Origin of the sequence: Mycolicibacterium holsaticum DSM 44478 = JCM 12374, assembly GCF_019645835.1 — a bacterium.
GTDB classification, from domain to species: Bacteria; Actinomycetota; Actinomycetes; order Mycobacteriales; family Mycobacteriaceae; genus Mycobacterium; species Mycobacterium holsaticum.
In genome coordinates this window covers 1,077,244-1,134,914 of sequence record NZ_CP080998.1, presented here as the reverse complement: position 1 = coordinate 1,134,914, position 57,671 = coordinate 1,077,244, and the positions used below count along the sequence as shown (strand labels likewise).

51 protein-coding genes and 1 tRNA gene (2 of these 52 only partly in view) are annotated in these 57,671 nt (G+C 67.3%); 22 read left to right on the top strand and 30 right to left on the bottom strand.

Annotated features, from left to right (window positions below; all coding sequences use genetic code 11):
* The 3 genes in view from K3U96_RS05540 to K3U96_RS05530 are tightly spaced (each overlapping or abutting the next) and all read left to right on the top strand, a layout consistent with a single transcriptional unit that may run on beyond the window.
* Positions 1–957: the final stretch of a hydantoinase/oxoprolinase family protein gene (locus K3U96_RS05540; RefSeq protein WP_220692330.1), read on the top strand. Its footprint begins 1,086 nt before the window's first position; only the last 957 of its 2,043 coding nucleotides appear in the window; the start codon falls outside the window, past its left edge; the stop codon is at positions 955–957.
* Positions 954–2,705 carry a hydantoinase B/oxoprolinase family protein gene (locus tag K3U96_RS05535; protein ID WP_220692329.1) on the top strand — a complete coding sequence of 584 codons (1,752 nt, stop codon included), beginning with the start codon at positions 954–956 and terminating at the stop codon, positions 2,703–2,705. Before K3U96_RS05540 ends, K3U96_RS05535 begins: the two co-directional genes overlap by 4 nt.
* Positions 2,698–3,633 carry an alpha/beta fold hydrolase gene (locus K3U96_RS05530; protein ID WP_220692328.1) on the top strand — a complete coding sequence of 312 codons (936 nt, stop codon included), beginning with the start codon at positions 2,698–2,700 and terminating at the stop codon, positions 3,631–3,633. Before K3U96_RS05535 ends, K3U96_RS05530 begins: the two co-directional genes overlap by 8 nt.
* Here K3U96_RS05530 and K3U96_RS05525 read toward each other — a convergent pair.
* From K3U96_RS05525 to gnd, 12 genes are all read right to left on the bottom strand, one after another.
* Positions 3,630–4,253 (bottom strand): TetR/AcrR family transcriptional regulator, encoded by a 624-nt coding sequence (locus K3U96_RS05525; RefSeq protein ID WP_069404395.1) that lies wholly within the window; start codon positions 4,251–4,253, stop codon positions 3,630–3,632. The two genes, K3U96_RS05530 and K3U96_RS05525, sit on opposite strands and share 4 nt — an antisense overlap.
* An 88-nt stretch (positions 4,254–4,341) precedes the next feature.
* Positions 4,342–4,923, bottom strand: coding sequence for a peroxiredoxin-like family protein (locus tag K3U96_RS05520; protein ID WP_372514881.1), 582 nt, complete (start codon positions 4,921–4,923; stop codon positions 4,342–4,344).
* Between the two features lie 67 nt (positions 4,924–4,990).
* Positions 4,991–6,427, bottom strand: coding sequence for an MCE family protein (locus K3U96_RS05515; protein ID WP_220692327.1), 1,437 nt, complete (start codon positions 6,425–6,427; stop codon positions 4,991–4,993).
* A gap of 1 nt (position 6,428) precedes the next feature.
* Positions 6,429–7,559, bottom strand: a complete 1,131-nt coding sequence (locus tag K3U96_RS05510) for an MCE family protein (RefSeq protein ID WP_220692326.1) — start codon at positions 7,557–7,559, stop codon at positions 6,429–6,431.
* Between the two features lie 5 nt (positions 7,560–7,564).
* Positions 7,565–8,809, bottom strand: a complete 1,245-nt coding sequence (locus K3U96_RS05505; RefSeq protein ID WP_220692325.1) for an MCE family protein — start codon at positions 8,807–8,809, stop codon at positions 7,565–7,567.
* On the bottom strand, positions 8,806–10,044 hold the full coding sequence (locus tag K3U96_RS05500) for an MCE family protein (RefSeq protein ID WP_220692324.1): 1,239 nt from the start codon (positions 10,042–10,044) through the stop codon (positions 8,806–8,808). Before K3U96_RS05500 ends, K3U96_RS05505 begins: the two co-directional genes overlap by 4 nt.
* A complete protein-coding gene (locus K3U96_RS05495; protein WP_220692323.1) occupies positions 10,041–11,069 on the bottom strand; it encodes an MCE family protein in 1,029 nt (342 codons plus the stop codon). The genes K3U96_RS05500 and K3U96_RS05495 overlap by 4 nt, the downstream gene beginning before the upstream one ends.
* Positions 11,066–12,352, bottom strand: coding sequence for an MCE family protein (locus K3U96_RS05490; RefSeq protein WP_220692322.1), 1,287 nt, complete (start codon positions 12,350–12,352; stop codon positions 11,066–11,068). Before K3U96_RS05490 ends, K3U96_RS05495 begins: the two co-directional genes overlap by 4 nt.
* Positions 12,353–12,356: 4 nt before the next feature.
* Entirely contained in the window at positions 12,357–13,211 is an 855-nt protein-coding gene (locus K3U96_RS05485) for an ABC transporter permease (protein WP_220692321.1), read from the bottom strand.
* On the bottom strand, positions 13,208–13,918 hold the full coding sequence (locus K3U96_RS05480) for an MlaE family ABC transporter permease (protein ID WP_220693403.1): 711 nt from the start codon (positions 13,916–13,918) through the stop codon (positions 13,208–13,210). The genes K3U96_RS05485 and K3U96_RS05480 overlap by 4 nt, the downstream gene beginning before the upstream one ends.
* Before the next feature lie 335 nt (positions 13,919–14,253).
* Positions 14,254–15,627, bottom strand: a complete 1,374-nt coding sequence (zwf, locus tag K3U96_RS05475; RefSeq protein ID WP_268875930.1) for a glucose-6-phosphate dehydrogenase — start codon at positions 15,625–15,627, stop codon at positions 14,254–14,256.
* Positions 15,628–15,632: 5 nt separating this feature from the next.
* The gene (gnd, locus tag K3U96_RS05470; protein WP_220693402.1) at positions 15,633–16,655 is read right to left on the bottom strand and encodes a phosphogluconate dehydrogenase (NAD(+)-dependent, decarboxylating); all 1,023 of its coding nucleotides are present in this window, start codon (positions 16,653–16,655) and stop codon (positions 15,633–15,635) included.
* 823 nt (positions 16,656–17,478) lie between these two features.
* Here gnd and K3U96_RS05465 point away from each other — a divergent pair.
* Positions 17,479–17,901: a DUF4383 domain-containing protein gene (locus K3U96_RS05465; RefSeq protein ID WP_220692320.1), complete on the top strand. Its 423-nt coding sequence runs from the start codon at positions 17,479–17,481 to the stop codon at positions 17,899–17,901.
* 10 nt (positions 17,902–17,911) lie between these two features.
* Here the strand turns inward: K3U96_RS05465 and K3U96_RS05460 are convergent, their stop codons facing one another.
* From K3U96_RS05460 to K3U96_RS05420, 9 genes are all read right to left on the bottom strand, one after another.
* Positions 17,912–18,862 (bottom strand): Ppx/GppA phosphatase family protein, encoded by a 951-nt coding sequence (locus K3U96_RS05460; RefSeq protein ID WP_271035561.1) that lies wholly within the window; start codon positions 18,860–18,862, stop codon positions 17,912–17,914.
* Entirely contained in the window at positions 18,859–19,350 is a 492-nt protein-coding gene (locus K3U96_RS05455) for a DUF501 domain-containing protein (protein WP_069408039.1), read from the bottom strand. The genes K3U96_RS05460 and K3U96_RS05455 overlap by 4 nt, the downstream gene beginning before the upstream one ends.
* Positions 19,343–20,035 carry an FtsB family cell division protein gene (locus K3U96_RS05450; protein WP_220692318.1) on the bottom strand — a complete coding sequence of 231 codons (693 nt, stop codon included), beginning with the start codon at positions 20,033–20,035 and terminating at the stop codon, positions 19,343–19,345. Before K3U96_RS05450 ends, K3U96_RS05455 begins: the two co-directional genes overlap by 8 nt.
* 3 nt (positions 20,036–20,038) lie before the next feature.
* On the bottom strand, positions 20,039–21,328 hold the full coding sequence (gene eno, locus K3U96_RS05445) for a phosphopyruvate hydratase (RefSeq protein WP_220692317.1): 1,290 nt from the start codon (positions 21,326–21,328) through the stop codon (positions 20,039–20,041).
* 75 nt (positions 21,329–21,403) lie between these two features.
* Positions 21,404–22,135, bottom strand: a complete 732-nt coding sequence (locus K3U96_RS05440) for a lytic transglycosylase domain-containing protein (protein WP_069408042.1) — start codon at positions 22,133–22,135, stop codon at positions 21,404–21,406.
* Positions 22,136–22,263: 128 nt separating this feature from the next.
* Complete coding sequence (locus tag K3U96_RS05435; RefSeq protein ID WP_220692316.1) at positions 22,264–23,352, bottom strand: nucleoside triphosphate pyrophosphohydrolase; 1,089 nt, start codon at positions 23,350–23,352, stop codon at positions 22,264–22,266.
* Between the two features lie 166 nt (positions 23,353–23,518).
* A complete protein-coding gene (locus tag K3U96_RS05430) occupies positions 23,519–24,007 on the bottom strand; it encodes a hypothetical protein (RefSeq protein ID WP_220692315.1) in 489 nt (162 codons plus the stop codon).
* Positions 24,008–24,224: 217 nt separating this feature from the next.
* The gene (gene mfd, locus K3U96_RS05425) at positions 24,225–27,908 is read right to left on the bottom strand and encodes a transcription-repair coupling factor (RefSeq protein ID WP_220692314.1); all 3,684 of its coding nucleotides are present in this window, start codon (positions 27,906–27,908) and stop codon (positions 24,225–24,227) included.
* A 113-nt stretch (positions 27,909–28,021) separates the two neighbouring features.
* A complete protein-coding gene (locus K3U96_RS05420) occupies positions 28,022–28,627 on the bottom strand; it encodes a TetR/AcrR family transcriptional regulator (protein WP_069408237.1) in 606 nt (201 codons plus the stop codon).
* Between the two features lie 86 nt (positions 28,628–28,713).
* Between K3U96_RS05420 and K3U96_RS05415 the strand changes: the two genes are divergently transcribed.
* From K3U96_RS05415 to pth, 8 genes are all read left to right on the top strand, one after another.
* Positions 28,714–28,785: transfer RNA gene (locus K3U96_RS05415), tRNA-Gln, on the top strand.
* An 85-nt stretch (positions 28,786–28,870) separates the two neighbouring features.
* Positions 28,871–30,325 carry a bifunctional UDP-N-acetylglucosamine diphosphorylase/glucosamine-1-phosphate N-acetyltransferase GlmU gene (gene glmU, locus K3U96_RS05410; protein ID WP_220692313.1) on the top strand — a complete coding sequence of 485 codons (1,455 nt, stop codon included), beginning with the start codon at positions 28,871–28,873 and terminating at the stop codon, positions 30,323–30,325.
* A gap of 87 nt (positions 30,326–30,412) precedes the next feature.
* Positions 30,413–31,393, top strand: coding sequence for a ribose-phosphate diphosphokinase (locus tag K3U96_RS05405; RefSeq protein ID WP_069406262.1), 981 nt, complete (start codon positions 30,413–30,415; stop codon positions 31,391–31,393).
* The gene (arsC, locus tag K3U96_RS05400; protein WP_069406261.1) at positions 31,394–31,738 is read left to right on the top strand and encodes an arsenate reductase (glutaredoxin); all 345 of its coding nucleotides are present in this window, start codon (positions 31,394–31,396) and stop codon (positions 31,736–31,738) included.
* Positions 31,735–32,388, top strand: a complete 654-nt coding sequence (locus K3U96_RS05395) for an LpqN/LpqT family lipoprotein (protein ID WP_069406260.1) — start codon at positions 31,735–31,737, stop codon at positions 32,386–32,388. The genes arsC and K3U96_RS05395 overlap by 4 nt, the downstream gene beginning before the upstream one ends.
* 39 nt (positions 32,389–32,427) lie before the next feature.
* Entirely contained in the window at positions 32,428–33,321 is an 894-nt protein-coding gene (locus tag K3U96_RS05390) for an oxidoreductase (protein WP_069406259.1), read from the top strand.
* A 136-nt stretch (positions 33,322–33,457) separates the two neighbouring features.
* Complete coding sequence (locus K3U96_RS05385; RefSeq protein ID WP_220692312.1) at positions 33,458–34,123, top strand: 50S ribosomal protein L25/general stress protein Ctc; 666 nt, start codon at positions 33,458–33,460, stop codon at positions 34,121–34,123.
* Positions 34,124–34,128: 5 nt separating this feature from the next.
* A complete protein-coding gene (gene pth / locus K3U96_RS05380) occupies positions 34,129–34,728 on the top strand; it encodes an aminoacyl-tRNA hydrolase (protein ID WP_069406257.1) in 600 nt (199 codons plus the stop codon).
* Between the two features lie 3 nt (positions 34,729–34,731).
* Here the strand turns inward: pth and K3U96_RS05375 are convergent, their stop codons facing one another.
* Together K3U96_RS05375 and K3U96_RS05370 are read right to left on the bottom strand one after the other, a co-directional pair.
* Positions 34,732–35,895: an Rv3169 family protein gene (locus K3U96_RS05375; protein ID WP_220692311.1), complete on the bottom strand. Its 1,164-nt coding sequence runs from the start codon at positions 35,893–35,895 to the stop codon at positions 34,732–34,734.
* 19 nt (positions 35,896–35,914) lie between these two features.
* Positions 35,915–36,835 carry a metal-dependent hydrolase gene (locus K3U96_RS05370; RefSeq protein WP_220692310.1) on the bottom strand — a complete coding sequence of 307 codons (921 nt, stop codon included), beginning with the start codon at positions 36,833–36,835 and terminating at the stop codon, positions 35,915–35,917.
* A gap of 119 nt (positions 36,836–36,954) precedes the next feature.
* Here K3U96_RS05370 and K3U96_RS05365 point away from each other — a divergent pair, with 119 nt between their 5' ends.
* Positions 36,955–37,524, top strand: coding sequence for a TetR/AcrR family transcriptional regulator (locus K3U96_RS05365; RefSeq protein ID WP_069406254.1), 570 nt, complete (start codon positions 36,955–36,957; stop codon positions 37,522–37,524).
* A gap of 51 nt (positions 37,525–37,575) precedes the next feature.
* Positions 37,576–38,625: a phosphotransferase family protein gene (locus tag K3U96_RS05360; RefSeq protein WP_220692309.1), complete on the top strand. Its 1,050-nt coding sequence runs from the start codon at positions 37,576–37,578 to the stop codon at positions 38,623–38,625.
* Here K3U96_RS05360 and K3U96_RS05355 read toward each other — a convergent pair.
* Both K3U96_RS05355 and K3U96_RS05350 read right to left on the bottom strand, forming a co-directional pair.
* The gene (locus K3U96_RS05355) at positions 38,622–39,449 is read right to left on the bottom strand and encodes an ABC transporter permease (RefSeq protein ID WP_220692308.1); all 828 of its coding nucleotides are present in this window, start codon (positions 39,447–39,449) and stop codon (positions 38,622–38,624) included. The genes K3U96_RS05360 and K3U96_RS05355 overlap by 4 nt on opposite strands.
* Positions 39,446–40,402, bottom strand: coding sequence for an efflux ABC transporter ATPase subunit, DrrA-related (locus K3U96_RS05350; protein WP_069406251.1), 957 nt, complete (start codon positions 40,400–40,402; stop codon positions 39,446–39,448). Before K3U96_RS05350 ends, K3U96_RS05355 begins: the two co-directional genes overlap by 4 nt.
* A gap of 288 nt (positions 40,403–40,690) precedes the next feature.
* On the opposite strand from K3U96_RS05350, the gene K3U96_RS27025 reads away from it, so the two are divergent.
* Together K3U96_RS27025 and K3U96_RS05340 are read left to right on the top strand one after the other, a co-directional pair.
* A complete protein-coding gene (locus tag K3U96_RS27025) occupies positions 40,691–44,203 on the top strand; it encodes a hypothetical protein (RefSeq protein WP_220692307.1) in 3,513 nt (1,170 codons plus the stop codon).
* A gap of 121 nt (positions 44,204–44,324) precedes the next feature.
* Entirely contained in the window at positions 44,325–45,485 is a 1,161-nt protein-coding gene (locus K3U96_RS05340) for an alpha/beta hydrolase family protein (RefSeq protein ID WP_230982469.1), read from the top strand.
* A gap of 27 nt (positions 45,486–45,512) precedes the next feature.
* Here K3U96_RS05340 and K3U96_RS05335 read toward each other — a convergent pair whose 3' ends face one another.
* Positions 45,513–47,147, bottom strand: a complete 1,635-nt coding sequence (locus tag K3U96_RS05335; protein ID WP_069407953.1) for a fatty acyl-AMP ligase — start codon at positions 47,145–47,147, stop codon at positions 45,513–45,515.
* 305 nt (positions 47,148–47,452) lie between these two features.
* On the bottom strand, positions 47,453–48,424 hold the full coding sequence (locus K3U96_RS05330; protein WP_069407952.1) for a 4-(cytidine 5'-diphospho)-2-C-methyl-D-erythritol kinase: 972 nt from the start codon (positions 48,422–48,424) through the stop codon (positions 47,453–47,455).
* Positions 48,425–48,496: 72 nt separating this feature from the next.
* On the opposite strand from K3U96_RS05330, the gene K3U96_RS05325 reads away from it, so the two are divergent.
* Positions 48,497–49,291, top strand: coding sequence for a serine/threonine-protein kinase (locus K3U96_RS05325; protein WP_220692306.1), 795 nt, complete (start codon positions 48,497–48,499; stop codon positions 49,289–49,291).
* Here K3U96_RS05325 and rsmA read toward each other — a convergent pair.
* From rsmA to K3U96_RS05310, 3 genes are all read right to left on the bottom strand, one after another.
* A complete protein-coding gene (gene rsmA / locus K3U96_RS05320; protein WP_230982468.1) occupies positions 49,288–50,223 on the bottom strand; it encodes a 16S rRNA (adenine(1518)-N(6)/adenine(1519)-N(6))-dimethyltransferase RsmA in 936 nt (311 codons plus the stop codon). The two genes, K3U96_RS05325 and rsmA, sit on opposite strands and share 4 nt — an antisense overlap.
* Positions 50,220–51,347 carry a resuscitation-promoting factor gene (locus tag K3U96_RS05315; protein WP_220692305.1) on the bottom strand — a complete coding sequence of 376 codons (1,128 nt, stop codon included), beginning with the start codon at positions 51,345–51,347 and terminating at the stop codon, positions 50,220–50,222. Before K3U96_RS05315 ends, rsmA begins: the two co-directional genes overlap by 4 nt.
* Before the next feature lie 72 nt (positions 51,348–51,419).
* On the bottom strand, positions 51,420–52,274 hold the full coding sequence (locus K3U96_RS05310; RefSeq protein ID WP_220692304.1) for a TatD family hydrolase: 855 nt from the start codon (positions 52,272–52,274) through the stop codon (positions 51,420–51,422).
* A 25-nt stretch (positions 52,275–52,299) separates the two neighbouring features.
* On the opposite strand from K3U96_RS05310, the gene metG reads away from it, so the two are divergent.
* From metG to K3U96_RS05285, 5 genes are all read left to right on the top strand, one after another.
* Positions 52,300–53,847: a methionine--tRNA ligase gene (metG, locus tag K3U96_RS05305; RefSeq protein WP_220692303.1), complete on the top strand. Its 1,548-nt coding sequence runs from the start codon at positions 52,300–52,302 to the stop codon at positions 53,845–53,847.
* A 2-nt stretch (positions 53,848–53,849) separates the two neighbouring features.
* Positions 53,850–55,199 (top strand): NADP-specific glutamate dehydrogenase, encoded by a 1,350-nt coding sequence (gene gdhA, locus K3U96_RS05300; RefSeq protein ID WP_069405489.1) that lies wholly within the window; start codon positions 53,850–53,852, stop codon positions 55,197–55,199.
* 91 nt (positions 55,200–55,290) lie between these two features.
* Entirely contained in the window at positions 55,291–56,475 is a 1,185-nt protein-coding gene (locus K3U96_RS05295; RefSeq protein ID WP_069405488.1) for an NAD(P)/FAD-dependent oxidoreductase, read from the top strand.
* Positions 56,472–57,380: an RNA polymerase sigma factor SigJ gene (sigJ, locus tag K3U96_RS05290; protein ID WP_220692302.1), complete on the top strand. Its 909-nt coding sequence runs from the start codon at positions 56,472–56,474 to the stop codon at positions 57,378–57,380. The genes K3U96_RS05295 and sigJ overlap by 4 nt, the downstream gene beginning before the upstream one ends.
* 162 nt (positions 57,381–57,542) lie before the next feature.
* Positions 57,543–57,671: the 5' portion of an NAD(P)/FAD-dependent oxidoreductase gene (locus K3U96_RS05285; protein WP_220692301.1), read on the top strand. The gene runs 1,050 nt beyond the window's last position; only the first 129 of its 1,179 coding nucleotides appear in the window; the start codon lies at positions 57,543–57,545; its stop codon lies beyond the right edge, outside the window.

Sequence of the window (57,671 nt, the reverse complement as noted above, 5' to 3'; positions counted from 1 at the left end):
ACCGATGCGGCCGTCGTGCTCGGGCATCTCTCGCCGGACGGGAACCTCGCCGGCGGCTTGCACCTCGACGGCGATGCCGCCCGACGAGCCATGCAGGACCTGGCCGCCGAACTCGATATGGATGCGGTGCGGACCGCCGCGGGAGTCATCGCCATCGGCGCTGCGGCGATGGCGAACTCGGTGCGGGCGGTGACGACCGAACGGGGTCTGGACCCACGCGATTTTGCGCTCGTCGCATATGGCGGCAACGGCCCGCTTCACGTTTCGCTGGTGGCTCGCGAGCTTTCGATAGGTCGTGTCGTCATTCCTCCCGTGCCTGCGGTGTTCTCCGCTCTCGGGATGCTGATGGCCGACGCGCGCCGCGATGTGGTGCAGACCGGCGTCCAGACACTGGAGCCCGGGATGGCCGAACACCTCGACGCCATGTGTAGCGAACTGGAAACCACATGCGAGCGCGAACTGCTGATGAACGACGTCGGGTTCACCGATGTGGAGTTCGTCCGTGCCGCCGACATGCGCTATGTCGGTCAGGAGCACACGGTGACTGTGACCTTGCCGGCCTTCGATGCCGGAGCGGCAAGCGTCGCGCAGCTCAAAAAGGATTTCGACACCGTGCACCAACAGCGATACAGCCACAGCGCTCCCGACGAGCCGGCGCAGATCGTCAGCCTGCGGGTGTCGGCGATCGGGCGGCTGACGAAACCCGACCTGGCCAAGATCGCCGAAGGCAGCGACGCACCGCCACCAGAGGCCGGTACGGGCCACCGTGAGGTGATCTTCGATCCGGTCGACGGCGCGGTGTCGACCCGGGTCTACACCCGCGCGAAGTTGTTGGCCGGGAACCGGATCGAGGGCCCGGCAGTCATCGAAGAACCGACGACCACGACCCTGCTGAGACCCGGAGACACGCTGGAGGTCGACGGTTTCGGAAACCTTCTCATCGAGATCGGAGGATGACGGTGACAGGCATCGACCCGATAACCGCCGAGATACTTCATTCGGCGTTCGTCTCGATCACCGACGAGATGAAGACGAACCTCATGCGGACCGCCTACAACCTCATCATCTACGAGGCACAGGACTTCACCGTCGGACTGTTTGACCCCAACGGGGACACCATCTCGGTTGGGCTCGGACTGCCGATGTTCGTGGGCGGACTGTCCGATGCGATCAAGGCGAAGCTCGACTTCTACGGCAGCGACGGAATCAAGCCGGGCGACATCCTTCTCACCAACGACGCCTACATCATGGGTAGCCACCTCAACCACATGATCTTCACGCTGCCGATCTTCCATGAGGGCCAGCTGGTTGCCTTTGCGTCGTCGATGGCGCACTGGATCGACGTCGGCGGTGTACTCGGGGGCACCACGACGGACATCTACTCCGAGGGCCTCCAGGTCCCCATCGTCAAGATCTACAAGGAAGGCGTCCAAGATGACGAGCTGACGCGCCTGATCGCCACCAACGTGAGGTTCGAGAACCTGGCGATGGGTGACTTCCGTGCCCAGATCGCCGCGATCCGCACCGGGGAAGCCCGGATGAAGCGGCTATTCGAGCGATACGGAACCGCGGTCGTGAACGCCAGCATCGAAGACCTCTACCGACGCAGTGAAGAGCTTGCGCGCCAAGCTGTTGCGCAGATACCCGACGGTGAATACCACGGGCAGGCTTATATGGATGACGACGGTGTGGGGCTGGGAACCCGAATACCCGTGCGCGTACGGGTGGTCATCGACGATGATCGGATGACGGTGGATCTCAGCGAGATGAGCCCCCAGGTGGCTGGATACTTCAACTCCGGCGCGACGGCCGGTCGCTCGGCGGCCCAGGTCGCCTTCAAATGCCTCACCTCGCCGACCACGTACCCCATCAACGCGGGATCAATACGTCCGCTGCAAGTCCAGCTACCAGAAGGGACGGTGGTGAGCGCGACGAAACCGGCGGCCATGCGTCTGTGGATGACCTACCCGATGACCGTCGTCGACTCGATCTTCCGGGCACTGGCCGACGTCGTACCGGGGGCCGCGATCGCCGGCCATCATGCCGATCTCGGGATGACGCACACCTACGGTGTCGACGAAACGACCGGCCGGTTCTTTCAGTTCTACGGCGGACCGCAGGGCGGCGGCTGGGGCGCCACATCGACCGCGGACGGCCAGAACGCCACCATGTGCATCAACGACGGCGACACGCACAACAGCCCGATCGAGGTCGTCGAAGCCAAGTACCCGATGGTGACGATCACGGAGTACGCGCTGCGCGAGGACTCCGGGGGTCCCGGCAGATACCGCGGCGGCCTCGGCACCCGGCTCATGGTGCGAATGCACACCCGAGCCCGGATGGACACCTGGATCGAGCGAACGGCCTGCGCCCCTTGGGGGCTGGCCGGCGGACATGATGCGGCAGCCAACCAGATCCGCATCGAACGTGCGGACGGCGAGCAGGTGCATTTCCCGAGCGGCAAAGTCGCGGCGGTCGACCTCGCCGACGGTGACAGCCATATCGTCGAGCTCGGGGGCGGCGGCGGGTTCGGCGATCCACTGCAGCGCCCGGCCGAGCAGGTGCTGACCGACGTCACCGCCGGCTATGTCTCTGTGGCGGCCGCCCGGGACGTCTACGGTGTCGCGGTCGACACCACCGAGCACGGTCGGTTTGTTCTCGACGCGGCGGGAACCGACCGGCTCCGCGGGGCCGCACATGGCTGACACGGACTGGTCATTCGACGGGTTGTGGCCGTACCCGCCCCGATGGTTTGACACCCCGGAGGGGCGAGTGCATTACATCGACGAGGGCCCGCGCGATGGGCGGCCGGTGTTGCTGGTCCATGGGAACCCGACGTGGGGGTTTCTTTACCGCAACTTCGTCGGGCCGTTGGTGAGACACGGCTATCGCGTGATAGTTCCAGACTTCCTCGGCTTCGGCCGGTCCGACAAGCCTGCCGAGGCTGCGCGTTACGGGATCGCCGACCATACGCGTCGGCTCGATTCCCTTCTGGCGTCACTGGATCTGCATGAGGTGACGGTGGTTCCGCAGGACTGGGGTGGGCTGGCGCTGGTATGGGCCGCCGACCATCCCGACCGGGTCGCGGGTCTGTTCATCCTGAACACCAGCGCCCACAGGCTGCGAGGGCCGTGGCGCTTCCCCCTTCCGCTGAAGTTGTTCCGCGCTCCGATCGTCGGGGAACTCATGGTCAAGGGCCTCAACCTTTTCCACCGCGCCTTTCTGTTTCGGGTCGGCGTCGTACACCGTGACCGGCTGACCCCGGAGATCAAACGTGCCTACCTTGCCCCGCATCCGAGCTGGTCAAGCCGGACCGGTGTGCTCGCCTTTCCCCGCCAGATCCCCGCTCACCCAGATGAACCGCTGTCGGTGTACCTCGGCGGTGTCGAACAGCGGCTGACCGAACACTTCCGTAACCGCCCGGTCAAGATCGTCTGGGCCATGAACGACGTCGCGTTCAGCCCCGACATGCTGGACGATCTGTGGGCCCCGATGTTTCCGCACGCCACAATCGTGCGGCTAGATGATGCGGGACATTATCTGCAGGAAGATGCGCACGAACGAATCGTTCCCGAACTCCTCGAGTTTCTCCAGGACATGGGTGGACGCGGTATCGCGCACGAAGCGAACTAGTCCTCGATCGTCGCTTCGAGCCCGTTCAGAACGATCGCAAGCCCCCAGCGAAACTCCTCGTCGGATACCGCGTTTCGGGCGTACGGTGCGTTCTCGGCCAGCAGTGGATACTCGCGTTCGTGGCGTTCCGCCTCGATCGGCTGCCCGGCCAACGGCAGCACACCGAAATGCTCGCTTTGCACCACACCGATCACGTAGCTCGTCAGCAGCCTGAACGCGAGAAATCGGTGTTTCCCGTCGAACCCTGCCTTGGCGAGGGCGCTCATCAACTGCTCCGACCACGGCATCGCGCTCTCCGCCGTGAATCGATGAGTAAGCAGCAGCGGTACGACTGCCGGGTGATCGGCAACGGCATCCCGAAGGCGTTGCAGCAGCGTCTCCACGCGCTTGGTCCACGACGACCGGGCGGGTAAGTCAGTTGATATCGAGGCGAACACGAGGTCGACGACATAGCCTTCCAGTTGCTCGCGGTCGGCGAAGTAGCGGTATAGCGACATCGTCCCCACGCCGAGTTCGGCGGCGACGGCGCGGATCGACAGCGCGGCAAGCCCTCCGCGATCGATCACCGCGAGTGCCGCCGTGGCGATCTCTTCGGACGTCAGCGACTTCGGCCGAGGCATAGCAATGACCGTACACCATACGCGTACGATTCGCCGGTGTGGTCACCACGCGCCGGATGCCTGACTCCGCACCATGTTTCGCTGCTCCTCAGGGCATCTCTGCATTTCGCCGCTGGTATTGAAGTGCGAGGTCGACGACTTCGTCGACCGACCATTGGTCGTCGACGTGATCGCCGTACTTGCACGCCACGATGCGGCCGTCGGGCGCGATCAGAAAGTCGGCGGGCAGGCCGTATCGGCCCCCTTCGGGGTTGGCGGCAGGCGGCCGGGCGGTCCGGGTGAGAATGCCTGTCACGCTGTGCGCAACGGCCCGCGCTATGGGCCACCAGGCCCGCGGGTTCAGCACCGCGCGCCGCCCCTGCTCCACACCGAACTCTCGATAGAAACGCTTCTTCGGATCGGCGACGACGGCAAACGGAAGCACGTCAACATGCGGCAGGAGGTCTTCTGCCGTTGAGTGGAAAAACACCACCTCGCGAACTCCCGACGCCTCGATCTCTGCGTGCCGGTTCGCCACGGAGCGTAGGTGCAGATTGCAGACGGGACACCCGGCAAACCGCCGGAATTGCATATGTGTCAACAGCTTCGCGTCGGGCACCGCCACTTGTTCTCCCGTGACAGTGGCTATTTCACGGACGTTCACGGTCGCGCCGGCATTCAGTCGGTTCACAATTCACCATCCTTACGAGGACATCGTATGCCTACAGGTTTTCATTTCACGGTCGGATATCTGGGGGTCAACTCGGCGGCACGATCATCGACTGCCACGTTCGCTCGCCCCCGTTTCGAGCCAGATCGCGTTGGGTGTAGACCCGCCCGTCCGGGCCGAGGTAGGTACCGGTAGCGGCGTCGTATTCGGCGACCGCGATCGGTGCGTCAGGGCCGGGCGGCCGTGCGGTCGGCGCGGGCGCCTGTGGGGCCTCCTGGCCGGACAGGGTCGCGTTGGGGTCACCCTTCCAGTTGAAGCCGTCGTTGAGTGGCACGTACTGCTCGTCGCTTTCGCACAACCTCACCGTCGGTGCGCGTTTGCCCGGCACGCTTTGGCAGGGGAAGTTGCGCGCGCCCCGCACATTGAACGGGGAGTCCTGCGGCACTCGGCAATACAGATCGCCCGCAGGCCGGTCGGGGTAATCCTCGAAACTCGGTGGCCGCTGCTGCTGGGCGGGCAGGTAACCCGTGGTGCACGGCGGAGGCAGGTTGATGTTCAAATTGAAATCCAAGAAGCTGCCCTTGTAGTCCTGCTTGGTGTTCACGCCGCTGACAATCGTGGCCTGCAATGCGGCGGTCGACTGCGGCATCAGCACCAACAACTGCTCGATCGCAGCTTGATACGTGATGGCGACCTGATCGATGGCGACGAGATTGGCCAGCACGATCGGCAGCGTGGGCTGCAACCGCTCGACGAGCTCCTCGACCTCTCCGATGGCGAGACCACCTCGTTCGAGGAGGCCGGCGACCGGGGCATCCTGGGACCGCAGTTCGTCGGTGACGACCCTCAAATGAGATGCCCAGGACGATATTTCGTATGCGGTGTCGGCCTGCGCCGCCAGTGCCGGCGACGCCTCGTCGACAAGCTGCGTGATCGCGTCCAGATGCGCGTGGGCATCGATGGCCAACTGCGTGGACCCCTTTACGATCCGAGCGATCTCTGGTCCGAGTCCACCGACCGCGGTGTAGCTCTCGTCGACGACCGTCTTGAGGTCAGCGCGTGGAATGGCCTGTAGACCATGGTTGGTCGCGTCGAGCAGCGCGTTGACGTCCGGCGGTACCGCTGCACGGCTCAGCGGTATGACGTCGCCGTTCTCGAGTGGCCGCGACGTCGCGTTGCGCGGCGACAACGCTACGTACTGCTCCCCGGCGGCGCTGTGGCTGCGGACTTCAGCGTCGAGGTCCGACGGGATGGGAATATCCGATCGCAGTGACAACACCGCCACAACGCCGGTATCGGTGAGGCGTACATCCGCAACCCGCCCGACCTCCGTACCCCGGTAGGTGACGTTGCCGGTCTTGTACAGCCCGGCAGCCGCAGGCAACTCGACGGTGACCGTGTACTGGCCCAAGCCGAACCAGCGTGCGGGCAACCGAATGTAGCCGAATACCATGATGGCCCCGGCGACGGTGGCCACCACCCCGAAAATAATGAGCTGGAACAGGATCCGCCGGCCTATCCGCATCTCACTGGCCCTGGTCCCAGTGATACGGAGCCACCAGCGGATTGCCGCCGGTGTACGGGCTCGGCAGCTGACCGATTGTGCGACCCCATTGAATCTCGAGTTCGGTCAGGTCACCCTCCCATCTGGTGCCGGTGAAAAACGAGGAATCGATGCGGCTGAGGGTCAGGTCGACGACGAGGGTTGAATTCGCGTAGTCGCCCCGGATCCAGTTGGGGATATTCTCCTTCGGCCACGGAAACGTTGTCAGCAGGCTGAGTGACCGGGTCAGTGCCGGCCCCGCGTCCCCGAGTGCCGCAAGCGCGGGTGCGATGTCCTCGAACTCGTGCAGCATCGCCTCCTTGGTTTGGTCGACGGCATCAGCGGCCAGCGCGCTGAACTCACCGAACCGGTCGAGGGCATCGGCAAGGCTGCGGCGCTCGTCTCGGAGCACGGCGAGCGCGTCGGGAATCGTGCGGAGCGCGCGCTCCATCACGATTCGCTGCCCAGCGAACTGGCCGGTGAGCCGATTCAGGCTTTCTGTGGCGGCCAGAATGTCGTCCTTCTGGCCGTCGAGTCGGCCGATGAACCGATCGAGTTGTTCGAGCAGGCTGCGCAGATCCATGTCCCGGCCGCGGAAGGCGGTGCTGAAAGCCTCTGTGATGTCCTGGATTTGACCGATTCCGCCACCGTTGAGCAGCAGCGAGATCGCCGCGAGGGTCTGCTCGGTCGTCGGATAGGCCGTTGCGTTCGGCAGCGGGATCAGCGCCCCGTCGCGCAGTTTGCCCTCGGGCGCCACCCCGGTGGGCGCGGCCAGTTCGATGTGCATTGTTCCCAGCAGGCTGGTCTGCCCCACCGTCGCGGTGGCGTTGGCGGGCAGTTCGACGTCGCTGTCGATGGTCATCGTGACCAGTGCATGCCAATCCTGGATTTCGATCTTCGTCACGTTGCCGACCGTGACGTCGCCGACACGGACCCTGGAGTTCTGTTGGATGTTCACCACATCGGGCAGTTCGGCCCTGACCACGTATGAATCACTGCCGCCGCCCGCGGTTCCCGGCATGGGCAGCGAGTTCAGCCCACGCCAGTCGCATCCGCACAGCGAGGCAAGGCTGGTCAGGACGGCGAGTGCGAATAGGCTGCGCCGCAGAGGCATCCGGGTCACCCCCGTTCCCCATACGCGGCCATCATTCCTGGCAGGCCCGCGGCTGGTTCGGTCGCAACGGCCCCGGGCGCGTGGTCGGGCCGCATCCAGTCTTCGCTGTAGGTGACCTCGTTCGGACGGGCTTGCGCATTGACGAACGGGTTGACCCCGACCGGCGGAAAGTTGTACTGCCGGTTCTTAATGATCGGCGCCAGGTACTGCACGCAGAGTTTGGCCGACTGCTCACTGCCCAGGCGCGAGGCCGCCTGAATCGCACCGCACAGGAACGTGATCGGGTCGGCGAAGTTGTTCACGGCCATCGCCCCGGTGAACGATGCGTGCGCGGGCTCAAAGGTGTTGGCGAAGTTCTGCACCGCGTTGGGTGCCACGTGCAGCAGTTGCTTGACTTCGTCGATGCGCTCGACGATGGCCGACGATACCGATGCCAGCTTGTCCGAGGTGGTGCCCAGCGCGTCGCGGTTGTCGGCGACGAACCTCTCGACGCCGGCGACGGCGGCGTCGAGGTCGGCTACGGTGCGTCCGACCTCATGTGGGTCGTTGGCCAGCAGCGCGGTGACCGCGGCCAGATTCCGGTTCAGCTGTGCGGTGAGGTCTGCGCTCGAACTCAGCGCCGTGACGAACGTGGACAGGTTTCGCACGGTGGAGTAGAGGTCTGCGCTGTGATCTCCCAACGTCGACAAAGCCCGGGACAACGCGAGCACGGCGTTGCGAATGTTCGCGCCTTCGCCCCGCAGGTTGTCGGCCGCGGTGTTGATGAATGCCCCGAATGTGCTGACCCCGCCTTCTTGTCTGGGCTGCAGGGTCGCGGTGAGCTTCTCCAGTTGCTGCCGAAGGTCGTCCCATTCCACCGGGACCAGTGTCCGGTTCTGGGGGATCACGGCACCGTCGGCCATCACGGCTCCGTGGGTGTAGGCCGGTGTCAGCTGGATCGCCCGCGATGTGACCAACGACGGCGACACGATCACGGCCTGCGCGTCGGCTGGCACCTTGTACTTGTCGTCGACCCAGAAGGTGATCTTGGCGCGTAGCGGTTGCGGCTCGATCTTGGCGATCCCGCCGACCGGCACGCCGAGGATGCGCACCTCATCCCCGGTGAAGATGCCATTGCTGTTGTCGAAGTAGGCCACGATGTGGGTCCGACCTCGCTCCCCGTCCGCCCCGGTGACCGCCACGGTGGCCGCGCACAGTAAGAGGACGAGCACGGCGGCGACGGCGGTTCTGGCGCCACGTAATTCGGTCATGAAGTCCCCTGCTCGGGAGGCGGGGCGGCGGGCGGGCCCGGGGGCGGACCGCCTGGCGGCGGTACCGGCAGCGGCTCTCGGTACGGATAGCGCGCATCGCCGGGTACGCCGGTGATGGCGTCCGGCAGGGTGGTTCTGGGTGCCCCGCCCTGTCCGGTGCGCGGGTAGGGCATGGGTAGCGCCGGGGTGGCCCGCTGACCGATCTGCGGGTCGGTGCGCTCGGAGGGCAACAGCACCGCGGGGTCCAGCCCGAGGTCGGAGAATGCCGCATCGATGAACGGCTGCAGAAACTGGCCCGGCAACAGATTGGCGATGTAGGACTTGAAGAAGGGCCCGGACGACAGCGATTCGCCCAGCGACATGACGTAGTCGTTGAGCAATTCGATGGACTTCTGTACCCGCTCCTTGCGGTGGTCGACGATCGTCAGCACCGCGTTGAGCTTGTCGAGCATGGGGCGCATCTGGGTTTGGTTTTCGGCGACGAATCCTGACAGCTCCCGTGCCAGCGCCGAGATGTTGCCGGCGATGTGGTTCAGATCGTCACTCTGGGTCCGCAATTCGGAAAGCAGCGCGTTGGTGCTGGTGATCAGGCCGACCACCTGATCGGTGTGGTGGGCCAGTACCGTGGTTACGTTGTTGGCGTTGGTGAGCAGGGTGCGTAACTGGGCGTCGCGTTCGTTGAGGGTCTTCGAATACCTCGTGACACCGGCCACCGCTGCCCTGAGGTCTGCCGGTGTGTCCGAGAAGGTTTCGGCCAATGTGGCCAGCGAGTCCGACAACTGGTCGGTGTCCAGCCCGCCGATCGTCGCGGCCAGATCACCGAGCGCATCGGGCAGTTGATATGCGGGGGTGGTCCGATCCAGCGGTATCGTCTGCTCGAGTTGGCCATCGCCGCGGGGCATCACTTCGAGGACCTTCACCCCCAGCAGGCTCTTGGTCTTGATCGCCGCCTCGGTGCGGTCGCCGAGGCGGACCTCGTCGCTGAGCTCGAACGTGATCAGCACCCGCGCATTGTCGAGTTCGACGCCGGTCACCTTGCCGACCGTGTAGCCCGACACGTGCACGTCGGCGCCGGTCCGAAGACCGCTCGTGTCGGCGAAGTAGGCCGAATACTGCTTGGCCTGACGAAAGGGTAGGACCTCGTCATAGTTCAGGGCGCCGAACACGACGCCGGCCGTCACCGCGACGCCGATGCCGCCGATGAGCGTGAGGTTGCGTTCGGTGAACGATCTCATTTCGCCGCGCACCGCCCGGTGCTCTGTCCGGCGAGCTTGATGTACACCGGTTGGCCGCCTTTGCCGTTCATCTTCAGTACCGCATCGCATAGGTAGAAGCTGAAGAAGTCTCCGTAGATACCTTGTCGCGCAAGGGCCTGATAGGCATCGGGAAGCGTATTGAGCAGGTTGTCGAGGTACTCGTGGTCCGCCATGACGATGCCCGCGGTGCGGTCGGCTTGGCGCACCGTGCTTGCCACGGACGCGCGGGCCCGGGCAAGCAGATCGGCCACGGTGGCAGCGGCCTCGTTGGTGTGCGCGACCGCGTTGGTGATGCCTGCCTTTTGCCCCGCGAGGGTCTTTACCACCTGCGCCACCGAGTCGATGGCCGTGCCGAGCTGGCCGGATTCGGCGCTTACCGTGCCCATCACCGTGTTGAGGTTGTCGATAAAGTCGCCGATGAGCTCGTCGCGATCGGCCAGCGTGTGGCTCAGCGCTGATGTCTGCGCCAGCAGTGAGCCGACGGTGGCTCCTTCGCCCTGAAACGCTCTGATCATTTGGCCTGCCAGCGCGTTGACCTGTTCAGGATCAAGCGCCCGAAACAGTGGCCGGAACCCGCCGATGAGCGCGTCCAGGTCCAGCGCCGGGCGGGTGTGGTCGACCGCAATGACCTGCCCGGGCTCCAGCCGCGGCGCGTGTCCGGTTCCCTGCTCGAGTGCCAGGTATCGGTCCCCGAGCACGTTGTCGTAGCGGATTGCCGCCCGGGTGTTTCGGGTCAGCTCCATCGATTGGATGACCGTGAAACTCACATCGAGGACGGCGTTGGGCATGATCGCGATGTCGTCGACCTTGCCCACTTCGACGCCCGCGACCCGGACGAAGTCGCCACGCTCGAGGCCGCTGACGTTGGTGAACTCCGCACGGTAGGAGCTTTCGTCACCGAACCGCAGCTCGGCGAACACGACCAGCAGGCCGGACAGGCCAACAATGCACACCGCTGTGAAGATCGACAGGCGCCAAACTGCGCTCCGCAGATTGCTTTTCACGGCTCACTCCTGCCCAGGGTCCCCGGCGGCGGTGCGGGGTTCGGAACGGGACCGATCGCAGGCGGCCCCAGCCCGTGAAAGCTGGGAGACTCCGGGACGGCGCGGGTGGCCGGCAGGTAGTTGACCCACCAGGGGTGGCCGATGCCCGGGTTGGGCCGAATATCCAGCCCCGTTCCCCACCCGGTGTTCGTCACCAACTGCCGCACGGGAAAATTTTTCGACGCATCCGGCAACGACCCGCATCCTGGTTTGCCGCCGGGTCCGCCTTTGGCGGCCACGAGGGGAAGATTGTCTGGATACCGGTACGGGTCGTCACCCAGCAGGATGGCGCTGTCCAGAATGGAAGTCCGGCCGTTTCCGCCGATCCGCTCGTATCCTCCGTTGTCGAGGAACCATTTCGAGCCCAGCAGTAGACAGGCGTACACGGGGTCGTACTTCCGCAGCAGGGTGGTGGTCGGCTCGAGACCGTTGACCGCCTGCACGAGGTTTCCTTGGTTGGGTCCGAGCAGACCGGTGCCGGCACGGGCCAGACCGATCGTGTTGAGCAGCAACGCATCCAGGTCGTCGGCATGGTTTGTGACGGTGACACTGGTGGTGCTCGCCGCATCGAGTACCGCTGCGAGGTCTTGCGCCGCATCGCTGTAGGCATCGGCGAATCCCGTGGTGGCGCGCCAGTTCTTGTGAAGTGTGTCCATCCGCGGATTCAGCGACTGCAGCACCTGATTCGCATCGGATGTCGCTTGACCGATGCGTTCACCCTGTCCGCGTACCCCGTCGGCGATCGCCGTCAGCGTCGCGTTCATCTTGGCCGGGTCGATCTGTTGCAGCAGATCCACCAGGTTCTGGAAGACGGTGTTCACCTCGGTGCTCACATTGCGTGAGCGCACGACGTCCCCAGCCGAGATATGCTTTCTGCTGGGGTGCTCCGGATAAACCAGATCCACATACTTGGCGCCGAACAGCGTGGTCGCGCGGATCTGCGCCTCCACATTCGCCGGGATGTAGTCGACCTGCTCTGGATAGATGTCGAGTCCCAGCCGTACCGGGTGCCTGCCGCCGGTCACGGTGGCGACCCGCCCGACCTGAACGCCGCGGAGTTTGACCTTGGCCCCGGATTCGAGCACCAGCCCCGATCGGTCTGAGGTCAGCGTCACCGGGATGAACGAACGAAAGGTCCCTGCGAACAACGCCGAGCAGACGAACACCAGCGCGGCGATGGCGACGATGAGGATCAGGGTCCACCAGCCCGGGCGGATCCGGTTCAGCGCAACGCCGGCTTTCATCGGACTATCCCGAGAAGTTGAAGTTGCCGGACTGGCCGTAGATGGCCAGCGAAACGAAGACGGTGAGGAAAACCGCGCTGATCAACGAAGTCCGGACGGCACGCCCTACCGCCTCGCCCACGCCGGCGGGCCCGCCCGCGGCGGCGAAACCGTAGTAGGTGTGCACCAGCATGATGATCACCGACATCGAGACCGCCTGAAAAAAGGACCAGATGAGATCGGTCGGGTTCAAGAAGGTGTTGAAGTAGTGGTCGTAGACACCGGTGGATTGCCCGTACACGGCGGTCGTGCCGAAGCGTGCGGACAGAAACGACATCAGCACCGCCACGCAGTACAGGGGGATGACGACGATCACCCCGGCGACAACCCTGGTCGAGGCGAGGTAGGCGATCGAACGGATCCCCATGACTTCGAGCGCGTCGATTTCCTCGTTGATACGCATCGCGCCGAGTTGCGCTGTCGCGCCCGCACCGATGGTGGCCGCCAGCCCGATGCCCGCGGTCAACGGCGCGATCAACCGGACGTTGAAGTACGCCGACGCGAAACCGGTCAGCGCCTCCACCCCGACGTCGGCGAACTGGTTATAGCCCTGCACCGCAATCAGCGCCCCCGTGGACAAGGTCAGGAAGCCCACGATCACGATCGTTCCACCGATGATGGCCAACGCCCCTGTGCCCAGGCTCATCTGAGCTATCTGGCGCATCATCTCCGTCTTGTGCTTGACCACGGCGTCACCGACGGAAAGCAGCGTCTGGCTGTAGAACTGGGCTTGGCTTCCGACTCGATTCCAGGCGTCGACCCACGCGTGCGATCGGTTGCGGAGTCGCGAGGATGGCCTGCCGGTCGCGCTCGAGGTCATAGTGTGGCCTCGGCGCCGACGGCGGTCGCGATGATGTTGATCACGAACAGCGCCAGGAACGAATACACCACCGTTTCGTTGACCGCCTCGCCGACGCCGGCCGGCCCGCCCCCGACGGAAATGCCCTTGTAGCAGGCGATGAGGCCGGCCGCCAGCCCGAACAGCGCCGCCTTGATCAGGCAGACGAGCACATCGTCGACATCGGTGAACAGCGTCATACCGCCGACGAAGGCCCCGGCGGTGACGTGCTGAACGAATACCGAGAACATGAACCCGCCCGTGAGCCCCACCAACACCACCAGTGGTGACAGCAGGAACGCCACGACCGTGGCGGCCAACACCCGCGGAACGACCAGCGCTTGGATGGGGTTGACGCCCATGACACGCAACGCGTCCAACTCGTCTCGGATCGTTCGTGCCCCGAGGTCCGCACACATCGCCGTGGCGCCGGCCCCCGCGACCACCAAAACCGTCACGACCGGACCGATCTGAGTCACCGACCCGTACGCGGCACCGGCGCCGGATGTGTCGGCGGCGCCGAATTCGACCAACAAGATGTTGAAGGTGAAGACCAGCAGCACGGTGAAAGGTATCGACAGCATCAGGGTCGGCACGATGGATACCCTGGCGACAAGCCATGCCTGCAAAAGGAACTCACGCCACGCGAACGGACGCCTCGGGATCAGGACGAGCGTGTCGAGGGCCATGGCGAAAAAGCCGCCGACGCCACGCAGCGGTCGAGCGACGACGTGGGTCGGCTTCACGGTTTCCCGATCGGCGAAGTCCCGTCGCCGCACCGGCGCGTCTGATGCATCGCAATGCTCACATCGGGGCAGGCTCCCGCCCCTGCGCCCTGGAGCATTACCAGGGCGATGCCCAAGATCCGCCGACGCAGAGAGCCAGACATGGCAACCTCCCAGTAGGAGTACACTGTACGCTCATAATTTGAGCACGCATCCGGCTGACCCGTCAAGTACCTAATCGGGTGGTGACCGGCAGTCAGTGAAAGGAGGTGTTCACGGTCTACCCACTGCCGGAGTTGCTACAACCAGGGTTCGCGCCAACCCGGGTATCCGGCAACGAGTTTGGCCGCCCCGGGCGGTCCCCACGAACCCCGCGGGTACGGTTGCACGGCCGGTGGCGCGTCCAGCAGAGGTTGTACGATGCGCCAGGTTTCCTCGACGCCGTCCTCGCGGGCGAACTGGCTGGAGTCGCCGCGCATGGCGTCGCTGAGCAGCCGCTCGTAGGGTTCGGGCGCCTCGCCCAGCTCTTCGGCGAAGATCAGCGACAGGTCCACCGTGCGGGTGCGGAAGGCGCCGGGCTCCTTGGCCTGCACCAACAGGTCGGCTCCCGGGCGGGGATCGATGCGCAGCACGAGTTCGTTGGCGTCGTGCGTCGACGCGGTGATCGGCAGCTTGGGCGGCCGCTTGAAGATGACCCGGATCTCGGTGGCGCGCACCGGTAAACCCTTGCCGGCCCGCAGGAAGAACGGCACTCCCGACCAACGCCAGTTGTCGATCTCCAGCCGCAGCGCCGCGAACGTCTCGGTCTGCGAATCCGGCTTGACCCCCGCGACCGACGTGTAGCCGTCGTACTGTCCGCGCACATAATGGGCGGGCTCGATCGCCGGGATCGCCCGGAACACCTCCACGCGCTTGTCCCGTAACCCGTCGGCGCCTGCGACGCTGGGCGGCTCCGCGGCGAACAGCCCGATCAGCTGCAGCAGATGGTTCTGCACCACATCGCGCAGCGCCCCGACCGGATCGTAAAAGCTGCCGCGGTCCTCGACCCCGAAGTTCTCGGCCATGGTGAGCTGCACGCAGTGGATGCGGTCGCGGTTCCACAACGGCTCGAACACCGAGTTGGCGAAGCGCAGGAACATGATGTCCATCGCCGGTTCCTTGCCGAGGAAGTGGTCGATGCGGAAGATCTGCCACTCCTCGAGCACGCTGCTGAGCTTGTCGTTGAGCTCGCGCGCCGACGCCAGATCATGGCCGAACGGCTTTTCCACCACGACCCGGGCCCGCGTCGTCAGGTTGGCCCGTGCCAGCCCCTCGACGACGCGGCCGAACAACGACGGCGGTATCTCCAGATAGAACACCGGCGTGTGCTTGCCCTCGATCGCCCTGGCCACGCGGTCATAGGTCTTCGCGTCGGCGAAGTCGCCCGACACCATCGAAAGCCGTTGCGCGAACCGGTCGAACACCTTCTCGTCGATGTGCTCACCGCCCGCCTCGATCGCTTTGCGGGCATGGTCGCGCAGGGTCGACACCGACCAGTCGTCGAGGGCGACCCCGACGATCGGACAGTTCAGCAGCCCCCGGTGCTCCAACCGGTACAGCGACCGGAAGGTCATCTTCCTGGCCAGGTCACCGGTGATACCGAAGATCACCAGCACATCGGCGGGTGCAGTCACGATGGCTAGCCTTTCTCCGCCGTCTTCTCATGATGGCCGCCGAACTCACTGCGCATCGCCGACATCACCCTGTCGGTGAAGCCGCCGAGTTGGCGCGACTCGAACCGCTCGAACAGCGATGTGGTGATCACCGATGCGGGCACCCCTTCGTCGACCGCGGCCAGCACGGTCCAGCGTCCCTCCCCGGAATCCGAGACCCGGCCGGTGAAGTCGTCGAGTTGCGGTGACCGGGCCAGCGCGTCCGCGGTCAGATCGATCAGCCACGAGCCGACGACCGATCCGCGCCGCCAGACCTCGGCCACCTCGCCGACGTCGATCGTGTACTGATACGCCCACGGGTCGCGCAGCGGCGTGGTTTCGGCGTCGACGGTGCGGTCGACGGTGCCGGCGTCGGCGTGCTTGATGATGCTCAGCCCCTCGGCGATGGCGGCCATCATCCCGTACTCCACGCCGTTGTGCACCATCTTCACGAAATGCCCTGCGCCGCTTGGTCCGCAGTGCAGATAGCCGTCTGGGGCGGTGCCGTCGGTGCGGCTGCGGCTGGGGGTGGGTTCGGCGCTACCCTGACCCGGCGCAATGGTCTTGAAGATCGGGTCGAGGCGCTTGACTACGTCGGTCTCACCGCCGATCATCAGGCAGTACCCGCGCTCCAGGCCCCACACCCCGCCGCTGGTGCCACAGTCGACGTAGTGAATATCGCGCTCCTGCAGGGCTTTCGCGCGGGTGATGTCGTCGCGGTAGTAGGAGTTGCCGCCGTCGATCACCGTGTCACCGGGGTCGAGCAGGTCCGCGAGTTGATCGAGCGTCGCGTCCACCACCGCCGCAGGCAGCATCAGCCAGACCGCACGTGGTTTCTCGAGCTTGTCGACGAAGTCGCGCAACGACTCCGCGCCCGTGGCGCCCTCGCCGGCCAGGCTTGCGACGGCGTCTGCGTTGCGGTCATAGGCGACACAGCGGTGCCCGTCACGCATCAGCCGCCGCACCAGGTTGGCGCCCATCCGGCCCAGGCCCACCATCCCCAATTGCATCGGCGTATCGGTAGCCATGTCACTCCTTCGTCATCAGATCGATCGGCCCGAGCCGTGAGACCCATTGTCGTCGTTGTAGCCGCCCCGCCGGGCGGCGGTCACCTGCCCTTCACCGACGCTCCTCCGATCCCCGCCTGCCGCTGCCGCCCAGCGGCGAACCGATGAGGGCGGCAACGCCTTTCGGACGTCAGGGGTGCTTCATCGCGGCACCGGCCCAGATGGCAGTCGCCTACCGCCTGGGCTCATTCCCGTGGGACCCCGCCGATAGGAAACTCAGCTAACGACTATAGGCACCCACGATGCAATGCGGAGCAAATCGACCCGATTCGCGCCGAAGCGGCGCCGCGGCACATATTCGGTTGTACGGCAATGGATTCACGGACAAGCCCCGGCCGCGGGACACCGACTCAGGGCATTCCGGTGGATCCCATCGCCACCACCACGGCCGGGATCGCCCAGAGGGTGTCGGCCAAATCCCTCTGACGAGGGGCCGGCGCGCGATGTGCGCGCCGGCGCGGAACGGCGATTCGCCGAGCATCGACAGGGTCGCGATATCGGCATATGTTGATATGTGTCCGCACGTTCGCCCGTCGGCGCGCGACCGATTCGACAGAGGAGTTGATCTGCGATGCGTGCACCAGCCAACGACCGTTCCGGTTGTTCGTGTCATTGCCACAAGTGCGACCAAGGCCATCACTGCGGCAACGCCCCGAACTGCTACATCAAGAAGTGACCGCCCGGGCCGGTTAACGGCCCGCCGCCGGGGGTATCTCATCGATCTGCTGACCCGTCAATAACCTCGGGTCGGGCGGAGGTGGAGATGATGGCGACAACCCCCAAGTACATGGCCGTGCAAGCCGCCGCGATCTTCGTCGGCGCCGGCCTGCTCATACTCGGCGTGTGCGGGTTCATCCCGGGCGTCACGGCTCAGTACGACCGGCTGACGTGGGCGACCGAACATACGGGCGCCGAGGTGTTCGGGGTGTTCGCCGTCTCTGCGCTGCACAACATGGTGCACCTGGTCACCGGCGCGTTGGGTTTCGTGATGGCGCACAGTTATGCCGCGGCCCGGGCCTATCTGCTGGGCGGCGCGCTGGTGTATTTCGTCCTGTGGCTCTACGAACTGCTCGCCGACCGGGGTGCCAACTGGCTGCACTTCGGGCTTGCCGTCGTGATGGCGGTGCTCGGTTTGACGCTGGCAGGCCAACGTGACCCGACCAAGCGACGCAGAAGGGTTCGGACCTGACCCGCGGGGCTCAGGCGATCGAGAGCGCGATGCCGTCGAGGATGTCGTGTTCGCTGACCACCAGCGCGTCGATGCCGTCCCGGTGGCCCAGCGCCGCGGCGAGTTCCTCGACGATGATCGCCCCGCCGCCGATCACGTCGACGCGACCCTCGTGCATCGGACCCAGCGCGGCGCGTTGGGCACGCGTCATCGCGATCACCTCATCGCACACCCCCAGCAGATCACCGAACCCGACCCGGGACAGATGGATGACCGCGGGATCGTAGCTGGTCAACCGCTGCGCCAACGCCGACAACGTCGTCATCGTGCCCGCCACGCCCACCCAGGTGCGCGCCCGGTCCACGGGCACCACGTCAAGCGCCTTCGTCAACCCGTCGCGGACCACGTCCCGCGCGGCCGCGATCTCGGCGGCGGTCGGCGGATCGGAATGCAGACAGCGTTCGGTCACCCGCACGCAGCCGATGTCCGCGGAGAAGCTGGCCGTCACGTCATCGGTGCCGAGCACCACCTCGGTCGACCCGCCACCCAGGTCGACGACCACGAAAGGGGCTGCCGCCGGGTCTAATTCGTCGACCGCGCCGCGAAACGACAGCTCTGCTTCCTCGGTGCCGGTGATCACTTCGGCGACGGTGCCCGCGACCACCGGACCCAGCACGTCGGCCGTCATCGCGAAAAACTCGTCGCGATTGGCGGCGTCGCGGGTCGCCGAGGTGGCGACCATCCGGATCTTGGCGACCCCGTGGTCGGCCAGCAACCGGGCATAAGCGCTCAGCGCCGCCTGCGTGCGGTCCAGCGCTTCGGACGCGAATCGCCCTGTGGCGTCCACGCCTTGGCCGAGCCGCACGATGCGCATCTCGCGGTGCACATCGCGCAGCCGCGGCCGCCCGGTGCGCTCGTCGACGTCGGCGATCAGCAGCCGGATGGAGTTCGTACCGCAGTCGATGGCTCCGACCCTGGTCATGTCCACTTCTCTCGCTCGAGGATGCCGGCCATCGCCGGTTCGTCAGCCAGCAGCGCCAGCGCCTCGTCGCCGAACGGGTTGATTCCCGGCCCCTTGGCCAAGGCATGCGCCATCAGCACATGCAGGCATTTGACGCGGTCGGGCATGCCGCCGCCGGAAAACGTTGTGCCCAAAGGCTCGATCGCATCCCGCTCGGCCAGGTAGGAGTCATGCGCACGACGGTACGCCGCCGCCAACTCGGCGTCCTGCTGCAGTCGTTCGGTCATCTCTTTCATCAGACCCGACGACTCGAGCCGGCTCGCCGCGGCGGTCAGCGCCGGGTGCGTGAGGTAATACAGCGTCGGAAACGGTGTGCCGTCAGGCAATCTCGGTGCGGTTTTGACCACGCCCGGTTCCCCGTTCGGGCAGCGGTAGGCGATCTCCAGGACGCCGCGGGGTTCACGGCCCAGCTGCCGCGCGACGGCGTCGAGGTCGGACTGCTCAACCACCGGGAGCAGGCGGTGCGGGGGTCGGCGGGGGCGGCGGCATCCCTGGCGGCACACCCGGCTGCGGCAACGGTGCGGGCGAAACCCCGTGTGGCTCATCGGCAATCGTGTTCCACAGTGCGGTATACCACGGCTGGTCGGGGTTGACGGCCTCGGGCTCCATGCCGGGTCTTCCCGGCAGCACGACCTTCTCGGGGAGCTGCACTTGGTACGGCGTCTCACCGGACATCACGAACCCCAACCGTTCCCGGGCCTGGGCGGCGATGTACACCGGATCGGCGAGTTTGACCTTCTGCTGTTCGAGCTCTGCGATCTGTTCGCGCAGCTGCGCCTCGGTGGCCTTGAGTTGCTTCATCTCCGTGCGCTGGCCGAAGTAGGTGCGCACCGGGCCGGCGATCGTCAGCGTCAGCACGCACACCACCGCGGCGAGGATCGCCGCACGCCGCGCCGCGGAGCCGAACCGCTGCTCGGACTGTTGTTCGGCCGACTCCGCGATCGATCGGCGAATCGACTCGGTGGTGTCCTTGGCCGCTTCGGGGGTCTGACGCGTATCGGCCGGGTCCGCCGCGCGCGTTTCCCGGCGGGCCGCGGTGGTGCGAGGACGACCCTTGCCACCACCTTTACCCGGCTTACTGGGCCGGGAGGTGGGTGACCGTCTCTTCGGATCGGGTCGTTTCGCGTCGGGCACGGCCTATTTCGTCTCCACCGTAAACCGGGGGAACGCCAGGTCACCGGCGTAGCGGGCGGCGTCGCCGAGGGTTTCCTCGATGCGAAGCAGCTGGTTGTACTTGGCGACGCGCTCGCTGCGGGCGGGAGCACCGGTCTTGATCTGGCCGCTGCCGACCGCGACGGCGAGGTCGGCGATCGTGGTGTCCTCGGTTTCGCCGCTGCGGTGGCTCATCATCGTGCGATAACCGCTGGCGTGCGCCAACGCCACCGCGTCGAGCGTCTCGGTCAGCGTGCCGATCTGGTTGACCTTCACCAGAAGTGCGTTGGCCGCGCCCTTGTGGATGCCGTCTTCGAGCCGTTCGGGGTTGGTGACGAAGAGGTCGTCGCCGACCAACTGGATCCGGTCGCCGATCGCGTTCGTCAGCGCGACCCAGCCCTCCCAGTCGTCCTCGGACAGCGGATCCTCGATCGACACCAGCGGGTAGGAGTCGATCAGGCCGGAATAGAAATAGATCATGTTCTCGGCGGTGCGGGTCTCGTTCTCGAACGCGTAACCCTGCTCGGCACTGAAGAATTCGGTGGCCGCGACGTCGAGCGCCAGCGCGACGTCCGCCCCGGGCGCGAAGCCGGCGGTCTCGATGGCGTTCAAGATCAGATCGAGTGCGGCCTTGGTGCCCGCCACATCGGGTGCGAAACCGCCCTCGTCGCCGAGGCCGGTCGCCAGGCCCTGTTCCTTGAGCACCGCCTTCAGCGCGTGGTACACCTCGGTGCCCCACCGCAGCGCCTCCTTGAACGACGGGGCGCCGATCGGCGCGACCATGAACTCCTGTACGTCCACGCCGGTGTCGGCGTGGGCGCCGCCGTTGAGGATGTTCATCATCGGCACCGGAAGGATGTGCGCGTTGGGTCCGCCGATGTAGCGGAAGAAGGGCAGCGCGGCCGACTCGGCGGCGGCCTTCGACACCGCGAGCGACACCCCGAGGATCGCGTTGGCGCCCAGCCGGGACTTGTCGGGGGTGCCGTCGAGGTCGAGCAGGGCCTGGTCGATGAGCCGCTGATCGTCGGCGCTCATGCCGATGACCGCGGGCGCGATCTCGTCGAGCACGGCCTCGACCGCCTTGTGCACGCCCTTGCCGCCGTAGCGGGCGCCGCCGTCGCGCAACTCGACGGCCTCGTGCTCACCCGTCGATGCGCCTGAGGGCACCGCGGCGCGGGCGAACGTGCCGTCCAGCAGCGCCACCTCGACCTCGACCGTCGGGTTACCCCGGGAGTCGAGGATCTCGCGGGCTCCGACCTGCTCGATGATGGGCACTCGCTTCTCCTTGATCGTGATGTGAACGATGGCGTTAGAGGTCGAGCCTAGAGCCTGTACCCCTGACCGGCGTGCTCAGAGGGGGTGTCCGTTCGCATACGCGGTGGCCCAGTCGCGCACGGTGCGGGCGTACTGGTCGGACAGGTTGTAGGCGCGCAGCGCGTTCATCCAGCCCCTCGGGGTGGCCAGGTCCTTACCGCGCCAGCACAGGTACCCGGCGGCCGACAGCGCGGCGTCGTCGATGTTGTCGGCGCTGACCTCGCCGTCGTTGTTGGCGTCGACGCCGTAGAGCCGCCACGTTTCGGGGATGAACTGCATCGGCCCCATGGCGCGGGCGAAGGCCATGTCGCCGTCGTGGCTGACCGCGTCGTCGTCGAGGATCTCGAGGTTGCCGCCCGTGCCGTCGAGCAGCACGCCGCGGATGGGCGGGCGCACGTCGCCGTTGTCCTCGATGGCCGCGCCGCGATACGTGCCGTGGTGGCTTTCTACCTGTCCGATGCCTGCCAGCGTCGTCCATGCCAGGTTGCAGTCCGGGTTCTCCACCTCCGCGACCCGTGCGGCGTAGGCGTAGGCCTCCAGCGCCCCGACGGGTATGCCGAGGGCGGGTGCGCGTGCGGCCGCCCAGTCGTGCAGCTGGTCGGCGGGCCGACCCTTGGCGTAGGTGTCGATTTTGGGCACCGGGTCACCCGGGGGCGGCGGTATACCTTCAGGTATGGGCGTTCCGAGCTGCCAGGAACAGCTCGAAGCCAAGAGCAGCGCTGTCGCACCTACTACGGCGACAGCCCGCAGCCAACGCACCGGCGACACCAGACTCCTCAACCAACCTCGGTCGCTTGCCATGTTCCCACGTGTTCGCCGCGGCGCGCCGAAACGCCCCTCGCGTTTTCGGCGCGCTTACGCTCGCTCAGCAGGACAAAACCCGCCGAATTCGCTGGTCAACATTCGACGTCCTGCGGGGACGGTTCGGGGACTTCCACCGGTCCGGGTTCGGGAACGCCGGCAGGCGCCGGCTCGGGCACCTCGGCCGGTGTCGGCTCGGGCACGCGGTCCGGCGCGGGCTCGGTGTCGTCGGCCGGCCAGTACGCGCGCCACTGTTCCTCGGTGATCTCGCCGAGCGGCGCGACGTCGAGTTCCTCGGGGACGTCGTCGCCGCGACGACCGACGGCGACCTCGTGTTCGACCTTGCGCACGGTGTCCATGAACTCCAGGACCTGTGCCCGCAACGCGCTCTCTGCGTCGAAACCCGCCGCCACCGTCACCGTCACCGACTTGATGCCCTCCGGAATGAGATCGGCGGGCAGGTTCGCCGCGGTCACCCGCTCGATCACCTTCTGCGCCAACGCCAATGCGGGCTGACCGGTCGGGACGTCGTCCATGCAGGAGAATGCCCGCCTGGCCCGCTTCTCCAGGGCCTTGCGCTCCTCCCACTGCGCCAACTGGTCGTCGAGTGAAATCGCCTCGCCGGCAAGCACGGCAGGCACGCGGTTGCCGAGTTTGCGTACCAGCGAGTCGGCGACGTCGTCGACGGTGAAGGAATTCTGGGGTGCATCCTCGGCGATTCGGGCGTGAAATAGCACCTGCAGCAATACATCTCCGAGTTCTTCGCGTAGTTCGTCGGCGTTGCCACCGCGTACCGCGTCGAACAGCTCGTAGGTTTCCTCCAGCAGGTAGCGGCGCAGGGAATCGTGTGTCTGTTCGCTCTCCCACGGTCCGGAGGTGCGCAGCTTGTCCATCATCGCGACCGCGTCGAGAAGGCGCTCCCCCGGCGCGGGCTCGGGGGCGGCGACCAGCCTCTCCCCGGCCGCCAGCCGCGTCTTGACCGCGGGATGGTCCGGGTCCGACGACAGCAGCACCGGCGCGCCTTGCTCGTCGGCCTCGTCGGAGAACCACGGCCGCGCCGAGGGCAGCGACCATGGCACCTTCACCGGTATCTCCTCGGTGTACTGGACGTCGCCGCTGAGCAGCTCGATCGCGTCGACGGGGATGAGGGCCGGCCGGCGGGGGTCGACCAATACGACGGTCATGGGCTAGACCCCCTCACGCATTTTCGATGAGACCGCTGGTTTCGGTTATACCAACACATTGACCCGACCTCGACGCCCGTGGCGAGTACCTGCAAGCCTGCGAACGCCAGATGGCCGCCCTGCCCGAAGGCAAGGCGGCCATCGTGTCACCTCGGGGACTCAAGGACTAGCCCGGAATCACCCAGTGGCCCGGCGAATGCTCGAAGAACGGGTTGACGATCCCGTCCACCGTGGCCATCTTCTTCAGCTGACCCGGCGGGATGCCGAAGAACGGGTTCGCAACGCCATTGATGAACGGCGCATTCTTCAGCTGCCCGGGGGCAATGTGGGTCACCGGCAGCCGGAAGTAATCACCCAGCTGCGGGAACCGCACGTCCGGCACGTTCACGTCGGGAACGTTGACGGCCGGCACGTTCACATCAGGAACGTTGACGCTCGGCACGTTCACATCAGGAACGTTGACGCTCGGCACGTTCACGTCAGGAACGTGCACACCCGGAAGATGCACGTCGGGCACGTGCACACCCGGCACCGGAATCGGCGGCGGCGGCGGCACGAACGGAGCGGCTTGTGCCAGGCCCGTTCCCAGGCCGAGGCCACCGAGTCCCAGCGCACCGGCCATCGTCGTGGTTACCGCGAATTTCTTGAAGTTCATTTTCACTCCTTCGCCTTCCGTCACTGCGACACCGTCTTTGGTGTACGCGTGATGTTCGGTTTAGGAAATTGCTCAACCGTCCGGTCCGGACGATCCCGTCGCCTTCGATCTAGACGACAACGCAACACCTTGACCCCCCACTCGGTACGTCGGGTCGGCATTCGGCTGCGTTATCCACGCCGCCGGTGGGATAAATCACCATGGCTGTGATCAGGCGTTAAACCGAAACTTCGAGGTTCGCGGTCACATCGACGCTGCCCTGAGGTTTGCCGTCCAGGGCCAGCACCAGGTCGGCGACGAACTGCACCAGTTCAAGATCACGGATTCGCGGCGCACCGACACCCTCACCGGCGCGCGGAATCGGCACCTGCACGGTCGACGTCGTCGCCCGGTAACGCGCGCTGGGTTGTATCCGCTTGAGCCGAAGCTGCTGTGAGTCCAGCAGCTGCAGGGGCGCCAGCCGCAGCGTGGTCTCCGATACCGAGCTGACCTCGGTGATCGCGTAGTGCCGGAGCAGCAACCGCAACCGCGCGATCGCGACCAACCGCTGCACGGGCGCCGGCAGCGGCCCGTACCGATCGATCCACTCCTCCACGACGGCGTCCACGGCCGCGGAGTCGCCGGCCGCCGCGAGCCGCCGGTAGCCCTCCAGACGCAGGCGGTCGCTGCCGATGTAGTCCTGCGGCAGGTGCGCGTCGACGGGTAGGTCGATGCGCACATCCTTCTGCTCTTCCGGTGCCGCAACGGTTTTCCCGTCCGCGGCCGCCCGGTAGGCTTCGACGGCCTCGCCGACCAGTCGCACGTACAGGTCGAAGCCGACGCCCGCGACGTGACCCGACTGCTCGACACCCAGCACGTTGCCGGCGCCGCGGATCTCCAGGTCCTTCATCGCCACGGCCATGCCGGCGCCCAACTCGTTGTTCTGCGCGATGGTGGCCAGCCGGTCATAGGCGGTCTCGGTCAGCGGAACCTCCGGCGGATACAGGAAATACGCGTAGCCACGCTCGCGGCTGCGACCCACCCGGCCCCGCAACTGGTGCAACTGCGAGAGCCCGAACGTGTCGGCGCGCTCGACGATCAGCGTGTTGGCGTTGGAGATGTCCAGGCCCGTCTCCACGATCGTCGTGCACACCAGGATGTCGTAATCGCGGTTCCAGAAGCCCTCGACGGTGCGTTCGAGAAGTTCCTCGGGCATCTGGCCGTGCGCGACGACGACGCGCGCCTCCGGCACCAGGGCCTGCACCCGGGCCGCCGCCTGGTCGATCGTGCGGACCCGGTTGTGGATGTAGAACGCCTGCCCGTCGCGCAGCAGTTCGCGTCGCAGCGCCGCGGCGATCTGCTTGTCGTCGTGCGGGCCGACGTAGGTCAGCACCGGATAACGCTCCTCGGGCGGGGTGAGGATCGTCGACATTTCCCGGATCCCGGCCAGGCTCATCTCCAGCGTGCGCGGAATCGGGGTCGCGCTCATGGTCAGCACATCGACGTGGGTGCGCATCGACTTGATGTGCTCCTTGTGTTCGACACCGAACCGCTGTTCCTCGTCGACCACGACCAGGCCCAGGTTCTTCCACGTCACACCGGTCTGCAGCAGCCGGTGGGTGCCGATGACGATGTCGATGCTGCCGTCTTTCATCCCGTCGAGCACCGCTTTGGACTCCGCGCTCGAGGTGAACCGCGACAACCCCTTGACGGTGACCGGGAACCCGGCCATCCGGTCGGTGAACGTCTGCAGGTGCTGGTCGGCCAGCAGCGTCGTCGGCACCAGCACCGCGACCTGTCTGCCGTCCTGCACGGCCTTGAACGCCGCGCGCACCGCGATCTCGGTCTTGCCGTAGCCGACGTCGCCGCAGATCACCCGGTCCATCGGGATCGGCCGTTCCATATCGGCCTTGACCTCGGTGATCGCGGTCAGCTGGTCGACGGTCTCGGTGAACCCGAACGCGTCCTCCATCTCGGCCTGCCACGGGCTGTCGGGCGCAAACGCGTGTCCGGGTGCGGCCTGCCGCTTCGCGTAGAGCGCCACCAACTCCTGGGCGATCTCCCTGACAGCACTGCGCGCGCGGCTTTTCGTGTTGGTCCAGTCGCTGCCGCCCAGCCGGCTCAGCGTCGGGGCCTCACCGCCGACGTAGCGCGACAGCTGATCCAGCGAGTCCATCGGCACGTAGAGCTTGTCGGACGCTTGCCCGCGCTTATTCGATGCGTACTCCAGTACCAGGTATTCGCGGCGGGCGCCGCCGACCACGCGTTCGGTCATCTCCAGGAACCGGCCGATGCCGTGCTGGTCGTGCACCACCAGGTCGCCGGCCGTCAACGCCAGCGGGTCCACCACGTTGCGGCGCTTGGCGGCCAGCCGTTTGCCTTCGGTCGTCGCGACCCGGCTGCCGGTCAGGTCGGCCTCGGTGATGACCACCAGGTTGGCGCCCGGCACGACCACCCCGTCGTGCAGCGGACCCTTCAGCACGCCGACGACGCCCTCCTTCGGCGTGGCACCGGCTTCCAGAAGCGCTGCGGGCGTTTCAGATTCGGCGAGCTGCTCGACGACGCGGTGCGCGGTGCCCGTGCCCGGTGTCACGACCGCCGCATATCCTCCGGTCGCCACGTGCGCGCGCAGCATCGCGAAGACCTCGCTGATGCTGGCTTGTGAACCGCGCGCCGACGGGGCGGGCCGGATGTCGACTTCGAGCGCGGTCTCGTCCGACAGCTGGCTCAGCGTCCACCACGGGTGCCCGCCCGCCGCGGCGGCGGCGCGGGCGTCGTCGATGCCGACGAAGCCCGAGGCGCCGAGGGCCTCCAGGTCGATCGGCGCTGTGCCTTCGGAGCCACCGAACGCTGCAGCCGACCACGACGCCTCGAGAAACTCACGTCCGGTCTTCATCAGGTCGGCGGCGCGGGTGCGCACCTTTTCGGGGTCGCAGATCAGCAGCGGGGTGTTCGGCGGCAGATGCGCGGGCAGCGTGACGAGGTCGTCCTTGCGTAGCAACGGCAGCAGCGCTTCCATACCGTCGACCGGGATGCCGTCGGCGAGCCTGGCCAGCATTTCGGGCACGCTGCCGGTCAGGTGGTTCTCTGCGACGGGATGCTCGGCGGCCAGCGCGGCGGCGCGGTCGCGGACGTCGTCGCTGAGCAGTAGTTCGCGACACGGCACCGCGATCACGGTGTCGATGCTGATCTCGGGGATCGACCGCTGGTCGGCGACGGCGAACATCCGCATCTCGGAGACCTCGTCACCCCAGAACTCGACACGCACCGGGTGTTCGGCGGTGGGCGGGAAGACGTCGAGGATGCCGCCGCGCACGGCGAACTCGCCGCGCTTGCCGACCATGTCGACCCGTTCGTAGGCCAGCTCCACCAGGCGGGCGAGCACGGCGTCGAATGTCGCCGCCGGGGCGGCTCCGGCGTCGAACCGGGGCTCTTCCCCCACGGTCAGCGTCACCGGTGTCCACTCGTCTAGGTCGCCCGGTCGTTGCGCCATCGGCTGCAGCAGCGAGCGCGCCGTGGTGACCACGACGCGCAGCGGCGGGCCCAGGCGCGCGTCGTCGGGGTGCTTGAGCCGGTGCAGCACCATCAGCCGGGCCCCGACCGTGTCGACCCCCGGGGACAGCCGCTCGTGGGGCAGGGTCTCCCACGACGGGAACAACGCGACCTGCTCGCCGTAGACGCCGCGCAGTTCGGCGGTCAGGTCGTCGGCTTCTCGACCCGTCGCGGTGACCACGAGCAGCGGGCCGGCCTGCGCCAGCGCGCACGCGACGAACAGCCGGGCGCTGGCCGGGCCGATGAGCGTGAGATCGGCGGGTTCATCGGCGGCGCGGCGGGCGACTTCCTTCAGCGACGGGTCGCGTAGCGCCAGCTCGACAAGCCCCGCGATCGGGGTTTGGACATGGGTGTTCCCCGATACGGTCATGATGCTTCCATCGTATGCGCGGCTTTACCTACATGCCCAAAGGGACATTTGGGCGCCAACGTGCGAGTGGTTTTCGCCATTACGTCAATCTCGGCGAAACGACGGTGGCGGGATTACTCGTCGAGCAGCTGCGGGTCGTCCTCCAGATGCATCAGCCCGTTCCAGCACAGGTTGACCAGATGCGCGGCGACAACCTCCTTCTTGGGCTCGCGCACATCGAGCCACCACTGTGCCGTCATCGAGACCGAACCGACCAACGCCTGCGCATACAGCGGGGCCATCTCCGGATCCAGGCCGCGCTTGGAGAAGTCTCCGGCCAGGATCGACGACACCTGGTTGACGGCCTCGTTGAGCAGCGTGGAGTAGGTGCTGCCGGACGTGATGGCCGCCGGAGAGTCGCGGATGAGGATGCGGAACCCGTCGGTGCGCTCGTCGACGTAGGTCAACAGCGCCAGCGCGACGCGTTCGATCCGCAGCCGCGAGCGGTTGTTGGTCATCCGGGTCAACGACGACGTGATGCCGTCCAGCAACGCCGACATCTCGCGGTCGACCACCACCGCGTAGAGCCCCTCTTTGCCGCCGAAATGCTCGTAGACCACCGGTTTGGAGACGCTGGCGCGTTGGGCGATCTCCTCGATCGAGGTACCCTCGTAACCGCGTTCGGCGAACAACGAACGGGCGACGTCGATGAGCTGATGGCGCCGCTCGGCACCCGTCATCCGGGCGCGCGGCGCACGCACCTCTTTGTCGAATGCGGCCACGGTAGTAAGGCTAGTTGGTTCGACTAGCATCACGTGGTGATCGATCCGTCGTGGTGTAATCGGCAGCACCTCTGATTTTGGTTCAGATAGTTCAGGTTCGAGTCCTGGCGACGGAGCATTTGGTCGCGACTGTGCGCTTTCATACGGTGTCATCGGCGTGTCGCGGATGAAACTGCACATTCGACAGGGGCAGGAGACCGGATGACGGCAACTACCGAAGCTGCGGTGGTCGTTCTTGCGGCCGGCGCCGGAACCCGGATGCGCTCCGACACCCCCAAGGTGCTGCACACGCTGGCGGGCCGCAGCATGCTGGCCCACGCGCTGCACGCGGTCGCCAAGGTGGCGCCCCAGCACCTCGTCGTCGTGCTGGGCCATGACCGCGACCGGGTGGCCCCCGCTGTCGAGGAGCTGGCCGAACAATTCGGGCGCACCGTCGACATCGCGGTGCAGGAGCAGCAACTGGGCACCGGCCACGCGGTGGCCTGCGGGCTGGCCGCGCTGCCCGACGCCTTCGCCGGCACCGTCGTGGTGACCTCCGGTGACGTTCCGCTGCTGGACGCCGACACGCTGGCCGACCTGATCGCCACCCACAGCACCGAGCCCGCCGCGGCCACGGTTCTCACCACCACGCTGCCCGACCCGACCGGCTACGGCCGCATCCTGCGCACGCAGGACCGCGAGGTGATCGGCATCGTCGAACAGGCCGATGCCAGCCCGTCGCAGCTGGCCATCGACGAGGTCAACGCCGGGGTGTACGCGTTCGACATGGCCGCGCTGCGGTCGGCGTTGAGCCGGCTGGACTCCGACAACGCCCAGCAGGAGCAGTACCTGACCGACGTGATCTCGATCGTGCGCTCCGACGGGCAGGTGGTGCGCGCCAAGCACATCGACGACGCCACCCTGGTCGCCGGCGTCAACGACCGGGTGCAGCTGGCCGAGCTCGGCGCCGAGCTGAACCGGCGCATCGTGGCGGCGCACCAACGCGCCGGGGTGACGGTCGTCGACCCGGCCACCACCTGGGTCGACGTCGACGTCACGATCGGGCGCGACACCGTCGTCTACCCCGGCACCCAGCTGCTCGGCGGCACCCGCATCGGCGGGAACTGCCAGATCGGCCCGGACACCACGCTGACCGACGTCACCGTCGGCGACAACGCCAGCGTGGTGCGGACCCACGGCGGGCAGTCCGTCATCGGCGCCGGCGCCGCGGTCGGGCCGTTCGCCTACCTGCGGCCGGGCACCGTGCTGGGCGCCGACGGCAAACTCGGCGCGTTCGTCGAAGCCAAGAACTCGACCATCGGCGCGGGAACCAAGGTGCCGCATCTGACCTACGTCGGCGACGCCGACATCGGCGAGCACAGCAACATCGGCGCGTCGAGCGTGTTCGTCAACTACGACGGCGAGAACAAGAACCGCACGACGATCGGCTCACACGTGCGGACCGGCTCGGACACCATGTTCATCGCCCCGGTCACCGTCGGCGACGGCGCCTACACCGGGGCGGGCACCGTGGTGCGCGAGGACGTGCCGCCGGGCGCGCTGGCGGTTTCGGCCGGGCCCCAACGCACCATCGAGGGCTGGGTGTCGCGCAAGCGGCCGGGCAGCGCCGCCGCGGAGGCTGCCGCAAAGGCCGAAGCCGACGACGGCGACAAGTAGCTGTTCGTTTTCCGGCAACCCGGCAACGGGCACCCGGCAACGCTACGTACGATTGGGCCGTATCGAACCCCGACCGGCGAGGGCACTGTGGGCACCGAGTGGACCGACAACCGCAAAAACTTAATGCTCTTCGCGGGTCGCGCGCACCCCGAACTGGCCGATCAGGTGGCCAAAGAGCTCGACGTCCCAGTCACCGCGCAGACTGCCCGCGACTTCGCGAACGGCGAGATCTTCGTCCGTTTCGATGAATCGGTCCGCGGCTGCGACGCGTTCGTCCTGCAGTCACACACCGATCCGCTGAACAAGTGGCTGATGGAACAGCTGATCATGATCGATGCGCTCAAGCGCGGCAGCGCAAAGCGGATCACCGCGATCCTGCCGTTCTACCCGTACGCGCGCCAGGACAAGAAGCACCGCGGTCGTGAGCCGATCTCCGCGCGGCTGGTCGCCGACCTGCTCAAGACCGCGGGCGCCGACCGGATCGTCACCGTCGACCTGCACACCGACCAGATCCAGGGGTTCTTCGACGGCCCGGTGGACCACATGCGGGCGCAGAACCTGCTCACCGGCTACATCGCCGAGCAGTACCCGTGCGAGAACATCGTTGTGGTGTCGCCGGATTCCGGCCGGGTGCGGGTGGCCGAGAAGTGGGCCGACGCGCTGGGCGGCACGCCGCTGGCCTTCATCCACAAGACGCGCGATCCGCGGGTGCCCAACCAGGTGGTGTCCAACCGGGTGGTCGGTGACGTCAAGGGCCGCACCTGCGTGCTGACCGACGACATGATCGACACCGGCGGCACCATCGCCGGTGCCGTCAAGCTGTTGCGTGACGAGGGCGCCGGTGACGTGATCATCGCCGCGACGCACGGCGTGCTTTCCGAGCCCGCCTCGCAGCGGTTGGCCGACTGCGGCGCTCGTGAGGTGATCGTCACCAACACCCTGCCCATCGGTGAGGACAAGCAGTTCCCGCAGTTGACGGTGTTGTCGATCGCGCCGCTGCTGGCCAGCACCATTCGCGCGGTCTTCGAAAACGGTTCGGTCACAGGACTCTTCAACGGATCGGCGTAAATGACAGACAGCACCATCTACCACAACCCACGCTGCTCGACCTCCCGCAAGACCTTGGACTTGTTGCGCGAGAACGGTATCGAGCCGACGGTCATCCAGTACCTCAAGACGCCGCCGTCGCGCGCGGAGCTCGAGAAGATGATCGCCGACGCCGGTATCGACGTACGCACGGCGGTACGTAAGAAGGAAGCGCTGTTCACCGAGCTGGGGCTGGCCGACGCCAGCGACGACGAACTGCTCGATGCGATGGCCGAGCACCCGATCCTCATCGAGCGGCCGTTCGTCGTGACGCCGAAGGGCACCCGGCTCGCCCGGCCGATCGACGCGGTACACGAGATTCTGTGACGGCGCGTCGCTGCGTGGCGGCGGCCGCGCTGGTCGTCGTCGCCGCATCGGGCTGCGGTACGGAACCGCCTGACTACCAGTCGATCTGGTCGACGTCGACGACGCCCACCACGTCCGCCGGTTCCGAGCCGGCGGTGCCGATCGCCGTGTACCTCGAGGAGTCCGGTGTCGTCGGTGATCCGGTCGCTCCCGAGAAGCTGACCGACCTGACGGTGACGTTCCCGACACCACCGGGCTGGGCGCCCTACGTCAACACCAACCTGACGCCGCTCACCCGGGTGATCGCCAAGGGCGACACGTATCCGACCGCGATGCTGATGGTGTTCCGGCTCACCGGTGACTTCAACGTCGAGCAAGCGATCACCGAACACGGCTACGCCGACGCCGAGATGTCGCAGAATTTCAAGCGCCTCAACGCCTCCACCGACGACTTCAAGGGCTTTCCGTCGGCGATGATCGAGGGCAGCTACGACCTCAACGGCCGTCGGATGCACAGCTACAACCGCATCGTCATCGCGACCGGCGCGCCACCGGCCAACCAGCGCTACCTCATTCAGTTCACGGTCACCGGTTATGCGGACAAGGCCGCCGAGGAGGCGCCGGATATGGAGGCGATCATCGGCGGCTTCAACGTCGCGCTGCCCCGGTAGCGCCCCGGCGGGTGGCGCGCGGCCACTAGGGTCGGGACCATGAGTTGGACCGCAGCCGATCTGCCTTCCTTTGCCGGACGCACCGTCATCGTGACCGGCGCCAACAGCGGGCTCGGGTTGGTCACCGCGCGGGAGTTGGCCCGCGTCGGCGCCAAGACGATCCTGGCTGTGCGCAACACCGCCAAGGGTGACGAAGCCGCCGCGACCATGACCGGCCCCGGGTTCGGCCAGGTCGAGGTGCGCAGGCTCGACTTGCAGGACCTGTCGTCGGTGCGGGAGTTCGCCGACGGCTTTTCCGGGTCGGGGGACCGCGTCGACGTGCTGGTCAACAACGCCGGCATCATGGCGGTGCCGTACGCGCTGACCGTCGACGGTTTCGAAAGCCAGATCGGCACCAACCACCTGGGCCATTTCGCGTTGACCAACCTGCTGCTGCCCAAGATCAGCGAACGGGTCGTCACGGTGTCGTCGGTGATGCATTTCCTCGGCCGGATCAACCTCAAGGACCTGAACTGGAAGGCGCGCCCGTATCTGGCCTGGCCGGCCTACGGCCAGTCGAAGCTGGCCAACCTGCTGTTCACCATGGAACTGCAGCGGCGCCTGGACGCAGCGGGCTCACCGGTCAAAGCGCTCACCGCGCACCCGGGTTATTCGGCGACCAACCTGCAGGGGCAGACCGGTAACCGGCTGGGCACGCCGGTGTGGCTGGCGGCCAACCGGATCTTCGCGACCGCGCCGGACTTCGGCGCGCGCCAGACGCTGTACGCGGTGTCCCAGGATCTGCCCGGCGACACGTTCGTCGGTCCGCGGTTCGGCAGCCGGGGTCCCACGGGGCCGACGTCGTTCCGCAGCCCGCTGGCGCGCAGCGCGAAGACGGCCGCCGCCCTCTGGGAGCTGTCCGAGCAGCTCACCGAGACACCGTTCGGCCTCTGATTTGGGTGCTCGCCGCTGACTGCGCTACCCTCGACGGCGCGTCACGGCGAGGGTGGTTTCGGCCACCGTTATCGACGGGAGCCTCTCGAGGTTGCGACCCCTGCCGTGCTAGGACACGACACAGGAGCAACATCTCATGGCGAAAAAGACCGTCAACAATCTCAAGGCGCTGGTCCGGCAAGAGACCGGCAAGGGTGCTTCGCGACGCGCGCGCCGCAACGGCAACGTGCCGGCCGTGCTGTACGGCCACGGCAGCGACCCGCAGCACCTGGAGCTCAATGCCCGTGACTTCGCCGCTGTGCTGCGCTACTCGGGCACCAACGCGGTGCTCACCCTCGACATCGAGGGCAAGGAACAGCTGGCGCTGACCAAGGCGCTCGAGCTTCACCCGATCCGCCGCACCATTCAGCACGCCGACCTGCTCGTCGTGCGCCGCGGTGAGAAGGTGACCGTCGAGGTCACCGTCGTCATCGAGGGCGAAGCGGTGCCGGGCACCCTGGTCACCCAGGAAACCAACACCATCACGATCGAAGCCGACGTGCAGTCGATTCCCGAGCAGCTCGCCGTCTCCATCGAGGGCGCCGACGTCGGCACCCAGTTCACGGCCGGCTCGATCGAGTTGCCGTCCGGGGTCACGTTGGTCTCCGACCCCGAGATGCTCGTCGTCAACGTGGTCGCCGCGCCGACGGCCGAGGAGCTCGACGCCGAGGGCGGCGGGGCGGCCGAGGAGCCGGCTGCCGAGGCCGCCGAAGCCGAGGCACCGGCCGAGGCGGAAGCCGCGCCCGCCGAAGAGTCCGAGTAGGCGGCATGGCCGAACCGCCGGCGGGCGGGACGCACCCCCAGCTGGTGGTCGGCCTTGGCAACCCGGGCCCGCGGTACGCCACGACCCGGCACAACCTCGGGTTCCTCGTCGCCGACATCCTGTCCGACCGGATGGGCGCGGGGTTCAAGCTGCACAAGAAATCCGGCGCCGAGGTGGTCACCGGCCAGCTGGCCGGCCGGTCGGTGGTGCTGGCCAAGCCGCGCTGCTACATGAACGAGTCGGGGCGCCAGGTCGGCCCGCTGGCCAAGTTCTATTCGGTGCCGCCCGCCGACGTCGTGGTGATCCACGACGAACTCGACATCGAGTTCGGCCGGATCCGGCTGAAGTCCGGCGGCGGCGTCGCGGGCCACAACGGGCTCCGCTCGGTCGGTCAAGCGTTGGGCAGCAAAGATTTCCAACGTGTCCGTATCGGCATCGGTCGACCGCCCGGCCGGATGGACGGGGCGTCGTTCGTGCTGAGCAACTTCACCTCCGCCGAGTGGCGCGAGGTGCCCACGATCTGCGAGCAGGCCGCCGACGCCGCCGAACTGCTGGTGTCCCACGGGCTCGAGCCGGCGCAGAACATCGTGCACGCCTGGGGCTAGGGGCTACAGGAAGGAGTTCTCGGCGGTCAGACCGCGTTCGGGGAACTCACCCAGCGCGAAGGTTTCGGCGTTGCCCAGACCTGTGCCCCCGCCGACGGGGTCATCGACGCGCACCAGCAGATCCCGTAGCTGATGCAGTTGCCGGGCGTTCTCGGGTTTGTCGCATTCGGTCATGTGGCTGCCCTCGACCCTGAGGTCGCCCACCCATTGCCCGTACACCCAGTCGTTCCAGCCGTAGTAGCCTGCGGTGCCGAGGTGAAAGCCGGTCGGCCCGGCCGCGGTGATGGTCAACGGCCGCTTGGTGCCGTCCGCATTGATCAGCGTGACGGTGCCGTGGGTGAACCTGCGGTTGTCGTCCTGAAAGTGCATGTCCTGTTCGACAGAGACGAACCGGTGTGAGGTGCCGTCGTCGTTCTGCTGCTCGGCCTGGCAACGGATTTCAAGGAAGCCGTCGCCGCGCTCTTCCTGGTACATGACGAACAGCGAATAGGTCGACCCGTCGGGCCTGGTCATGGTCATCGGCAGCCACGTCATGAACATCTGTTTGATCCTGCGTCCGCCGCGTGGCAGCCCGGGGATCGGCTTGCCGACGCCGGGCCGCAACCCCCAGGAGTGGTCACGGATCGAAATCCAGTTGTCCGGGTCGATTTCGGTGCGGCTGCCCTCGACCTCCACCCAGCCCGACGCCACGCCGATCTGGTGGTAACGCAGCACGTTGTGGGTGACGCGGTAGCCGTCGGGGCTGCGGTCGGGCCACGGGTCTTCCAGCGCAGCAGCAAAGCCGCCGCGCAGTTCGACGTCGAACGCGATCGGTGCGTGCTCGGTGGGGTCCAGGCTTATCCGGATGGCCCGCAGCGGTTCGACCACCCGGTAGTGGATCGGCCCGACGTCGGTGGCGGCGGGGTCTGACGAGAGCCGCCGCCCGGCGCGCACCGTCCATTGTTCGGTGCCCCGGCACACCCCGGCGGCCCCGTCGAAAACGCCTCGGTTGGTGTACTTTCCGACACCGAGCACGACCTGCAGCGAGTTGTCGCGGGCATGGGCGATGGTCCAGATCTTCTCCGTCCACGACGGATCCGATTGGCTCACCGTGGCGAAGGTGTCGACGATCTGGTGGGTCAGCAGCTCGTCCTCGGGCACCAGGGCGCCGTAGTTCGTCGACAGCAATGACTTACCTTTCTGCGGTTCAGCTTCCGGCGAATGTCGTCATGTCGGCGCCGCGTTCGTATGCGCGCATCCAGGTCTCGGCCAAGTCGGGTGACGGCTGATCGGCGGGGTCGTGGTAGGGCGCCTGCGAGAGCGCCAGCCGCCACAGCATCCGCGCCAGTTCGCCGGTGGGCACCGGCGCGAAAATGGTCGGCGCCGCGGCGCTTTCGCGGTTGCGCAGACGGCGAACGACGGGTACGCGTGCGTTGAGTTCACCGGTCAGGAAATGACCGGACAGCAGCGCGCGGGTGGATGCACCGCGGTCCTCGAACGGGACGATGTCGTCGAACGCCGTCGCGATCGCGTCGGCTACCGCGGCCACATGTGCGAAGGTGCGCCGAATGTGCTTGACCCTGGACCACGGGTGCGGGTTGACGTGGTTGCACAGGATCAACCCCGAACTGCGGTGTTCGATCTCCTCGACGAAATGCCACATCATCAGCGACGCGACGCGCGGGTCACCCCCGCCGAACAGCGAATCGCGGTTGTCCAGAAGGACTTTGAACAGCGGGGTGAACGTCGCCTCGAGGTTGGCGATGTAGGCGAGGTGAAACTCGACCGGCTCCTGGCCGATCAGCTCGTCGTAGGCCGCGCAGGCGCCGACGTAGCACTGTTCGAGGTCGGGATAGCGTTGGATCAACGCCAGCATGTGCTTGCGGTGTGCGGCGGCGTGCTGGGCCTCCTGTTTGAGGAACGCGTCGGCCTCGGCCGCGACGTCGGCGTCTTGGTCGAGCCGGTCCGACGCCATCCGCACCGCGGTGACGATGTAGCGCTCGAACGGCACGGCGATGAACGTGAACGCGTTGCAGAACAATCCGAATTGGGGGTTGGCAGGCTGCCACCGAAACGGCACCGACGCGTCGAAGTCCCACCCGATCTTGCGGACCACGAGCCCGGTCATCGACCGCAACCTCCCAACCGTGGGGACCCGACACGGGGCACACGTCTTTGCGCGCGGGTTCATCCACCCCGGCATAGACTAGCGTTAGTGTGACATTTGGACCCTTAGATGTAAAGGAAATGATGGTCGCCTCCGCCATCGAGGCCGAGCAGTCGACACGCCGGCGCATCCTCGCCGCGACATTCGTCGTGCTGTCGCGCGACGGCCACCGCAAGCTTCAGCTTTCCGACGTGGCGGCCGAGGCCCGGGTGTCCCGCCCCACGCTCTACCGCCACTTCGGGTCCAAGGAGGGCCTGCTCGACGCGTTCGGGCTCTATGAACAGGACAATTTCGATGCCGGCATCGCCACTGCCATCGCGGGTCTGACCGGTCCGGATCGCCTGGACGCGGCGCTGCGGTTCATCGTGGAATTTCAGCGCACCTATTCGCTGGGCTCGCTGGCCGAGGTGGAACCCGAACACGTTCTGCACCAGATGAAGCGGGTGCTGCCGATCATCCACGAACGTATCGCCCGCATCATCCCCGGCGACAACAGCGAGGTCGCCGCTGCGGCCGTCGTGCGTATCGCGGTGTGCCACTACTTGATCGGCGGTGCACGGCCCGAGCAGTTTCTCGCCGAGCTTCGCCATGCCGCCGGCCTGGACCCGGCCCGGCGGCGCCCACCCCGACCGGCGGCCACCGCCGGATAGACACCGCCGGGTTGCTTTACATCGGAGTGACCCTATGTAACCCTTTCTGCTATGGCAGGCATCACGCTCGTACCACGCGACCTGGCCGCGACGCGCGTGCAGTTGCAGGCCTGGTTCGAGCACCGGTTCGGTGGCCGGGCCGTGGTGTCGGAGCTCCGCACCGCCAACCGCGCCGCGGGGTGGTCAAGCGAAAGCCTGGTGTTCGGCGCCGAGGCCGGCGGCCGCTCGGGTGAATACGTGATCCGGATACCACCGTCGGGCGGCGGCATCTTCCCCGACTACGACCTCGAAGCGCAGTGTCGGACGCAGGAACTGCTGCGCCGGCATGGCATCGTCACACCGTCGCCCCTGGTGTACGAGCCCGACGAATCCTGGATCGGCTCGAGATTTCTGGTGATGCCACGCATCGTCGGGCAGACGCCGTCGGACATCACGTACGCCACCCGCGGGTGGCTGCACGACGCGGGGCCAGCCGTGCAGCGGCGGGTGCACGATTCGTTTCTCGGCACCATGGCGCGGTTGCACCAGGTGCCCGTCGACGACGCACCCTGGCTGGCCCGGCCGGACGGCGTCGGCGTCACCGCGGAACTGAAGTGGTGGCACGGCTACGCCGAATGGGGAACCGGCGGTCGGGTACCCGATGTCATGACCGAGGCGTTCGCCTGGCTCACACGTCATCAGCCAACCCGGACACCGGATTTGAGCATCTGCTGGGGTGATGCGCGGCTGTCCAACGCCATCTTCGACGACTCGGGCGAGATCGTCGGCGCGCTGGACTGGGAGCAGGCGTGCATCTGTCCTGCCGAGACCGACATCGCGTGGTGGCTCGCCACCCGCAAGCAGATGCTCGAGGTGAACGGCCTTGACCTCGACCCCGAACTCGACGGCTTCGACAGCCGCGAACACGTCGTGCGCCGCTACGAACAGATGCTGGGTCGGCCGCTGGAGGACCTCGACTGGTACGAGATCTTCGCGATGGTCCGCATGGGCTGCGCCATCCTGCGCACGCAGGTTCTGCTGCGCCTCAACGGGCAATCCGACCACTTTCTCACCAGGGCGCCGATTCTGCCCGCGTGGACCCTCGCGGCGATCGGCGGCTAGCTTCCGGTGCGACGCGCATAGGCGCGCAACGCGAACGGCGCGAAGATGGCCGTCAGCACCAGCGACCACAGAATGGTGGCGAGCACCGGATGATGCAGCGGAAGTTGCGCGCTCGCGGGGGCGGGGCCGCCGTTGCCCCACAGCTCGCGCATGGCCTGCGCCAGCGAGGACACCGGGTTCCATTCGGCGATCACCCGCAGCCAGTGCGGCATCGGCTCGGTGGGCACAAAGGTGTTGGCCAGGAACGTAATCGGGAACAGGACGGTGAACATCACGCCGTTGACGGCCTCCACCGACCGCAGCAGCGATCCGATCAGGATGCCGAACCAGATCATCCCGAACCCGAACACCAGCACCAACGTGAACGCCAGCACCGCCTCGGCGACGCTCCCCCTGATCCGCCATCCGATCGCCAACCCGGTCATCGCCATCACCACCACACCCAGCGACGAGTGGATCAGGCTGGCGATGCTGCGCCCGATCAGCACCGACGACCGCGAGATGGGCAGTGAACGGAACCGGTCGATGATGCCCTTCTCGACGTCGGCGGTGATGCCGGAGGCCACCACGAACGCCGAGAACACGATCGTCTGCGCCTGGATCCCGGGCAGCAGGAACTCCCGGTAGTTGGTGCCGCCCGGATTGACGATCGACGCGCCGAACACGAACGCGAACAGCAGCACGAACATGATCGGTTGCACGGTCACATCGCTGAGCATCTCCGGCATGCGTTTGGTGTGGATCATGTTCCGCTTCACCATGATCCATGACTGCTGGGCGAGGTTGGTGGGACGGGTCTGCGCCGGCGCGTCGAGGGCCGTCATGCGGTCGCCTCTTCTTCGGTGCGATGCCCGGTGAGGGTCAGGAACACGTGGTCGAGACTGGGCCGGGACAACCCGATGTCGTCGACGGCGATGTCGTGGTTACGCAACCAGCCAGCCACCCGCACCATGTCGTCGAGGCCCTCGGCCTGCGCTGTCAGTTGACGCGCACCGGCGTCGACGAACACCTCGGCACCGGTCTTGGCGAGCAGCGCCCGCGCCGCGGGCAGATCGTCGGCGTTCGATACGGTGACGACCAGGCTCGCAGCCCCTGCCTGTTGTTTGAGTTGCAGCGGCGAACCTTCGGCGATGATGCGCCCCCTGTCGATCACCACGATGTTGTCGGCGAGTTGGTCGGCCTCCTCGAGGTACTGCGTGGTGAGCACCAGCGTGGTGCCCTGCTGTACGAGGCCGCGTAACTGCTCCCACAGCTCGCTGCGGCTGCGCGGATCCAGGCCGGTGGTCGGCTCGTCGAGGAACAGCACCGGAGGTGACGCCAGCAGGCTCACCGCCAGATCGAGCCGACGGCGCATGCCGCCCGAGTACGACCTGACCACGCGGTCGCCGGCGTCGGCGAGCGAGAATTGTTCCAGCAGCTGATCTCCCAGCCGGTTGAGCTGCTTGCGGCGGATCCCGTACAACCCGCCGATCATCCGGATGTTCTCGCGCCCGGTCAGCAGTTCATCGACGGTCGCGACCTGACCGGTCAGACCCATGCTGCGGCGTACCAGGTGGGGTTCGCGGCGGACGTCGTAGCCGGCCACCCGGGCAGTGCCGCTGGTCGGCTCGGTCAGCGTCGTCATCATCCGCACCGTGGTGGTCTTTCCGGCGCCGTTCGGCCCCAGCAGGCCGAGCACGGTACCGGCCGGGACAGTGAAGCTGACGCCGTCGACGGCGGTGTCGTCGCCGAAACGCTTCACCAGATCGACGGCCTCCACGGCCGGGGAAAGGGGCACGACCCCGACGGTATCGGCGCCGGCCGGTCAGCGCACCTTCCGGCACGGCATGGCGGCGGTCGCGAGGTGACTGTGCGTGCCGGGGTTAGCCATATTCAGCTCAGTGGCGTGGTGCGGATCGAAGGGCTGTTGCCCGCAATGCTTCTGCCGCCGACGAATTTGAAAGAAAAAATATCCACGATTTGCTACCGGGAGATTGAATCCATCTTTACTATCCCCCAAAGCCTAATCCTTACCGGGGTGTCAATTAGGTCTTACACGGTGAAGCGGAGCGAGGGGGGAGTGCCGATGGCTGGGCTGTCTGCATCGGATCGGGCGCAGGATCTCGAGGCGCACGCGCGTATTGCCAAGCGGCGCCGACGTTCTGAGAGCTTGCCCGTCCGGCGATGGCTGCAACTGGGCGCCGCATCGGCCGGCGTAGGCACGGCCCTGGTGGGCTTTTCCTTGATGGGCCCGCAGGTCGGGGTGGCCGCCGCCGAGGAGGCAGGGACGTCGTCCTCGTCGGACACCTCGGCCGCGTCCAGCGCGTCGGATGCGTCGGACACGGCCGACACGTCGCACACGTCGCACACGTCGGACTCCGGTTCGGCGGCGACGCGCAGCGTCGTCTCCGGCCCGAGCCACGACCCCGATGACAGAGAAGTGTCTCTGGACGCCATCGACGATGACGATTTCCCGGACGCCGATAACGACGACTTCGACGACGCAGACTTTGACGACCCATACTTCGACGAAGACGACTTCGACGACCAGGACTTCGGCACCTCGTCGTCGTACTCGGAACCGGCCGACACCGGGATCGACTCGGCCCTGGAGCAGGCCTCAGTCGCCGGGCGCACAACGCTTGTCACGTCCGACGATTCGGCCGCCGGCACCCTCGCCGAACTGGCGCCGCAGGCCGAGGTCGCGACGGTTCCGGAGCCGGCCCCGTACGGCCTGTTGACATCGCAGGACTTCTACACGTTCTTGATCGGTGATGGCACGGCTGATCGGCCCAACGGCGGAATCCTCGTCGGTAACGGCTTCTCGTGGACGGCCGAGACATGCACCGCAGCGACTGCATGCCACGGCGGCAACGGCGGGATCTTCGGCAACGGCGGCGATGGGTTCAACGGTGGCAACGGCGGCGCCGCGGGCTGGTTCGGCAATGGCGGCGACGGTGGCGACGGCGTCGTCGGCGTCAACGGCGGCAACGGCGGTAACGGCGGGCGCGGTGGGCTGATCCGCGGCAACGGCGGCCACGGTGGCACAGGCGCCCAGACCGAGCAGGGCTCGACGGGCGGAAACGGCGGCAAGGCCGGCCTGATCGGACGCGGCGGCGACGGCGGCGACGGCGGCGCCTCGACCGGCGCGTATCGCGGCGGCACCGGAGGCCACGGCGGGACCGGCGGCCTGCTGTGGGGCGACGGCGGAGACGGCGGCAAAGGCGGCGACGCCATCCGCAACAGCGAGACCGGCGGCACCGGCGGCAACGGCGGCAACACCGGGTTGCTGTCCCTGTCGGGCACCGCCGGAGACGGCGGCGCCGGCGGCAATGCCGGGTTCGGCGGTCAAGGTGGAAACGGCGGCGGCGCGGGGTTCCTGGCGCTGTTCGCCTTCGGCGGCGCAGGCGGTGTCGGCGGCAACAGCCCGTGGCAGGGCAGCAGCGGTAACCACGGCGGCAACGGTGGCAACGGCGGCAACGGCGGGCTGTTGTCGGGTAACGGCGGCAGGGGCGGTGACGGCGGAACCGGGGGCGGCGACGGCGGCAACGGAGGCAGTACCGGAGCGCTCTCACTTTTCGGCAAGGGCGGCGACGGCGGCAACGGCGGAATCGGCCAGGCCGGTATCCCCGGCCTCAACGGCACGGCCGCCAACCTCGACGGCGGTCCTGCCGCCAACGGCGGACCCGGCGGTCTGGGCGGCAACGGCGGCAACGGCAGCTTCTTCATCGGCAGCGGCGGGGACGGCGGAGCCGGTGGCGCAGGCGGCACGGGGGGTAAAGGCGGCACCGGGTACTACGGCGCCAACACCGGCGTGGGCCCGGGCCATGACGGTGGCGACGGCGGCGCCGGCGGCGACGGCGGGGCCGGCGGGGCGCTCGGCGGCACCCCGGGAGCCGGCCGGTTCTTCTTCTTCATTCCCGCCAACGGCACCAAGGGGGCCAGCGGTGCAGGCGGCGCCGGCGGTGAGGGCGGCGACGGCGGTCAGGGCGGCTGGACTTCGGATGACGACGTCAGCGGCAGGGGCGGTGACGGTGGCGTCGGCGGCAACGGCGCCCCCGGCGGCATCGGCGCGCCCGGCGGGGTGGGCGGTAAAGGTGGCGACGGCGGCGACGGCGGCGACGGCGGCGAGGTGAGCACCGGCGGGCGCGGCGGCAACGGCGGCGCCGGCGGTCGCGGCGGCACGGGCGGGGCAAGCGCGAGCGCCGACGAGCCCGGCGGCGACGGCGGTACCGGCGGTGCGGGCGGCGGTGCCGGTAACGGTGGCGACGGCGTCGCACCCGGGGACGGGGGTAACGGCGGCGACGGCGGCGACGGCGGTGACGGCGGTGTGACCGAGGGTGACGGCGGCTTCGGCGGCGCGTTCGGAGCCGGCGGGCTGGGCGGTGAAGGGACTGACGGCTCGACCGGCGCAGACGGAGACTCCGGCGCAACCGGCGCCAACGGGTCCCGCGGCGCGAGCGTGGTGACCGCTGCGCTGGCGTCGGCACCACGTCTGCCGAGCCTGCAGTCACTGCTGACCAATATCGGTCGTCAACTCTCCTATATCTTCTTCAACCGCGCACCGAGCGTTTCGCCCGACATCGGGGCCCAGACCGGCGACGACAAGCAGATCACGGTGGACCTGAACGCCAACGGCAACAACGGTTTCGGGGTGACCTACACGATCAAGGAAGGACCCAGGTACGGGACCCTGGAACCCGGCGACACCCCAGGAAGCTACGTCTACACCGCCAACGAAGCGCTGATCCGGCCGGGCATCACCGACCATTTCATCATCACGATCGACAACGGGGCGTCGGCCAGGTTGCCCGGGTTCGCCGGTGCGATCCAGGGCATGTTCCATGGCCTCGCGGTCAGGATCGGTGCGGCCAAGCCCGACACCATCGATCAGGTGATCACCGTCGAGGTGCGCGGCAACGGTCAGTACGGTGACTACGAAGACGCCAAGCAGTACTGGGTGTCGCAGAGCTACTACAACTGTGTGCTGCAGGCCAGTGCGGCGGCCGTCGGGCAGGCGACCCAGAGCACGCCGCCGACCGAGGAGTACATGGTCATGTTGGCGAAAACTACTGACAGCGTGGCGACTCCGGGCCAGAAGATGTACCTGCACGAGAACATCGAGGAAGGCGTCGCAGGCCAGGACGCCGCGGTGCTGATGGAGAAGTACTTCGACGTCACCGCCACCTACAAGCGGTACGGCACCTACGACGACAACGGGCAACGGATCACCGCGGCCACCGTCGAAGAGGGGCAGGAAGCGTTCCGCGAACTGCAGGCCGCACTGGCCGAGGGTAAGGCGGTGGTGGTGGCTTACCCCGTCGCGGTCGTATGGACCGCGGTCACCGACTTCGTGCCGGGCCCGAAAGACAAATACACCGAGGCCGACCATGCCGCCGTGGTGACCCAGGTCGACATGAAACGCGGCATCGTCTACGTCAACGACAGCTCGATGACCAACAAGGGCAAGAACGTCGGGCAGGGCAAGGCGCTGCCGATCGGGGTCTTCATGAGTGGTTGGCAGGCAGCCGATTACGAGATGACGATCGTCGCCGCGAAGACACCGGACGCCGCGGCGCCGGGGGTGCGGGTCGCCTGACCTGCAGCCGTGACCAAATGCCCTAGGTACCGGCGCGTATTGCACCTAGCGTGGGGTTGTGACAGCTGAACCCGACCAGGACGACGTCGAACGCCCGACGAGGCGTTCCCGCGGCCCGAGCTTGCCCGCCCCGTTGGGCAACCTGCTGCGACCGTTCGAGCGCACCGGCCGCTTCTACGCCCAGTCCTGGCGGGACTACCTCGCCCCTTCCGACAGCGCGCTGCCCATCGCGCGCCCCACCGTCGCACTGGCCTCACACGCGTTTCGTGACGAGCTCGTCCTGCTCGGACTACGCGCCCAACGGCCGCTGAGTGATCCTGAACAGTTCGAGCGCATCACCGGCGAGGTCGTCGAAGCCATCGACTTCTACCGCCGCAAGGGCTGGCTGGACGAGCCCGAAGGCTTTTTCAGCGCGCCTCCCCCGCTCACCGACGTCTCCGTCAACAAAGTCAAGGACCGCAGGCACTCACATCTGCGGCTGGCGTTCGACAGCGGCTATGCACCCCATCCCGGCGAACCTGGTGCCGAGCGCTACCTGAGCTACTCGGGCAACAACCGGGTTTTCGGTTTGATGCTGCGTCATCCTGAGCCCCGGCCCTGGCTGGTCTGTATTCACGGCGCTGAAATGGGCCGTGCCGCAGTGGATCTCACGCTGTTCCGTGCGCACTGGCTCCACCGGGATCTCGGCCTGAACGTGGTGCTGCCGGTTCAGCCGATGCACGGTCCGCGGGCGCGCGGGCTGCCCAAGCGGGCGGTCTTTCCCGGCGAGGATGTTCTTGACGACGTGCACGCCGCCGCCCAGTCGGTGTGGGATGTCCGTCGGCTGTTGTCCTGGATCCGCCGCGAGGAGCCCGAATCGAAGATCGGGCTGAACAGCATCTCGCTCGGCGGCTACATCGCGGCGCTGGTGGCCAGCCTGGAGGACGGCCTGACGTGCGCGATCCTCGGCGTGCCCGTCGCCGATCTGGTGGAACTGCTGGGCCGGCACGCTGGCCTTCAGCGCGACGACCCGCGACGCAAGACCGTCGAGCTCGCCGCGCCGATCGGGCAGATGATCTCCCCGCTGTCCCTGTCTCCGCGGGTGCCCATGCAGGGCCGGTTCATCTATGCCGGCGTGGCCGACCGGTTGATCCACCCGCGCCGCCAGATCGAACGCCTGTGGGAGCACTGGGGCCGACCCGAGATCGTCTGGTACCGCGGCGGGCACACCGGGTTCTTCCAATCCCGGCCGGTGCAGCAGTTCGTCGGCGCCGCCGTGCGCCAGTCCGGTCTGAGCGGTTGACGATCGCGCTGCGGTCGGGGCCGTGGGTTAGGTGACCAGGGAGACCGACGTGGAGCGGCGCAGCTTGCCCGAGGGCGTCTTCGGAATGGTGCCCGGGCCCAGCACGACGACGTTGCGGGGCCGCACGTCGACCTCGGCCACCACCTCGTGGGCGACCTGGTGCTCGATGCGGCGCACCTCGACGGGGTCCTGCCAGGCGTTGGACTCCACCGCGACGGCGAACGTCTCGCGCGAGTGCCCGGCGTCCAGGCGCACCGCGACGGCGCAGCCGGGGCGCACACCGTCGACGCGGCCGGCGGCGCGCTCGATGTCGGTGGGATAGATGTTGCGGCCCGCCATGATGATGACGTCCTTGACGCGACCGCACACCACGACGTTGCCCTCTTCAGTGATGTAGCCCAGGTCGCCGGTGTCATACCAGCCGTGCTCGTCTTGAGCCGGGATGAAGCCGCCCATGGTGATGTAACCGGGCGTCACGCATTCACCGCGCAGTTCGATCACGCCGACACCGCGCGGGGGCATCACGTTGCCGTGCTCGTCGATCACGCGGGCTTCCAGGTCCCGCAGCAGCGGGCCCAGCGTGGCCAGCCGGCGGGTGTTGCCCTTGGTGGCGGGCACGGCGCGGCGCAGCGCGGCCAGCAGGTCCGCGTCGACCTCGTCGACCACGAGGCCCGCACCGCACGGGGAGAACGACACCGCCAGCGTCGTCTCGGCCATGCCGTACGCCGGCAGGATGGCCTGGGGCTGCAGACCGAACGGCTTGCCCGCATCGAGCAGGTCCTCGACGTCGGCGGGCTCGACGGGCTCAGCGCCCGACAGCGCGAACCGCAGCGTCGACAGGTCGAATTCGCCCGGCTTGGCCTGCCTGCGCAGCCGCTTGGCGAACAGCGCGTAGGCGAAGTTCGGCGCAGCGGTCATCGTGCCCTTGTACTTGTCGATGAGCTTGGCCCACAGCAGGGTGTCGCGCAGGAAGTCCATCGGCGTGACCTTGACCAGCTCGGCGCCGAAATACATCGGGATGGTGAGGAAGCCGACCATGCCCATGTCGTGGAAGCAGGGCAGCCAGCTGACCATGACGTCCTTCTCGACGTCGTACTCGGCGCCGATGAACATCGCCTCGGCGTTGGAGTAGATGTTGCGGTGGGTGATCTGCACGGCTTTAGGAGACCCAGTCGAGCCGCTCGTCAACTGCATCAGCGCCAGGTCGTCCTCGCCGACGTCGACCGGGTCGATGGGCTCGCAGGCCAGCAGGTCGCCGACGGTCAGGACCTTGATGCCCTTCTCCTCCAGCACCGGGATCGCGACCAGGAACGGCTCCGACACGATCACGGCCTTGGCCTCGATCATCCCGATGACGGTCATCGTGTCCTCGGCCCAGATCGCCAGGTCCGTGCGCGGGGTGGGCTGGTGCAGCATGGTCAGGCTGGCGCCGCGCATCCACAGCCCCTGCGCGGTCGGGGCGATCTCCACCGGGAAGCCGGCCAGCACGCCGACCGCGTCGCCGAGGCCGATACCGGCCTGGGCCAGCCCACCCGCGATGCGACGGGCCCGCTCGTGAACCTCACCCCAGGTGTGCCGGACAGGTTCGTACGGTTCACCGGTGACCATGCCCGTCGTGACCGTACGAGCGTTGCGATACATCTTCTCGGTGAATCGGCTCACGACAACCTCCTCGGTTCCGAAGCAAAGGCCCCGGTGTAATGCTCCGCCTGATCAGAGGCACCTTCGCGAATACGCGCGCACAAATCGGGAGCGGTTATGTCTCGAATCGGTGATGCACCGGCCCAGCGGGTACATCTGACGAGCCGCCCACCGACCGTCCCGGCGGGCGAAAGTCTCGCGTCCGATGCTTGACCGCTAGTTTTCACCGTCGCTCATCTTATGCAACTCTTAAGTAGCTGCCAAACTCTTGTGACTATTGAGTCCTGTGTCACACCGTGCGGGTCCATCGGCCCGGTCCTGCGCCGTCACACCGGCGTCGACGGCGCCGGGACGACCCGGGCACCGTGCACGGGGCCGCTGGCCACCCGGACACTGCGGCACACCCCCGCGTCGGCCAATTCGGCGCCGACGTCGAGCGCGGACGTCGCCGACGCGCACAGGAACGCACACGTCGGACCGGATCCGGACACGATGCCCGCCAGCGCGCCGGCTTGCGTGCCGGCCGCCAGCGTGCGGGCCAGCGCGGGATCCAGGCTCAACGCCGCCGGCTGCAGGTCGTTTCCCAGCAGCGGGGCCAACGTCTTCGGATCGCCCGACGCCAGGGCGGCCAGCACCGGTTCGGGGTCGTCGAGCCGCGGGGGGTGGGCACGTTTGGCGCCGGTGTCGCGCATCCGGTCGATCTCGGCGAACACCGCCGGTGTCGACAGCCCACCGTCGGCGAACGCCAGCACCCAATGGAAAGTGTTGCGGGCCAACACGGTAGCCAGCTCCTCGCCGCGGCCGGTGCCCAGCGCGGTGCCGCCGTGCAGCGCGAACGGCACGTCGCTGCCGAGCTGGGCGGCCAGCGCGTGCAGGTCGCGGCGGGGCACGCCGAGTTCCCACAGCGTGTTGATGCCCACCAGCACCGCGGCCGCGTCGGCGCTGCCGCCTGCCATGCCGCCGGCCACCGGGATCGACTTCTCGATCGCGATCGCCACGTCGGGTGCGCGCCCGACGTGATCGGCCATCAGCTCGGCCGCCTGCCAGGCCAGGTTGCGCTCGTCGGCGGGCAGCGAATCCACCCCTTCACCCGACATCTCCAGCGACAGCACGTCGGCGTTGCGCACGGTGACCTCGTCGAGCAGCGAAACGGCGTGAAAGACGGTGGTCAGCTCGTGATAACCGTCGTCACGGACATCCCCGACACCCAGGTAGAGGTTGACCTTGCCGGGCACCCGCACGGTGACCGACCCAGTGGGCACCCACTCCGAGGCGATGTTTCCGTTCCAGGCCGGCACGGCACGACACTATCGGAGTCCGGCGGCCGCCAGCAGCCGTCTGCCCAGCTGGGATGAACCTAGGCTGAAACGGTGCTGTCCCCCGGCGACCGGTTCGAACGCTATGTCGTCGACGCGGTGCTCGGCCACGGCGGGTACGCGACGGTGTACCTGGTGCACGACGCGGCCACCCCGCAGCCCGCGGCGCTGAAGATCCTCGACGCCGGGCACCGCCATCAGGCCCAGGTCGCCCGTCTGCGGCGCGAGTTCGAGCTCGCACACCGGCTGGACCATCCGCACATCGTGCGGGTGTTCGAGCGTGGCTCCGGTTGGCTGACAATGGAAGTCGTCGACGGCGGCGGGGTGGCCACCCTGACCGAGACGGCTGACCGGCTTGCCGCGCTGAGCCAGATCGCCGACGCCCTGGATTACACGCACAACCGCGCGGTCGTGCACTGTGACGTCAAACCGGCCAACATCCGGGTCGGTTCGGACCCCGATCACCTGCGTGCGGTGCTCATCGACTTCGGGACGGCGCACTCGATGACCGACGACATCGGGCGTCGCCCCACCCAGGCCGAAGTGTCGCTGCCGTATTCGGCGCCCGAACTGATCACCGGTCACGCCCCGACGTCGGCCACCGACGAATACGCGCTGGCCTGCACCGCCGTTGAACTGATCACCGGCGCGCCGCCGTTCACCGACGACTCCAGCATCGGGTTGATCCGCGCGCACCTGTACCGTTCACCGCCGCGGTGGTCACGCGAAATCCGCTGGCTGCCAAGAGTGTTCGACACGATCATGGCCAAAGCGATGGCCAAGGAGCCGACCGATCGCTATCAGTCCTGCCGGGAGCTCGTTTCGCTGCTCACCCGGGCACTGCACTAGCCGGATACGGCTCCGGCCTGCTCCTCGGCGGCTTGCTCTTCGGCGGTGTCCTGCTTGACCACAGGTTTTCCGACCTGCCCGGAGCGCTGCAGCAGCCGCACGAAGTCCGCGATGGACAGCGTCTCGCCGCGCCGCGACGGATCGATGCTCGCGGCCAGCAGCCGGCTCGCCGACTCGTTGCCCGAACCGGCCCACTCGGCGAACGCGTTGCGCGACGTCTTGCGGCGCTGCCCGAACGCGATGTCGATCAGCTCGAACACCTGCTTGCGGAACGCCTCGTCGGTGGGCCAGGGCGACACCTCGTGTCGGTCGATGCGCACCAGCCCGGAATAGACCCGTGGGATCGGCCAGAACACCGTCGGCGACACCATGCCGAAGCGGCGGACGTTGCCGAAGAACCGCGCCTTGACGCTGGGCACTCCGTAGTCCTTGCCGCCGGGTTCGGCCGCGAGCCGCTCGGCGACCTCCGCCTGAACCATCACCATCACGGTGCGGATGGACGGGAACTCGGCCATCAGATGCAGCAGCGCGGGCACCGCGACGTTGTAGGGCAGGTTGGCGACCAGTGCGGTGGGCTCATCGGGCATCTCTTCGCGGCGGAAGGTCAAAATGTCGCGGTTGAGCACCGTCAGCCGGTTGATCTCGCTGTGCGAATGATCGGCGACCGTCGTCGGCAGCTGGCGGGCCAGCACCGGATCGATCTCCACCGCGGTCACCCGCGCCCCACGGTCCAGCAGGGCCAGCGTCAGGGAACCGAGGCCCGGGCCCACCTCGAGGACGTGGTCGTGTCGGTTGACACCGGACGCCGAGACGATCCGGCGCACGGTGTTGGCATCGTGGACAAAGTTCTGCCCGAACGATTTACGTGGCCGAAAGTCGATCTCTTTGGCCAGGTGTCGTATCTCGGTCCGCCCGAGTAGTCGAATGGTCAGCGCGTCCCAATCCTCCCGCTACACGTCGGCCACGCACCCCAACCTTGCCGCGCCCGAGTGACCTCAGCAATCGCAATTTGCTCTTCTCTTGTCGCCAGATCGGCTCTCGCAGCATACCTCAGACCGCCGTTGCGCTCCCAGGTGTTTTGGTCAAATTGAACGCCACCGTAATATCCGTTGCCGGTATTGATCGCCCAATTACCTCCAGCTTCGCAGCGGGCCAGGGCGTCCCAAGTGGCCCCGTTGGACACCGGCGGGACTTCGGTGCCGGGTTTCGCGCCAATCCGAACCACGCCCTCACGGGCCGGGTTAACAACGACATTGGCTACTGGCAGTCTGCCGGTCTCCACGCCGTTGATCTTCGCGATGGCAAAAGTGACATCCTGGGTGCCCGGGGTTCCGGGGTCCTCCACGACGGTGCGGCTCTGGTTCAGCGTCGGGTCTTCGACCCGCCTGGTGTGCGCGGGCAGCGGCACCCGCTCGGTGACGTGGTCGATGCGAACGCGGTTCACGTGGATCTGCATGCCGTCGATGACGGGTGCGGTCGGCGCGGGGTCGACGCTGTCCTTCTGCTGCAGCGGCGCACCGGCGGCCGCCAACAGCGCGCCGACGTTGGGCGCCGCCAGGTGCACGGTGCTCTGCTTGCCGGCGTCGTCGATCTGCACGGTTTTGGCGCTGACCACCGGAAGGGACATGCCCGCCAGCGGGACCCGGCTGCCGCGCGAGGCCGCCGCGGGCGCCTTGTCGGTCATCTGCAGTTGCGCCAGCGCCTCGTCGACGGTCGACGCCGTCGTCCAGACCTGCCTGCTGTCCTCGCCGTCCAACGAGATCTGCAGCGGACGGCTGCGCCGCAGCACGATCGTTTCGGACTGGTGCACCCGCGTCTCGGCGGCCGGGTAAAGATCGTCGCGTTCGCCAACATCGAAGCCGTTCTCCCGGACGACATCGATGACGCGCGACTTCATGGTCGCCACCGTCGTGGAGGTGCCGTCCACCGTCAGCGTTACTGTCCTGTGCGCAGCAACGGCGACTCCACCGGCGAACACCAACGCAAGCAGCGTCGCGCCGACCAGAAATCGCAGCAACGGCGAGCGCGTTTCATGGATCTTGTTCAAAATGTTCAAAATCTGCGTTATCCCGACTCGGACGGCGTAATAAAGGGGCGCTGTTCGATCACAGCACGATAACGAAAACGACTAGGTCCAACAACTTGGCAGCCCGTAGGCCCGCACGGCCGTCGTAGTAGTTTCGTCTGCAAGTACTTCCGCCGGCCGGTCCAGCAGTTCGGCCAGCGCCCGCACTGTATAGGGCAGGCAGTACGGCTCGTTGGGGGCACCCCGGTACGGATGCGGGGTCAGGAACGGCGCGTCGGTCTCGACGAGCATTTGCTCAAGCGGTATCAGCGACGCCGCTTCGTGCAGCGCCTTGGCGTTGCGGAAGCTGACGGTGCCCGCCAGGCTGAGCAGCCAGCCCGCCTCCACGCAGGTTCGGGCCATCTGCGCGTCCGAGGAAAAGCAGTGGAAGATGACCGTCTCGGGCGCCCCTTCGGCGCGCAGCACGTCGAGCACTTCGGCGTCGGCCTCCCGGTTGTGGATCATCAGCGGTTTACCGGTCCGTTTGGCGAGGTCGATGTGCCATGCGAAGGCCTCGCGTTGACGGGCGGGCGACGCGCAGCCCTCCAGCTTGCCCGGCCAGTACATGTCCATGCCGGTCTCCCCCACCGCGACCACCCGGGGATGGCTCACCAGCCGCTCGAGAACGGTCTTGGCCTCCTCGGTCAGTGCGTCGGCCCGGGTCGGATGCAGTGCGACGGCGGCGTACACACGCGGATCGGCGTCGGCGGCCCCGGTCACCCACCGGGCGGAGTCCAGGTCGTCGGCGATGGTGACGACGGCCTGTACACCGACGTCGGCGGCGCGGTCCACCATCTCGGTGATGCTCGCGGCGTCGGTGGCTCCGCACGCGTCGAGGTGGGTGTGCGCGTCGATCAGCGGGGCCAGCGGCTGCGGTGCCGGCGGTCGCTCCCGTCTGCCTGCGCGCTTCTCACTCACCGCAACACCATAAGCTGAGCTAGAAATGGAGCAGCCCTACTACGTCACGACCGCCATCGCCTATCCCAACGGCGACCCGCACGTCGGCCACGCCTACGAGTACATCGCCACCGATGCGCTCGCGCGGTTTCGGCGCCTCGACGGCTACGACGTTCGCTTCCTGACCGGCACCGACGTGCACGGGCTGAAGATGGCCGAGACGGCCGCGGCCGAGGGCATCCCGACCGCCGAGCTGGCCCGGCGCAACTCCGATGTGTTCCAGCGGATGCAGGAAAAGCTCAACATCTCCTTCGACCGGTTCATCCGCACCTCCGACCCCGACCATTTCGAGGCCTCCAAGGAGATCTGGCGCCGGATGAACGACGCCGGCGACATCTACCTTGACACCTACGCCGGCTGGTACTCGGTGCGCGACGAACGGTTCTTCACCGAGGCCGAAACCGTCGTCGGCGCCGACGGGGTGCGGGTGGCCGGAGAAACCGGCGCGCCGGTGACGTGGACCGAGGAGCAGACCTACTTCTTCCGGTTGTCGGCCTACACCGACAAGCTGTTGGCGCATTACGAGGCGCACCCGGAGTTCATCGAGCCCGCGGTGCGGCGCAACGAGGTGGTCAGCTTCGTCTCGGGCGGGCTGCGCGATCTGTCCATCTCGCGCACCACGTTCGACTGGGGCGTGCCGGTGCCCGACCATCCCGACCACGTCATGTACGTGTGGGTCGACGCGTTGACGAACTACCTGACCGGCGTGGGCTTTCCGGACACCTCCTCGGCGATGTTCAACCGGTACTGGCCTGCCGACCTGCACATGATCGGCAAGGACATCATCCGGTTCCACGCGGTGTACTGGCCGGCGTTTTTGATGTCGGCGGGAATCGAGTTGCCGCGCAAGGTTTTCGTGCACGGTTTTCTGCTCAACCGCGGCGAGAAGATGAGCAAGTCGGTCGGCAACGTGGTCGACCCCAACGCGCTGGTCGACACGTTCGGCGTGGACCAGGTGCGGTACTTCTTCTTGCGGGAGGTGCCGTTCGGCCAGGACGGCAGCTACAGCGAAGACGCCATCATCGGGCGGATCAACTCCGATCTGGCCAACGAACTGGGCAACCTGGCTCAGCGTTCGCTGTCCATGGTCGCCAAGAACCTCGACGGGATCGTTCCCGAGCCAGGTGATTTCACCGCCGACGACAAGGAGCTGCTGGCCGCCGCCGACGGGCTGCTGGAGCGGGTGCGCGGTCACTACGACGCGACCGCGATGCACCTGGCGCTGGAGGCGATCTGGTCGGTGCTCGGTGCGGCCAACCGGTACTTCTCGGCCCAGGAACCCTGGGTGCTGCGGAAGTCCGAGTTCCCACAGGACGGGGTACGCTTCCGAACCGTCCTTTACACGACGTTAGAGACCGTGCGGATCGCAGCGCTGCTCAGCCAGCCGGTGATGCCGGAATCGACGGGTAAGCTGCTCGACTTGCTCGGGCAGACTGCCAAGCAACGCACATTCGCGTCGGTTGGTACGCGGTTAGCGCCTGGTACGGCGCTACCCGCACCCACCGGCGTGTTCCCGCGCTATCAACTGGACTGAGAATGAGTGGCCTTCACTACAACCTGCACGATATTTACGAGGAAGTTTCCCGGCGCAACCCCGGAGAAACCGAGTTCCACCAAGCCGTTTACGAGGTGTTGCACAGCCTCGGTCCGGTGGTGTCCAAGCACCCGGAGTACGTCGACACCGCGGTGATCCGGCGGCTGTGCGAGCCCGAACGCCAGATCATCTTCCGGGTGCCCTGGATCGACGACACCGGCACCGTGCAGATCAACCGCGGCTTCCGCGTCGAATTCAACTCGGCGCTGGGCCCGTTCAAGGGCGGCCTGCGGTTTCACCCGACGGTGTATCTGGGCATCGTCAAATTCCTCAGCTTCGAGCAGATCTTCAAGAACTCGCTGACCGGCATGCCGATCGGCGGCGGCAAGGGCGGGTCGGACTTCGACCCCAAGGGCCGCTCCGACGGCGAGGTGATGCGGTTCTGCCAGTCGTTCATGACCGAGTTGTACCGCCACCTCGGCGAGTACACCGACGTGCCCGCCGGTGACGTCGGCGTCGGCATGCGCGAAATCGGTTATCTGTTCGGCCAATACAAGCGGATCACCAACCGTTACGAGTCCGGTGTGCTCACCGGCAAGGGTCTGACGTGGGGCGGCTCGCAGGTGCGCACCGAGGCCACCGGCTACGGCACGGTGTTCTTCATCAAGGAGATGCTCAAGGCGGCCAACGACTCCTTCGATGGCAAGCGCGTGGTGGTCTCGGGTTCGGGCAACGTCGCGATCTATGCGATCGAGCAGATCCACGAACTCGGCGGCACGGTGGTGGCCTGTTCGGACTCCAGCGGTTACGTGGTCGACGAGAAGGGCATCGACGTCGCCCTGCTCAAGGAGATCAAGGAAGTCAAGCGCGGCAGGATCATCGACTACGCCGAGGCCCGCGCCGGTGCCGCACACTCCGTACAGGGCCGCCCGGTCTGGGAGGTGCCGTGCGACATCGCGGTGCCGTGCGCCACGCAGAACGAGATCAACGGCGACGAGGCCGCTTACCTGATCAAGGGTGGCTGCCGGTTCGTCGCCGAGGGCGCCAACATGCCGTGCTCACCGGCGGCGATCAAGCAGTTCAACGAGGCCGGCGTGACGTTCGCACCGGGCAAGGCCGCCAACGCCGGCGGCGTCGCGACCAGCGCGCTGGAGATGCAGCAGAACGCCTCGCGCGACTCGTGGACGTTCGTCGACACCGAGAAGCGGCTGGAAGAGATCATGCGCCGCATCCACAACCGCTGCCTGTCGACCGCCGAGGAGTACGACCAGCCGGGCAACTACGTCGCAGGCGCCAACATCGCCGGGTTCATCCGGGTGGCCGACGCGATGCTGGCGCTCGGCCTCGTGTAGTGATGTAGACCACACCGGTCCGCCCGGCCGTTACGTCCCCGCTCTCGACGGTGTCTCAAGGACACGACACCCTGCAGAGTAAGGAGACATCATGGTCGACACCCGCACCCACGTCGTTGTACTCGGCGGCGGATACGCCGGAACCGTCGCGGCCAACCGCGTGCGGATGGCCGAGAACGCCGACGTCACGCTGGTCAACCCGCGACCCCGGTTCGTCGAACGAATCCGGCTGCACCAGTTGGTCGCCGGCCGCGACGACGCGGTCGTCGACTACGCCGAGGTGCTCGGTGCGGGCATCCGCCTGGTCACCGACCGGGCCACCCGCATCGACGCCGCGGCGCGCACCGTGGCACTGGGCTCCGGCGATGCGCTGGACTACGACTACCTCATCTATGCGGTGGGCAGCACCGCCGCCGTTCCCGCCTCGGTGCCCGGCGCCACCGAATTCGCCTATCCCATAGCCGAATTCGAGTACGCCACCCGCCTGCGCGCCGCACTGGATGACCTCCCTGCCACCACCGCGCTCACCGTCGTCGGCGCCGGCTCGACGGGCATCGAGACGGCGGCCGAACTCGCCGAGCAGGGCCACCCGGTCACGCTGGTGTGCGGCGGTGCGCTCGGACCGTATCTGAGCGCGCCGGCCCGCCGTTCGGCGGCGCGTCGGCTCGCCAAACTGGGCGTGACCGTGCTCGACGGCCCGGCGGCCACCGTCACCGCCGTGACGCGCCACACCGTCACGCTTGCCGACGGGCGCGAGGTGCCCAGCCCACTTACCGTCTGGGCGACCGGCTTCGGCGTACCTGACCTGGCCGCGGCCAGCGGCCTGAGCACCGACGCGCTGGGCCGGCTTCTCACCGATGAGAGCCTGACCAGCGTCGACGACCCGCGTATCGTCGCCGCCGGTGATGCGGTCGCGCCGTCGAACCAGCCGCTGCGGATGTGCTGCGCGTCGGCCGCCCCGCTGGGCGCGCACGCCGCCGACACGGTGCTGAGCCGGATGGCGGGCACGGCGCCCCCGCCGCTGAACGTGGCGCTGGCCGGCCAGTGCATCAGCCTGGGCAGCAGGGCAGGCGTTTTCCAGTTGTCCCACACCGACGACACCGCCACCCCGCTGTACCTCGGCGGCCGGACCGGCGCAACGCTGAAGACGGCGGCGTTGAGGGCCTCGGTCACGTTGCTGGCCCGCGAAGCCCGCAAACCGGGCTCGCTGCGCTGGCTCAAGAGCGCCAAGCGCGCGCAGCGGCTCGCCGGCAGTGAGAAGGTGACCGCGACATGAGCGCCACCTCCGCCGACGAGCACGCCGAACGGTTCACCCACCTGCGCCCGCTGCTGTTCACGATCGCTTACGAGATCCTCGGCAGCGCAACCGAATCCGACGATGTGCTGCAGGACAGCTACCTGCGCTGGGCCGACGTGGATCTTGCGACGGTGCGTGACACCAGGGCGTACCTGGCGCAGCTGGTCACCCGGCAGGCCCTCAACGCGTTGCGGGCCCGCGCCCGCCGCCGCGAGGACTACGTCGGCCCGTGGCTACCCGAACCGCTGCTGCTGGAACCCGCCGATGCGTCATCGGATGTGATTCTCGCGGAATCGGTTTCGATGGCGATGCTGGTCGTGCTCGAGACGCTGAGCCCCGACGAGCGCGCGGTGTTCGTACTGCACGAGGTGTTCGGGTTCAGCCACGACGAAATCGCGTCGATCGTCGGAAAATCCGCGACCGCGGTGCGGCAGATGGCCTACCGTGCCCGCGAACACGTGCAGTCGCGGCGCCGGCGGATGGAACCCGTCGACTTCACCACGTCGGTGCGGATCGCCGAACAGTTCATGACCACGGCGGCCACCGGCGACATGGAGCAGCTGCTGGCGATGCTCGCACCCGATGCCACCTGGACCGCCGACAGCGGCGGCAAGGCCCCCGCGGTGCGCAGGCCGGTGGTGGGCGCCAAGAAGGTGGCGGCGCTGATCGTCAGCTTTTTGCGCAAGGGCCCCGAACTGCTGCCTGCGCTGCGCTTCGAGACGGTCAACTGCAACAACGCCCCGGCCGTGGTGATCTACGACGGCGACGAGTTGCTGGGCGTGTTCCTGGTCGAGGTCGTCGACGGCAAGATCACCAACTTCTACGCGATGGCCAACCCGGACAAGCTGGCCGGGATCGCCCGCCCCCGCACAATCCGCCGCTGACGGTGGTTCGGCCGAACGTGGGTTACCCGCACATATTTTCCGCTCGAGGCGTGCGGGTAACCCACGTTCGGCGCGGGGTCAGGTGTGACGTCCGCCACGTCGTGTCACGCCCGGGCAGGCTGCGGTGTCTAGAGGGCAGAACCCCTTTGGAGAGGAGCAACCATGACCGCGAAGCGCACACATGTGGTCGTCATCGGCGGCGGATACGCCGGGGCACTGGCCGCCAACCATCTGCGGTTACGCGACGACGTGGACATCACGCTGGTCAACCCGCGCCCGCAGTTCGTCGAG

Coding starts and splice junctions, on each gene's coding strand:
- K3U96_RS05460 (WP_271035561.1), bottom strand. CDS start 18,862: ATGACCAGGGTCGGAGCCATCGACTGCGGTACGAACTCCATCCGGCTG.
- K3U96_RS05505 (WP_220692325.1), bottom strand. CDS start 8,809: ATGACCGAATTACGTGGCGCCAGAACCGCCGTCGCCGCCGTGCTCGTC.
- K3U96_RS05480 (WP_220693403.1), bottom strand. CDS start 13,918: ATGGCCCTCGACACGCTCGTCCTGATCCCGAGGCGTCCGTTCGCGTGG.
- K3U96_RS05420 (WP_069408237.1), bottom strand. CDS start 28,627: ATGACGGGTGCCGAGCGGCGCCATCAGCTCATCGACGTCGCCCGTTCG.
- glmU (WP_220692313.1), top strand. CDS start 28,871: ATGACGGCAACTACCGAAGCTGCGGTGGTCGTTCTTGCGGCCGGCGCC.
- K3U96_RS05510 (WP_220692326.1), bottom strand. CDS start 7,559: ATGCCTCTGCGGCGCAGCCTATTCGCACTCGCCGTCCTGACCAGCCTT.
- arsC (WP_069406261.1), top strand. CDS start 31,394: ATGACAGACAGCACCATCTACCACAACCCACGCTGCTCGACCTCCCGC.
- K3U96_RS05430 (WP_220692315.1), bottom strand. CDS start 24,007: ATGAACTTCAAGAAATTCGCGGTAACCACGACGATGGCCGGTGCGCTG.
- K3U96_RS05360 (WP_220692309.1), top strand. CDS start 37,576: ATGGCAGGCATCACGCTCGTACCACGCGACCTGGCCGCGACGCGCGTG.
- pth (WP_069406257.1), top strand. CDS start 34,129: ATGGCCGAACCGCCGGCGGGCGGGACGCACCCCCAGCTGGTGGTCGGC.
- K3U96_RS05295 (WP_069405488.1), top strand. CDS start 55,291: ATGGTCGACACCCGCACCCACGTCGTTGTACTCGGCGGCGGATACGCC.
- K3U96_RS05490 (WP_220692322.1), bottom strand. CDS start 12,352: ATGAAAGCCGGCGTTGCGCTGAACCGGATCCGCCCGGGCTGGTGGACC.
- K3U96_RS05355 (WP_220692308.1), bottom strand. CDS start 39,449: ATGACGGCCCTCGACGCGCCGGCGCAGACCCGTCCCACCAACCTCGCC.
- K3U96_RS05365 (WP_069406254.1), top strand. CDS start 36,955: ATGATGGTCGCCTCCGCCATCGAGGCCGAGCAGTCGACACGCCGGCGC.
- gdhA (WP_069405489.1), top strand. CDS start 53,850: ATGAGTGGCCTTCACTACAACCTGCACGATATTTACGAGGAAGTTTCC.
- K3U96_RS05500 (WP_220692324.1), bottom strand. CDS start 10,044: ATGAGATCGTTCACCGAACGCAACCTCACGCTCATCGGCGGCATCGGC.
- K3U96_RS05525 (WP_069404395.1), bottom strand. CDS start 4,253: ATGCCTCGGCCGAAGTCGCTGACGTCCGAAGAGATCGCCACGGCGGCA.
- sigJ (WP_220692302.1), top strand. CDS start 56,472: ATGAGCGCCACCTCCGCCGACGAGCACGCCGAACGGTTCACCCACCTG.
- K3U96_RS05535 (WP_220692329.1), top strand. CDS start 954: ATGACGGTGACAGGCATCGACCCGATAACCGCCGAGATACTTCATTCG.
- mfd (WP_220692314.1), bottom strand. CDS start 27,908: ATGACCGTATCGGGGAACACCCATGTCCAAACCCCGATCGCGGGGCTT.
- K3U96_RS05530 (WP_220692328.1), top strand. CDS start 2,698: ATGGCTGACACGGACTGGTCATTCGACGGGTTGTGGCCGTACCCGCCC.
- metG (WP_220692303.1), top strand. CDS start 52,300: ATGGAGCAGCCCTACTACGTCACGACCGCCATCGCCTATCCCAACGGC.
- gnd (WP_220693402.1), bottom strand. CDS start 16,655: ATGCAATTGGGGATGGTGGGCCTGGGCCGGATGGGCGCCAACCTGGTG.
- K3U96_RS05465 (WP_220692320.1), top strand. CDS start 17,479: ATGGCGACAACCCCCAAGTACATGGCCGTGCAAGCCGCCGCGATCTTC.
- K3U96_RS05370 (WP_220692310.1), bottom strand. CDS start 36,835: ATGACCGGGCTCGTGGTCCGCAAGATCGGGTGGGACTTCGACGCGTCG.
- K3U96_RS05485 (WP_220692321.1), bottom strand. CDS start 13,211: ATGACCTCGAGCGCGACCGGCAGGCCATCCTCGCGACTCCGCAACCGA.
- K3U96_RS05390 (WP_069406259.1), top strand. CDS start 32,428: ATGAGTTGGACCGCAGCCGATCTGCCTTCCTTTGCCGGACGCACCGTC.
- K3U96_RS05385 (WP_220692312.1), top strand. CDS start 33,458: ATGGCGAAAAAGACCGTCAACAATCTCAAGGCGCTGGTCCGGCAAGAG.
- K3U96_RS05435 (WP_220692316.1), bottom strand. CDS start 23,352: ATGACCGTCGTATTGGTCGACCCCCGCCGGCCGGCCCTCATCCCCGTC.
- K3U96_RS05515 (WP_220692327.1), bottom strand. CDS start 6,427: ATGCGGATAGGCCGGCGGATCCTGTTCCAGCTCATTATTTTCGGGGTG.
- K3U96_RS27025 (WP_220692307.1), top strand. CDS start 40,691: ATGGCTGGGCTGTCTGCATCGGATCGGGCGCAGGATCTCGAGGCGCAC.